We start from the raw sequence: 57,671 nt of genomic DNA, 5'->3' as shown, positions 1-57,671 counted from the left end.
ATCAATGAGGGCATCAACTGCGGAAGTGTCACATGCCATATTTTCTTCCAAAAGTTGGCGCCGTCAATGGCTGCAGCCTCATACAAAGAAACCGAAATAGATTGCATGCCCGCCAGAAGCAGCAAGGTCATAAAGGGCGTCATTTTCCAGATATCCGTTAAAGCTGTGAAAAAGACTACCTTGCCGGAGCTGGAGAGCCATACTGGATTCGTATCAGCTCCCAACACATGCATGTTATGCAAAATAGTGTTCAAAGCGCCGTACCCCGGCTGATAGATCCAGTTCCACAGCAACCCATTCACTAACGTGAGCATCGCCCAAGGAATAATAATAATGCCTCTAAAAAACGATCTGCCAATGAACGTCTGATTCAGTACAAGGGCGCATAGAAAACCGATAGCCAATTCAAGCGCCACTGAAAAAACGGTGAAATAACTCGTATTTTTCATGGAAATCCAAAAGTCCTGCAGTACTGAAATGTCTATATAATTTCTCAAACCTACATATTCAATGGTCGAGCCGTCCATCAAATTGTATTTAAAAAAGCTCCAAACCAGCGACTGTACAATAGGTAAGATAAATATTCTTAACAAGAGATACAGCGTAGGCGCCAGCAGGAGGATCGCAAATAAGATATCCTTCCGTTCTTTTTTCGAAGAAGGAAATAGGCTTCTTTTGGTAGCAAATTGACTTTTGAGCACGCTCATCCCTCCACACCCTGCTTTACTTAGCTGCTGTTTTTATGGCTTCGTCGATTTTCTTGGAAGCTTCATCCAACGCTTGTTGAGGAGTTTGGTGCTTCGTCAAACCGGAAACCACTTGATTGGATAAAATATCTGCCCATTCGACATAACCAGGCGCATTCGGACGATTGTGGCCATATTGGAATTCCGGCATAATTTTGCTTAATGATTTCGTTGTATCCGCCTTGATAATCGCCTCGTCCGTGTAAAGCTCCTGCAGTGATGGATACGTACCGGTATTCGCGTAGAACGGCACTTGGAACTCCCTTGACCCGATCCAGCTTAAGAACGCAAGTGCCGCTTGCTTCTTCTTACTTGATTTCATAATCGCAATGCCTTCAGACCCTGTCACGGAGGAAGAAATTATACTTCCTTGTCCTGGCAGCAAACCTACGTCGCTTTGATTAACCACTTTGGATTTCGTTGGATCATTCAGATCAGGGTACATGTTCTCCCAGTTGCTCATCATAGCAATTTTGCCAGCCATGAAAGCATTTTTCACATCTTCCTCTGTCCACTGCAAGCTTGCCGGGTCCACCGTTTTGTCCGTATTGATGAGGTCCGACATGTATTGAAGCGTTTGCACGGATTCTTTAGAATTAACAGTAAGCTTGCCATTGTCCCCAATCATATTGCCGCCGAAAGCGTACACCATGCTGACATAATCACAAATTAAGCCTTCTGCCTGCTTCCATGCCCAGCCTGATCCGTAAACGCCGTTCGTTGTCAGCTTCTTCGATACTTCTCTAAATTCATCCCACGTTTTCGGCGGGGCGTCGTAGCCTGCTTTTTTCAACAAATCCTTGTTCCAGTAAAAATGCTTCGTGCTTGAATAATACGGAATTCCCATCAAGTGATTATCGAACATCGCTGACGAAAGCGAAGATTGCGTGTATTTCTTTTGGACATCTGCCGGAATAACGTTAGTCAAATCCTCGGCAATATTCCCTTTCAGAAATTGTCCCGCCCAAATGGTATCCATCTCAACAACATCAATATCGGACGAATTCGATAATGCCGCTGTCGTTATTTTGCCATATAGAGAGTTGTAATCTACGGCGAGCTCATTGACTTTAATGCCTGTTTTCTCTGTAAATTGCTTAAATAACGTTCCAATCTTACCATCCGTATCAACGACGAGAACGGTAATTTCTTGCCCTTTCAGCGAAGGATCATTCACTTTATCCCAGCTGAGCTTGCTCGAAGCCGCAGCCGTGGATACTGCTGAAGTTTCGGTTGTTTTCGCCGTCGATGCTGCATCCGTGTTGTCCGTCTTGGTTGGAACCGTGCTGCAGCCCGCCAAAAAAGCGCTTACTGTTAAACATGAAACGATACTTTTTAGCTTTGCATTTTTCAAATAGAACCCCTCCTCATGGTAAGAAGCACTTGCACCTTTATGTGTCAAAAGTATAAACGTTTATACTTAATAAGTACATAGTAGCCTTTTTTAATTAGGGTGTCAATATGTATTAATTCGCGTGTCAGGTTAGCTTACAGCAGCTTGTCTTTTAGGGCGATATCCATTTAAGCCGCAATAACCATTGCCATAGCTATTTCCCGCTATCCTCTCCGGTGTCTACTAAGTTCATTGTATGCCCAGCTCTTCTTTGCAAAGGTGAACATCGCTCCACTGCGCTTCTCGATTCCGCAATAATCAACGCGTATGATACTCCCTGGCGCAAAAAGTACGAGTATCCTCGATATTGGCAGCTGATTTTCTAGATAAACCTGCGATTATGCATCCTTTTTTTCTCAAAATAACCTTTTTCCATGAATTCCTGCATTTCTGCATGTATTTTCGCCCTTTTCTCGAATTTCAGTGAGAAAAGCCAAAAATTCCTGCACATTTGCAGGAATTCCCATTTCACGAGCGTTTTCGCTGAAAAAGCCTGCATTATCGCAGGTTTTCAAAGTCACTCGCTACATGCGATATGCTCGGGGGAACCCGCAATCTCTGCAATCTCTGCACTCTCCCGTGCCCATCGGAGAGTAAAAATGGGCCAATTCAACTCAGCAGATGACTCTACTGAAGTGAATTGACCCTACTTAAACTGCAATCTTTATTGTTTTAAACCAGCTGTCAATAGATTAAACAGGATTTGAGCAGCCTCAGCACGCGTAGATATGCTTTGCGGTTCGAATCTATCCGCTGCTCGTCCTTGAATCAGGTTTAGCGCTGCCGCCTTTTGTATAAACTCAGCCGCCCACGAGGATACTTGCGCTTCATCCGCGAAAGCATGGACTGCTTGGCTTACGACCTTACCGTTCTTGTACTCATAAGCTCTTACAAGCAAGGTGACCATTTCCTCACGAGTCACCAGTGCGTTCGCATCGAATACTGTCGCACTCTTGCCTTGCACAATTCCTGCCTTCACGGCGATAGCTACTGCATCCGCATACCAATCGCTGAACTTCACATCGGCAAAAGTTGTTGCGCTTTGGTCCGTTAACTTCAGCGCTCTCACGAGAAGCGCCGTGAATTCAGCGCGTGTTACGCTGCGCTCTGGTTCGAAGGTTGTCGCGCTCGTTCCATTCACAATTTGCTTCGCTGCGAGCTCCATGATGACAGCGGATGCCCAATGGGTGGATGGTACATCGGTGAAAGTTTTGCCAGCTTCGAGCACCGCATATTTACTAAAGTGACTAATCTCGGCTGTGATGACACCATGGCTGTAAGTACCGCCAACGTATTCAAGTTTCCCGTCATCTGCAATATAGTAGATACCTGCCAATTGCGGATTCATGGCAGCAGGAACCTTGAGCTCAAGTAGAATTGGCTTATCGAACTTCGACAGCTCAACCATTTTCCCGTCAGATGTCTGAATGTATAAATGAAACTCATACACAGTGCCAACTAAGCGATTATCGGCATTCGAAATCCGATTGCTTTGCTGGATAAGCTCCTTCGCGTTGGCTTCAGCCAATTGGTCCAGCTTCAGCGTTAGCATTGCACCCTTGACTTCATCCCTACTAAGCTTACTTGTTAGCTGCGTAAACACATTGGATGGAATAGAAAGTGTCAATGCTTCGGATTTGATCTCCAACTGATTAAGATTAATCAGCTCGGCCGTATTCCACGGAAGTCTGATTTCTGAAATATGGCTTGGAATTTCGACAACCGTTTTCCCATTCAGACTGTTCGTAAGCTGCTGATTTGTAATGGTCATGATGCCAGTGTTGTTATTCGCAGTCGTCGTCGTTCCTGTTGATGTTTCTGTCGACCTTTCGCTTCTACCACTGGATGTTTGTTCATATACCGTAACGATACAAGTAGCCGTGAATCCTCCGTCGGCTGTTGTTACTGTGATGATTGCGCTCCCTGCTGCTGCCGCAGTTACCCTGCCGTTAGCGTCTACCGCTGCGATATTCGCGTTGCTTGTGGTCCACGTAACGTCAGGGTTCGTCGCATTGGCTGGAAGTACCGAAGCTGTTAACACACCGGAATCACCTCGCGTCAAATGGAGGGTTGACTGGTTAAGCGTGACACCCGTCACAGCCGTGTTCAGTACTGGCGCTTGCGGAGTCGCGCTGACTTCATTGGAAGCTTCGCTTATTCCTCCAGGATTGACAGCTTTGACGACAAAATAATAAGTCGTGCCGTTCATTAAACCAGCTGCCTCGTAGCTGTACACGGAGCCGCTGACAGATATAAGCGGTGCATTGCTGTATATTCCTGATGCCGTGCCTATGAACACTTGGTACCCCGTTGATCCTGCCACCGAATTCCATTCCAGATTGACGTGACCATCGCCGGCTGCTGCGGCCCGCAGCTCTGGCGCACCTGGCGCCGATACTTGCGGAGTCCCGCTGACCTCATGGGAGGCGTCGCTTGTCCCTCCGGGATACACGGCTTTCAATACATAATAATAGGTCGTGCCGTTCACTAAGTCAGTCGCATCATAGCTGTAAACATTCCCGCTCACAGTGGATAGAGCAGCTCCATAAACACCGTCTGCTGTTCGTTGATAGACGGAATAGCTTACTGTGCCCTCCATAGGTCGCCAGCCGATAATAACGTGGCCATCTCCAGATGTTACCGTTCTAATCGTTGGCGGTGTAAGCACTTGGCCGGATAAATCAATGATCACACTTCCAATGGCGCCGGAGCCGTCGTTCGCTGCTGCCGTGACTTTGACCTTTCCGTTCTTCATAGCGGTCAACAATCCATTGGCGCTGAGCGTTGCTTTGTCGGTTGCTGAGTTATCTGAGTTTGCAAGCGACCATGTCAGCATTTTGTTATCCGCAGTCGCAGGCAGAATGGTGGCGGATATTTGCAAGATGCCGCCTTTTGCCGTAATTGCGGTTGTTCCCTCTGCTCCTGCAACAGCAATAGAAGTAATAGGATTCCAGAACGGCACTAAGGTATTTGCTAATTTGAAATCCGAAAATTCCGCTGTTTTCACAGAACTTGTCGTTAGTTTGCGTACAAATATCCCTACTTTGGGACTGGACATCGGCGTGGCGAACGAGAAAGTGTCGGCAGTAGTCGTCCACGACATTCCATCATAGCCATAGTAACCTGTGTAGCTATTCCCTGTTTTAACAATTTTCAAATATACATCTGGTGTTGGTGTTAAAGAAGAATCCGCATAGTCCTTATCGAGTTGTGCAAGCGTTGGGTTGGATTCCCCCTTGGAGAATCTGATCTTCTGCGTTGTTGTGTTGCCCGTCGTTTGTCTGCCCAATGTAATGAATTTGCCATCATCCTGATAAATAATCAATCCTGCCCATTCATAGTTGGCATCAGGCGCAAATTTTAATTTAGTTGAAATCGTAAACTCAGTTGTCCCTGGATCTCTCACAAGAATGTTGCTTGGCTTGCCCGTTTGAGTCCAGCTTCCGTTCAATGTTTTGAGCTTCATGATATTGCCATTGCTGCGATCAACTGCCCAATTGCTTGGCGTTTCTCGCACCCATGACCATCCGCTCTCCAGCATGATCGTTTGACCGCTGATTGTGATCATCTGAGCCCCTGAAGTACCGGTACCATCAGCAGCCGTCGCTACGACTTTCACTATGCCATCTTTGACAGAGGTCAAAAGTCCGCTGCTGCTAATCGTCGCCCTATCCGTTGCCGTTCCGTCTGGCTGATAAACGCCCCAAGTCACCGTGATAATATTCGCATCGCTGGGCTGAACCGCCGCAGACATTTGCAGGGTAGCGCCTTTGGTTGTAATGGTTGTTGCATTGCTGGCTCCGGTTACGGTAATTCCGGCAACCTTCACAATCTGGCCGCTGATGAGGATGAAGGCTTCGCCTTGCACACCTGATCCATCATTAGCTGTCGCGATCACTTTGACCGTGCCGTTTTTGACAGCTGTCAACAGGCCTCCGCTGCTGATCGTTGCAATATCCGTAGCGGTTCCGTTCGAATTGACAACTGACCAGGTGACTGCGCCATTATCTGCATTCGCTGGCGTTACTGTGGCCGACATTTGAAGCGTGCCCTCTGGCGCAGTAATCGTCTTCGCATTGCCTGCTCCAGTTATGAGAATATCGGTCACAGCATGATTCGGGGCAGCAGCAACAGCAACCGTTGCAACAGCCTGAAGAGAGCTGCCAGGCACGGTTCCATTTACCGTAAAACGGCCAGCAGACGCATAGCGGGAAGGGGGAATAGTCTCCCATACTACAGCCGCTTGTTTCGTTGTAGCATCCTCAAAAACTTGCGTGACAAACGCAGGCAATATTGGCGCTTTCCCGGCAACGGTCGAAACATTGACCGCAGGAATACTCGCCACAGATCTAGGTATGTAATCGGCCAGCGTTGTTCTCATTGCCCCTTTTCTCACCGTTGATCCCATCGCATTCACAATATGTGTAATTTCGCCAAAGCCGCTCAAAAAGACCGAGGTCGCATGATGAATTTTGACATCTTCCTTATCTGGAACCTCTATCCCGCTTTCAAGCTTCACCTCTGCGTCTCTAAAAAACGAATAAATGCCCAAGCCATATGCATCATGTGAATTCACTGAATCCGCCACTTTGTAAGAGGCATAGCCATTCACCGTTCCTCCGCTGCTCATCCAGCTTTTTTGGTCGGGAACATCATAGGGGATTTCGGTTTGATAAAAGAACATTTTGCCTCGATCGCCGTTCCATAATGTCTGGTACTCGTGAAAATGTTCCACAAAAAGTCCGTAAATCGTGACGTCATTTCCATTGACAACCATGCCATTAGTAGTGATGTTGGAATCCCATGCTGCGCCTGTGCCGTGATCTGCGCGCCATACCCAGAAATGATCGCCGATGACATTGTTGCTGTTAATTTCGATACAGACCTCCGCTTTGGCAAGCGCATCCCCGCCTACTCTAAAAAAGAGATCGTGCAGCGAGCTCGGATTGCCTGCATGATTCGCGGAGCTCCCTTTGGGACCCAACTGCAAGAGGACAGGCGAGCTGACACTGCCTGCTTCGAATAGAAGCCCGGCAATTTTGACGCCGTCCACATCCGCTACCGATAGAGCCACAATGCCATTGTCCGAGTGCAGCGTTGCAAGGCCAAGACCAAGTACCACAGTATCAGGTTTCGTCACTTTAATCGTATCTGCGAGATGATACACACCAGGTGTAAGCAGCAGGTTCTTCCCTTGATCCAGTGCAGCATTAATGCTGGCTACTGGGGTTGAGGGATCTGCAATATAAAATTTTTCCAATGAAATTGAGGCTGGCGTTCCTGAATTGGAGCCGCTGGCCCAACTGGTCCCTTTGGTGTTAGTCGTCACATTCGGGACTAGCACATTATACTGATTTGCCGCTGGATCGAAAGTCAGAAATGGTTTTTCGCGAATAACAGGCGCTTTATCCACAACGGTATAAGCATTTGTAGGCCAATCTTCCACAGGCGCATTCACCGAGCCGACAATCGTCGTATTCCACAAAGAGCCTGTCCAATTTGCCCACTGGCCGTTTCTCGAGAACCACTGCTGCTGCGATCCGGAATTTACCGTACCATCAACCACCGTATCCGCCAAAAACCCGCCGCTTGCCCATCCGCCTTGATCATGCAAGGTCAAATTGCCTTTGACATGCAGACGTCTCATCGGTGCTGCCTGTGAAACTGCCCATTTCATGTCCCCGCCCGCAGGGGCTACCGCCAAATTTTCGATGGAGCGCCAGAAGTTTTGGGTCGCATTATGTGCGGCTGCCCAGTTGGCATCAACCGTTACCCCGCCATTAATGGTCACATCATCCGGCACTTGGCCCAAACCTGACACTTGTGTGTAGAAGCCTACTTTGAAATTAACATTGTAGGAGGCAGGTGTAGGAAGTCCCTGTGCGCTGCGTCCTGGCTTGAACAGCATCGCGAATCGCTCACTGCCGAATTGATTGGTTTCCTGCTTCGCAAACACTGCCGCACTGGCCGCTTGAATATCGGCTGTTGGTGTTGATGGATCAAATACATAGACATTAGGACCAAAATCAGGCTGTGTTAACCCTGAAGCTCCAACTGATTTAGTCGATTCTCCATCAGCACTTACGGCTGAAACCTTGTAATAATATCTGGTATTTGGCGTCAGACTCGTGTCTACATAGTTTTGTGAAACGATGTCGGAGCCGTTAATCTTGATGTAAGGACCGTTGCTGTTCAAGGAACGGTATACGTTATAGCTGGCTGCTCCTTGCGCGACTGGCCAAGATAAGCTAATTGAATTTATCGTTGTTGCGGTCTTGTCAATGACAGGCTGCTCTGGAGCTGCTCCTGCATAGACGGCATAAGTAATGCCAGACCCAGCTGTAAATAAACTTATTAAAATCGTAAAGGCAAGAATTGCGGATAAACCTCTTTTGAACACGACGCCACCTCCGAGTAAACTCTCTCATTATAAAGCGCTTTCATTCATTTCAAAACTTTGCTTTGATCCCTTCCTTTCCAGATATCCAGCGTACTATTTTCAGTATAGCGATAACCAGATACGCAAATAAGCAAACAAATTAACCAATATGACCATTATTTTTACCTATTGAGCAAAAAGAACCTCCGCATAGTTGCGAAAGTTCTTCTACAAATATCAGTTGTTCTCTATCATAAAGAACATCAGCCCTATTCACTTCTCAGTGGCCTGCTAGTTGCAACCGCTATACAGCGAAACTCATATTGGCCTTCGAATACCTCCAGCTTGGTCCTGTCACCGGCTTGATAATGTCTGCACGCGCAATAGAAGTGATACAGCACACCGTTCCAATAAATAACACTAGACTTATGAGCATGAATTTCGTCAAGCTCGCCTTGCTCCCCATAAGTAATTAAAGGCTGCTTGGCAATTCGCCAGTTATGCAAATCGTCAGATACCGCAAGAGCTCCCTGTGCATGACGGCCATCAAAACCAAACGCAAAATTCACCCACTGCTGTCCATCATGTTTTATACAAGGATCGCTGATAAATTGACTGTAAAAACTCCCCTCCACTGCCTCCAAGACAGGATTCCTTTCATAACGTTCCCAATGGATCAAATCGCTCGAGACTGCAAGGCCTGTCTCTTCTTTCCACGGCCACTCGTCATCTCGCTTGGCATTGTAGAACATCCAATACTTGTCATCATGCTCGATCACACAGCATTTGTATAAACCTGCCTTCTCCCAGTCCGCTCCCTCTTTATTTGAAAAAATAGGCTCGTCCAGCCGATGCCATTCCAGCAAGCTCTCATCCTCCGTCCATGCCAAACCCATCACGGCTCCGCCCGCTTCATAGCCCTGATCCGGGTAAGCATGGTAAACCATCCAATAGCGGTTATTTATCTTTTTGAGCCGTGGGAGGTCATACAAGCTATTGGATTCCAGCAGCATCCAAGATCCCGCAGCACCTATGTGATCCCACCTTTCCTCCGCCATCAAACGTGGGAGAATAATCGCCTTATGTTCCCAATCGAGCAAATTGGAACTTGTCGCCAGCGCAGTTTGATAGCCCTTTCCATCAAACCCGACGTACATCATATAGAAGCAGTCTTGATGGACAAAAACAAAAGGACAGTCCACAGCCTGCGAGTCAAAATTCCCCTCCAGTCCTGATCCGCTCAGTACCGGACGGTTAAGCTTATATGGTGTATGCAGCTGTGCAAGCTGCTCAATTTCTATTGTCGACATTAATGAGCCACCTAGCTTTCGTATCGTATAATAGGTTTCCTGCAATTATGCATCCTTTTGAGCTTGAATTTGCTTATAGTGATGGAATTCCTGCAATTGTGCATCCTTTTGGAGCCTTTTCCTGACTTATCGAAGGAAAAGCTTGAAAAGCCTGCCTAATCGCAGGCTTTTCCACTTTTCATGCGATTTCGCTGAAAAAGCCTGCACTTTCGCAGGTTTTCAGACTCCGCACCAAGCTTCAATACACTCTCTGGATACCCAGAGGCACCCCCGTTCAACCTCTGCTCATCAATTCACTTTCACAACAATCTTCTCACTAAGCGCTGCTCCCGCATGATTAAGGAGCTCGCCTTGGTACTCATAAACACCTTTCGGTTTATTCCGAATAGTGGATACGGCGGTCTGTGCGCTTGGGGTTTGATCGGCAAGCATCCGCGTATCGATTAGACTGCCGTTCTCATACAGTCGATATTGCGTACCGTTCGTGCCCCACCACATGTTCATGCTGATTTGGTAGTTTGCTTCTCCGCCCCAGTTATCATGGGAGAGTACGGGGGCAGCCGGCGCCGCTTGCATAACGGTCACTGTATGCACCTCGCTTCTCGTCGTGCCCGATGCATTGGAGAGCTCCGCATAGTAGCGGTAGGTCCCATTTTCTCGGTAGGTGACGGATGTTGCAGTCGTTTGGGCATTCGGAGAATGCGCCATGAGGATTTGGGTATCAATCAGCACGTCATTCTCATAAAGCTTATACGTACTGCCGTTATTTCCCCACCACATATTCATAGTCACCGAATATTTCCCGTCCTTGAGTCCTGTAGCATACCCATGATCATCGGATAAATAAGGCTTACCCGGCGCCCCTCCCGGATTTGGCGGAGACAAGCGCTTAACCGTCAAAGTCCCGCTACCCTCGCTGCCAGCATAATACGTCGTATCATTCCGGCTGAACGCAACTTGAACCTGGTACACGTTCTCTTGGTCTGTACTGGCAGCCACTTGAATTTTGTAATCCAACGTCGCTGCTCCATTCATGTCGGTTACAGCAGTTCCAATGACATTGCCATACACGGCAAAAGACACACTTTCACCAACAATCGGTTGACCGTTATGATCCAGAAGCGATGCCTTTAGCTTCACTGTATCGTTCACTTGTCCTTCTGCGCTCGATGATGCCAACAGAGTGCTGTGGTACAGTTTGAAAGGAATTGTTTGCTCCGCAGCATGCCCTGCTTGATCCACAGCTTGCACAGATAATGCATAATCTCCTTTCTCAGCTATAGGCGTTCCGGAAGTCCATTCCTCGCCATTCAATTTCATCTGAATGTTCTTCAAATCACCGTCTTCATCGTCGACTTTCACGACTGGAATTACTTGATCCGTGTAGCTCTCCCCTGCCGCAACCCCTGTAATAGTGATCACCGGAGGCGCTGGATCTTTGATCACTTGAACAGTTCTAAATTTCTTCGGATCTTTCGTTTCACCAATCCCGGAACCCCACTCGATATACCCTTTGCGACCGGTACCATCGTTATCATTGACTAGCAATGAGAAACTGAAGGCTCCCTGTGTTTCCGGTTTAATCGGCGCAAGCTCAGCCCATGGGAGTGCAAGCTCATAGACTGTGAGCTTCTGTTCTTCATCTCGCGATACTTGCAGCGATCCGTTCGTTACAAGCTGTCTGACGCTCGAGTTAGGCGACAACCAGCGAAAGATTTGCGGTCCCACCGGCGTCTGGGATAAGCCAAATTCATAGGAAGCCAAGTTCTCGCCAGGGATACCGGCCATAGCCGCAAACTGGAGGCTATCGTTTTTCCAAATTTCCTCTCCGCTGGCAGGCGTGTAATGAACATTGTCTTTGATTTTCGCTGTCAGATACAAATCGTTCTGATCCCAGTTCAACCATACGCTGCCATCCAAATCCGATGGGCCTCCGTAGTTTTGCATTTTTACCGTCCCTTGCGACAAAAGGGCAAGCGGCGCCGACGCTACAATCTCAGGGTCAGGCAAGCCGTCAATGTGTACCGTGCCGGGAAGAATCGGATTGAAATCCAGTTTCCCCGCGTATGTGAAAGAATTTTTGCCATCAAACTGGACAGTCACCTGCGCTTGGTTGCTAACGCCATACGGAAAATTGCTAAGTGGAATATCAAACGTCTTGATCGTGTCTGGAGCAATCACATAGCTTAAATCCTGCGTGCCTGACTGGGAGCCGAACTGCCAATTTGCTTTTTTGACAGTTAGACCCTGCTGTTTGGAATAATTCCGAATTTGAATCTTCAATGCTTCTGCTTTCGTATTCACATCGGTAATGACAGGAATAACTCTTGCGCTATAAGACGGAAGCGTCTGGATAGCATGTTTCAGTCTTCCGATGCGACTTCCGTTTGCCGTCAAATCGCCCGTTACATAGCGAATCCCTTCTTGGCCCAATCCAGACAGAGCGAATGGCTGCGAAGTCTTCTGACCGGCTCCCGCGTAGAGTGGATAGGATGATCCTTCCACCGCAAATGATACAGCGATAGGCGATGAAGAGGTATTGTTCGCTTCCACGGTCAGTGCGACGGATTCCCCCGTTACCGCTTCTTCTCCGAGCACAGCGAATGTTGAGTCGAGCGCAATGCCGTCGATGTCGCTTTGAATATATATAGGCTCCGCAGTTAGGGTCATATACACCTTGCCGCTAATCGGCGTGAAGGTTTCTGTATTACCCATGATATCCGTAATTTGAATCGGCACATCCGTCTGAATAGCTGCCTGAACAGGCGTATTGGCCCAGACGACTCTTAGCTTCTGACCGTTTTTATCAAATCTATAGCTGTTTATCCCTATGCCAGCTGTTTCCTGCTGGACAAAGGCAGCGCCTGTCAATTCTCGGGTCATCGCACCGTATGCCGCATAAGCGGGTTTCGGCGTGAACTGGCCCTTGGGGTCATTCTGATGCCGAAGGAGACCAAAATTATTTTCGCCATAGTCGGCTTGCATGCCATCGTTCATCAAATCATACCAGAATACTTTCTCGATCCCCGCGCCCAACGCTTGCACATAAGCACGAACCAAATAATCAGCTTGTGTTTTCTCGTCTACGCCCGTAGCGCCAATATGGGTTGGCCAGCCAACCTCTGTAATCCAAAGCGGTTTGTCTTGACCGTTATTATACGTCCGGATCAAGCTTTTGGCGTCAAGAATAGCTTGCAGCATACCATCTGACGTTCGATTGTACGGGTGAATGGAAACGGCATCCATGTATTGGAGCCCGCCGAGCTTAAATACTTCCTCCATCCATTTAATATCTACATTTGATGCCATGCCAACTACCGTCACGTCTGGTCTGGCCGCTTTCACCGTCTCATAGGTCTTCTTCAGCAGCTTAAAATAATAGTCTGGCCGTGAGTCTGCCGGGCCGTTCCCTCGATCCCCGAACCCGCCATTGAACTCATTATAAACTTCCACCCATTCCATCTGATTGCCGTACAAATCCAGCAAAGCCTTGCCATAGTTGGCAAACCCCTGACGTCCTTCGTCCGAATAAGGGGTGCTGTCCTGGTCATAAAATGGATTGGTGAAATCGAACGTGATGAACGGCTTCAGTCCGTCTTGCTGCGTTTTCCGCATAAAAGCGTCACGGCCTGGCGGCTTCTGATATTTCCCTTTTTCATATTCAACATCGACCCATGTGATTTCGTCACGGAAATTTTTGGATCCGGCGCGTTTCAACAGTGCGCTTAACTCAGGCGTCCATCCATCACTTGTTCGTGCAAGATGCGTCGATACCCCAAACGGAGAGTTGTTCGCTAAGGTAGGGTCATCAGCGGCTAAGCGAGCAAACGAAATATCCTTGCTTTGAATCATTTGACCCTCTTTCTTCGCAGCAACGGATAGCTTAAAATAACCAAGCTGCTGTAGGGGAATCGTCAGATTCAACTGCCCGTCCTGCACCGCCTCATTGCCTGCCAATACTTGATGATCCAAATGATCATATACGCTCCAGCTTACCGTATCTCCCCTTGTTGCAAGAGGAAAAACGGCGGACTCATTCGCCAGAAAAACATTTCCCATGCGAGACTGCTGAATGGACAAATCCGGGAAGGAACCGGTCGCAACGACATTGTCGAAGCGGATATCCCCACTTGTTCGGCCGCTGACCAGCCCTGACTTCTCCACCAAGAGCGCGATTCCCTGAGCCGGACCATGCCAAACCCCATCGTTGGCTCCGTTGTAATGCAAATAGCTTGTGCCGGCGTTAAAGGTCCACACTTCGATTTTTTGCCAATCCCCGGTAGGTGCCAAGGCGATTTTCTGCTGATGCACCTGCCCGGTCGAGTCCCTCGCTAGCAGCAGGACCACCGTATAATCGGCCGTTTTGACCCAAAACGCCAGTTTCTTCATATCCATAGGCGTAGAAAAGCTTCGTCCGAGCGAAACATTCAGCCCGCCGGTGCTGAAATTCCCGCTCAGCTTGCCTGAGTAAGCCCCCGACTTAACCTCGGCCGTATCCCGGATATATTCACCCTTGGCTCCGCCTTGCGAGGCCAGCGTCCATATATCGAAGCCGTTCTCGAAGGTGCCGATTGCGTTCTCCCATACGGTCTCCTGAGGCGGCGCCGTTACCGACACATCGTCAATCCAAGCGTCTCCGCTCGTTTTGCCGCCGATCAAGTTGGACTTCTCCAGCAAAAAGGAGATTCCACCAGCGGGACCGTGCCATTTGCCGTCATTGGCGCCACCGAAATGCAGATAGTTCGTGCCGATGTTGAAGGTGCTGATCTCGATCTTCTGCCAATTGGCACTCGCCAGTGCGATCTTCCGCTGATGCACCTGTCCGGTCGAATCAACCACCCGCAGCGTAAGTGCAGAGGCGTCAGCCGACTTAACCCAAAATTCCAGCTTCTGCATATCCAAGGGCAGAAACTTTTTAGCGATGGCCACATATTTGCCGCCCGCACTGAAATCGCCGTGCAGCTTCCCCGCAAAGGTCCCGGATCTCGGTGCCGACGCATCCCGCTCATACGCGCCTTGAGCTCCCGGAAACTCAGTTCCCAGACCGAAATTCCAAACCTCTTCCTCGCTTTCAAAATTGCCGATCGTTGTATTTGGCAGCGGTTCTGCCGCATAAACGCTCGTGTTGTCGAGCGCTTGCAGTCCAAACATAGGTGTAGTATACAATAACGAGATCAGCATCAAGCTTAACATCCATTTTTTTATCATAAGTAAACTCACTCCCTCTCATCATTGAATGCGTTTTCATTTTTGACCAACACTAGCAACCTATCCTATCTAATCTTGCTTCGTTGAGACTCCCCACCAGTACTTCCACGGATTCCAGCTTTGACGATTGGTTGCAAGAGCATGCATGGCTCACTTCCTTTCTAATATTAGCCTATCGCGATTCGGCTTGAACCTACCATAACAACCGCCTGTTTATATGGAAAGTCTCCCTTTTTGCAGTTCTCTGCTTCTTTTGCTTGGAGGAACTACACATTTTTTGCGCTTATATTCTTTTCATGACAAGGCTAAAGAAAAACGGCTTCGCCGCCCTGAGAGATCAGCCTCTTAGTAGCGACAAAACCTGTTAAGGGAACTGTAGGACGCTATATAGGCAAATAGCGGGGATGCTATGGCATTAGCGGAACTACAAGGTCTTATTTCCACGAAAAACGCTGAATTTGCCTTGAAACAGCAAAATAGCGGACTGGAGTTCCCTCACCCCCGCGATATGGATACTTTTGGCTAGAATAGCGGACTGGAGTTCTCTCTGTTCGCACAAGGCGGCTGGAGTAACTCCGCGCTCACTCCAAAACATATAAACTCTTATATATTAAAAAAATCCGAGCCGCCAGCAAATCGGCAGCTCGGATTTTATCAAGATTTATCTACGTAGTTATTCATCACTAACATCGCTGCGCCTACAACGATCGACTTGCTCTTCAATTCGGAAGTCAGGATTTTAAAGGTGTCGCGAAAAGGCTCCCATACCACCTGACCGCACTGTTCTTCGATCAAAGGCACAATCTCACTATAATTTTCTACCAAATCACCGCACAAAATGACGGCATCGGGATTGTACATGCAGACGATATTGTTAATGGTTATGCCAATGTAAAGCGAAGTTCTGGAAATAATGTCCTGAGCCCAATTCTCTTCGTTTTGTGCCGCTGCAAACAACTGCTGCATATCAGCAGTCTCCTTGATTCGGTTGGCTTCATGCAGAATAGCCGACTCGTCGATATACGTTTGCAGACAGCCTCTTTTGCCGCATTCGCACATATTGCCATTGGGATCCAGCGTTGTATGCCCTAACTCCCCGGCACTGTTTGAACCCCCGCGAAAAATGTCGCCATCGATGATCAAAGAGGAGCCGACTCCGGTGCCCAACTCAATCAATGCTGTCTTTCTCGATCCTTGCGCGGAGCCTAGTAAATACTCAGCAAGAATTTTCACTTTCAAGTCATTGTCAATGACCGTAGGAATATGCAGCTTGTCCTGGATCAACTGGGCGAAAGGGATATTTCTCCAACCTAATGTCGAGGAATATTGGACGATTCCCCGATCATGGTCGATCACACCAGGCACGCCGATGCCGATGCCGATGATTCTCGACTTATCGAGTTTTTTATTCGCAATAATCACGTTAATCGTTTCGGAGATTAAAGCAGCCGTAGCTTCAGGGGTTGCCTTCAAAGCGGTATGCTCAACCCGCTCTTCATGGAGCAGCTTGCCGCTGAATTCCATGACGCCGAACTTCATCACCTTTTTACCAATGTCCACCCCAAATGTAAATACTGCTTGAGGGTCTATATCCAGCATAATGGCCTTGCGCCCAACTCCAACCGAGGTTAACGCGGTTTCCCTCACCAAGCCTTGTTCACATAGTTCGCCCACAATGCGCCCTACGGATGTAGGGCTCAACTTCGTGATTTTGGTGATTTCCGCCCGGGAAATAGGCCGACGCTTTTTAATAATTTCCAATATCATCTGCTTATTGTGCAGTCTGATAACATCTTGGTCATGCTTCTCAATTTTTTTCATTGACTTGGATTCCTCTTCTTTATTCCACCCATGTTAATAAGTTTAATGTTAACAATCCTGTACATCACAGTCAACCATTTGCATCACGAACTATTCGAATATTCTTAATATTTTTAATTTTTCCCGTATCGATCTCATCCAGCGGATTATTATTCATCCGTACCCCTCTGCCGAAATGAATCTCTTTAACACCTGTTGCTTGAAGGAAAGCGGGAATTGCACTTACCGTCAATCCACTCCCGGCCAAAATCCGCAGGTGAGAAGGGGCCGTTTGCTTAACAAGCTGTCTTATTTCTTCTTGTGCATCAAGCACATTTGGCTTACCTCCAGAGGTGAGCACACGGTCAATTTGGCTATAAGCCAGTAGTTCCTCTAGAGCCTTCTCTAGATTGCTTACTTCGTCAAATGCGCGATGAAAAGTTACAGATAACCCTTCGGCCTCATCCAATAATCGGCGCAGCGTCTCATGATCAATCCTACGCTCCGAGGTAAGCGCTCCAAGTACAATGCCATAGGCGCCAATCCGTTTCACTGTCTGTATATCTTTGATCATCACGCTCAGATCTCGCTGGTCATAGCAAAAAGATTGGCTATGCGGGCGAATCATCACTTGAACAGGAATGGTCGTGCTGTGCACAACCTCGTCAATTAATCCGTAGCTAGGCGTTAACCCACCCTCTAGAATGCCAGTTATCAGTTCGATACGATCTGCACCGCTCTGTTCAGCCAATACAGCATCCCTCACTGTAGTTGCAATAACTTCCAGCAACATCATTCTCTCTCCTCCTCATTGAAGTCGTTATCCTTTGACTGCACCCTCAGTAAGACCTGATACGATGTATTTTTGGGCAAACGCGAACATAATCACAACTGGAATCAAAGATAAAATACCCGCTGCGCTCATTTGCCCCCAGTTGATATCAAATTTTTGCACAAAACTGCTTAGTCCTACAGGGACTGTTTTGGTGCTTTCGCTATTCGTAAACATAACCCCGAAAAACAAATCATTCCACGCGCCCGTAAATGCGAATACAAGCGTAGCAACAATTCCCGGCCGCATAATGGGCAAAATAATTCGAATCATCGTTTGAAACTTGTTGCACCCGTCAATAAGAGCCGCTTCCTCGAGTGATACAGGAATTCTCTGAAAGAAACTGGACATCGTCAGTAAACAAAAAGGAATGTTCATGGCCGTATAAGTAATAATCAACGAAGGCAGCTTATTTAACAAGTGCAACTGGCTGAATGAAATGAAAAGCGGGACTAGAATGACCATTACTGGAATCATTTGAGTTGCCAAAAAAGAAATAAGAAATACCTTTTTGCCTCGAAATGAATATCTAGCCATACTATAACCGCCTAGAATAGACACAAACAACACCAGGATTGAACTGCTCATACTAACGATAAAACTGTTCATAAAATAGTGCGGAAAGCTGGAATTCTGGAAAGTATCCATATAGTTCGCAAAAGTTAGATTTTGCGGCCACAGCGTTAGCTTCCCGCTATAAATTTCCTGTCTATCCTTGAGAGAAGTGACTAACATCCAATAAAAAGGAAACAAAGCACCAATTAGAAACAATGTTAACGCAATAACTCGAGAAACTGTCGGGGTTGCATTACGAACATAGGAGACCATTAGAAATCACCTGCATCATCATATTTAGTCGTTTTCAAGAAAATTAACGTATAAAGAATAAGGATCGCCAGCATCATAATTCCCAAAGCGGAGGCTTGCCCGTAGTCAGTCGTATAGAAGATTTTATTAAATATATAGGAAGGCAAGTTATGAGAAGTATTCGCTGGCCCCCCATTGGTCATGATGTAGATCAAATCGGCGGAATTGAATACCCAAATCACTCGGAGCAGCAAGGTAATAATAATCGTCGGTTTGATATAAGGAATCGTAACTCGAAACAGTTTGGTCATTCGGCCTGCCCCGTCGATATCCGCAGATTCATAGATATCTTTAGGAACGTTTTGTAGAGCAGCAAGAATCATAATTCCGAAAAAAGGCACTCCATACCATACCATTGCAGCGATGACTGGGAAAATAGAGACATGTGGAATAGCCAAAAAGGGGATGCCTTTTTCCAGAATTCCGAATTTCACCAATAAGTAGTTAATAAGCCCATTCTGTTCATTAAACAACCACTTGAAAATCATCCCGATTAAAAAAGCAGACACAGCCCAAGGCAAAAAAACAATAGATTGGTAGATGTTTTTCCCTTTAAACTGTTTATTTAGCGCTAGTGCCAAAATGAATCCAAGGACGAATTGCAAACCTACCGTTAGGACGACCCAAAGTACGGAATTCCCTAATATTTGAGGGAGATTCTTGTCTTCCAGCAATGATTTGAAATTTTCAAAGCCTGAAAAGTGAATATTGCCCGGCTCAAATAAGACATAATGCATAAAAGCAAGCTTAAGTCCTGATAGTAACGGATAAGCAAAAAAAGCTAGTATAATCAAAACAGCAGGAGCGATTAATAAATAGGGCTCATATGATTTCCATCGAATTGCTTTTAGCATGCTTTCTCTCCCCGCCTTCTCAATACTTCAGAATAGACAACCGAGGACTTTTCCGCATCCCCGGTTGTCTTTATTCCTTCTAAGGATTTTCCTTCATATAAGCCTGTTGTTCTTTCGTTAGGAAATCCGCCAGATGCTTAACGGTATCCTCGAGCGATTGCGCTTTTGTCAAATATTTCTGCGTTTCTTCCACGGCGAACGTTCCCGTGAATTGACCCAGCTTCGTCAAATGGCTTGGCGGGCCTGCAAACACAATGTTGGAATCCGCCATGGAACCTGCGTACCCTGCAATAGGACCTTTGTTGAAGAACGGATCCTTCAGATTATCTTTGTAAATCGGAATCGTAGAATTTTTGATACTGTACTCCAGATTGTTCTCCGGAGAACTTAAGAATTCGATTAGCTTCCAAGAAGCGTCTTTATTTTGCGATTTGGAGGACATGGCATATGCCGCTGTGTAACCCCAGAAAATATAACGTTTGCCGTCATCTGCTTTGGGCATTGGAACCACATTCCAAGTGCCTTCTTTCATATTTTTCTGAGCTGTCGTAATAACCTCTGGCGTTTGATTTAAAATAGCGGTTTGACCGTTCAAGAACCCTTGCACCATCTCATTGAAGCCCCAGTTAACAGACTCTTTGGGAGCATTTCCGTTTAAGTAAACATCATAGAACTTCTTAAAGGCCGCAGCGCCTTCAGGTTTATACAAAATCGATTTGCCATCCTTATCAAACCAACTGTCAGAATGGACCGCCGCCATCACATATTCCATTGCGCGAATAACGCCATTGGCGCCTCCCCTGAAAGAAATACCGTATCTGTTTTTCGCCGAGTCTGTGAATTTTTGTGCTAAATTAAAGTAATCATCCCATGTCGCGATAGTCTCAGGCATATTCAGTTCTTTGAACCAATCGCTTCTTATAAATAAGCCCTGCAGCAAGAATCCATCCGGAATCGCATAGACATTGCCTTTGAATTTGTTTCTCGCTTGCTTCGTGGCTTCGGTCAAATTATTTAATTGATCCCATTTGTCATAAAAGGGCTGCAGGTTCTCGATATAACCAGCTGAAGCCATCGCTACCAAGGAAGTATCATCAATACTCAATACGTCAGGAAGAATGCCAGCAGCACCCATAGTCATCCATTTCTTGTTCGCGTCATCCCAAGGAACAGACGTATACTCAACTTCGATATTCGGGTTTTTCTCTTGAAATTTCTTCAAAAGTCCCTGCATAAGCGCAGTTCTTTCCTGGCTTGGAAGCGGATCAAGGTACGAGATTTTCGCTTTCTTGCCTGTCGTTTCTTTGGCGCCTGTGGCTCCAGTGGCTTTGGCCGCTTCATTCTGCCCGCTATTCGTAGAGCAGCCTGCTAGTGCAAAAGTAAGTACAAGACTGGTACATAAGGCTAGAATCGTAGCTTTTTTCTTCATTTTATAACCCCTCCTATAATTTAATCTATGTTAAAATCTAGTTTCTAAAGTAAACATGGCTTTGTTCGTTCCAATAATTTTCTGATTATCGTTAATCATGTCCGTTGGCGTAAGTTGATACATTCGATCAATCGTCTCTTGGTTGCTATAGCCAATCTGCTCAAGAATAGATGCCGTAATGATGGGCCATTCATCCTCAGAACCATCCATTACTTTAAGCGCGAAACCTAGCTTTTCTTTTTTCAAGCCAAAGCAGTATACGCCTTTAGCTCCACCCTTAGCGACAATATTGGGATCCATAAGTAAACTGGAGCAAATTCGCTCTGAGCCGGCAATCATCTCATAATGCTCGTTCATAAGAGTGGTTATTCGGATGACGGCGGATCGAATCTCAAGATTTTCAATCACCTCTGGACAAGCCAGCTTCAGAAAGGCAGTCGCCAAATGCTTGAGAGGAATGGCGAACACTGGAAAACCGCAACCATCCGTACCTATGTGGATCTGTTCTCTAGGACATTCTGATAAGTAAGCGAGTGTGTCTACGATCTCGATTTGAGCAGGATGTTCAGGTTCAAAGTAGCCTTCCGCCTTATATCCCATTGTTTTGCACAAAGCAAGGATGCCAAGATGTTTGCCAGAACAATTATGATAAATCGAACGTTTGGGCTTCTGCGCCCTAAGCATGGCTTCTGAGGCAGGCACGCTTAAGGGGTACGTGGGATGACAGACAAGCGCTTCTTCTCCCACCCCAATTTTGGCAAGCATGGATTCCAAAGCTTCAACATGGAAGGACTCCGCACGATGGGAACCGATCATAATAGCCGTTTCTTTATCAGAAAGCCCAAACTTTCTATCCGCGCCGTGTCTAATGACAGGAATTGCTTGAAATGGTTTGCCGGATGACCTTAAATAGGTTACTGATTCCACATCCCCAACTGCGTACTTAACTGCACCCGAGATGGAGACTCCGCATATATGCCCGCTATGCACGCATTCCAACGCACCTCCACGATACTCTTCAACTAATGTTTGATCCATTCGTCTTCCCCTCTTTTGCGTTTAATTTCTTGGTCTAATGTTGTTGCGGGGTAATTAATCCATGCATGTTATTAATTATCGAAAAAATGTAATAAAAAAAGAGTAATACCAGTAAAAATGAGAATAATAATCTGTTTTCCTTTTTATTTATTCCAGTGATGTTAATAATTAAATATTAACAACTCACCTGCCTATTGTCAAACGTTTTTTCATTATTTTGTTAAGTAAACTAACAGGTAGCGCTTTCTCCGTTAAGATTCACCAAATATAAGACAATTGAAAAATTATATCATGTCAACTAAGTTGACTTAACCATTAAACAAGAATAGAAAAAACCCTCCCACTAATAAGTAATCTAGCTTTGCTAGAATGGAGAGGGTTTCATATTCTTTTCGGAACCGCCGAAATGTGATATACCTATTCAACCGCTTGCTACGATTTCCACAGAAGCTTCCTTCAAAGCCTCCTCCAATTCCTGATCAGGGCGGCGATTTGAGATTATACGATCCACACCATCCAGCGACGCGAAGGAAAATAAATCTCTCATGTTATATTTCGTATGATCCATAACAATATTCACTTCGGAAGCTTGCTCGATGACAAGCTGTTTGATTTCTGCTTCATGCATATTGGAATTGCTGAAACCATGCTTGACTGATACGCCAGTGGTACCGATAAACACACGGTCAAACGCCATTTTAGCGATGGAACCGGCTGCAATAGGACCGACCAACGTTGACGTTTTATCCAAAAGCATGCCACCAACTACGATGGTAGAAATTTGCTTTCCCTGAAGCTCAGCAGCAATATTTAGGGCATTCGTAACAACGGTAATGTTCAGTTCCGGCTTCAAATATCTGGCTACCTGCAGCGTTGTTGAACCTCCATCCAGAAAAATCGAATCACCAGTGGCGACAAGCTGAGCAGCTTGCAAGCCAATTCTCATCTTCTCCTCCCTCATTAAGCCCGTACGATCCTGCAGCGCAATATCCTTGCCTACGAGAATGGCGCCGCCGAATGTACGCCTAAGCAGTCCCATGAATTCAAGCTTTTCTAGATCCCGGCGCAGCGTCATTTCGGTAACTTCAAATTTATCTTTCAATTCCGCTATTTTAACTTCGCCGTCTAAAGCCATTCGATCCAAAATTTGCTGCTGACGTTGGTTAATGGTTTGGTTATGTGTCATCTAGAGCCCCCGTTAGTTATCTTCAATGACTCTATTATCGCTATAACTCCCTTGAGGTTCAACCTTAAGTTCTCTTTCAGCGTCTCACCACAGATTTGTGATGGGGCCCGATCCATAAGCCATCCTCATGCAGGACCCAATTAGGCAAATTAAGCTTCATTTCACGTTTGGCCCAACCGCCGCTGATTCGGCGCCACACTTCCGATCCGTCTGGAATGCCGCTTGTTGCATCTGCTCGTTCTACATTGCACGCACCGACACCAACAGCCGTATGAAGGGTCGCTTCTAATGTTAAGCCCCTCATAAGGCCAAGCAGAAATCCCGCAATCGTACAATCACCAGCGCCCGTAGTTCCCGCGACATCTACCTTATAGGTGGAAGTTATCAGCTCGCTATTCGCCCAATTTACGAGGTGATCTTGCGCCGGCGCGCATAGTCCCATTGCCAAAAGTCGACTTTGGTCAGAGGTGGTGCGCACATACAAGCCATGCTCTCCTAATTTGAGTCCAACGATTGCAGCGCCCATTTCCAGCAGTTCTTGCGAAATTTCAGAAAGAAGGGCTCCGCTCGCCAAGGGCAAGAGATCCCCAGCGGGAGCCGCTTGCAGCAATTCATCGTAAGTTTCGCGATGCAGCATATAAAAAATTTCTTCAAAGCTAGGCAGAAACACATCGACATACGGAAGTGCTTTGGCCAAAATCGCGCGCCAATCCGCCTTGCCTGCGTCGGACTCGGGATCAGGCTTAGCTAAATCAAGCGATACGGTCAGCCCGTTGTCCTTCACCTTTTTAAGCAACAAAGCCATTTCATGACCATCGTTTTCATACATTTTGCGCATTAAAGGCGGGTATCCAAAATGAAACAAGCGCGAGCCTTTGAGCTGTTCAGAACTAAGATCTTCCGCCGAGTAGGTATCGTTGGCACCTGTTGCATGCAAGAAGGTCCGGTCTATATGCGGAGGACTAATCACAATGGAATAAGAGCTGATCTCGTTAGGAGACACAATCATGCCATCAACTAATGCCGCGCTATGCTGTCTCAAGATGGTCAGAATAGCTTCACCAAACTGATCCTTTCCGATTTTGCCCATTAGATTTACCTTGCTTCCCAGCTTGTGAAGGGCAATTCCTGTGTTGGAAACTGCCCCTCCCGTTGCAATGACAGCAGGACCAATCTCTACAAGTTTACCTGGAACGAGTAAAGCCCCCATACCTGATTGCTTCTCATAAATAGTCGGTATGATATCCAAGCAGATATGCCCAGCAATGATCACTTCCGCTTCGTTCTGACTCAAAGCTAATCCCTCCAGTTGATCGGTATCGTCTGCCCTGTCCGGTTCGATTCCAATGCGGCTGTAAAAACCTTATGGCTTCCTGCTGCTTCTTCTGGCGTTGCACAGTAGAAAGGCTGCTGCGTATCGCTGCCATGCGCCAGTTCATCACAGAAAGCTGCCCACATTTGGAGAATCGAATCCGAGAAGCCGAATTCAAAGATACCTCCTGTAATCGTGCCGTACGCTGATTTATATGGTGCGTCTTCGACATGCCATGCTTGATTTCCGCCTGGTGTATAAGGCAAGGAAGCTACTTGTTTAGGATTTTTGGTCGTAAATTCTGCCGAGAACTCCGTACCTGTAATCCGGATAAACCACGTATTCGCGTTGCCTGGAGCAATCCGTTTCGTTGATAGAATCATCGGAAACTGTTGGTCTTCCAGTTCAACGTCACAGGCAAGAATCGCATTGTCCCACGTCTCACAAGGAACCATATTTCCCTTTCCATCCGGTCTTTCGGGTACGATTTTGGACAATAAGGCCCTTACTGACTTCGGCTTCCAGCCATACCGCATAGGCAGGTGCAGAACGTGCATCCCCAAATCCCCCATGCATCCATATTCGCCATTCGTCGCGATTCGCCTTTTCCAGTTAATCACTTTGGTCGGATCGAGATCGCTGGAATGCCAGAAGCCCGCTTCGACTTCAATAATTGTACCGAATTTATTGTCTTGCACCCATTGAAAGATTTGCTGAGCTCCCGGATAAAAAGGAAATTCAGAGGAACAACGAACGATAACGTTAGGATGTTTGATAATGGCTTCTGAGATGAGCCGGTTGGCTGCCTGATCAATGCCAAAAGGCTTTTCGCCCAGCAAATGCTTGCCTGCTTCAATAATGTCGATGTAGATTTGCGCATGCAGATTGTGCGGAACAGCGCAATAAATGGCATCAACAGAAGGATTAGCAAGAAGCTCCTTATAGTCTGTGTACGCCGCTTCTACGCTTGCAATGTTATCCTGGAACCACTGCGTAGCAGCGGCATTCGCATCGCATACGGCCACAATCTTTGGTTCAAAATCAACATGGGTCAGATGACACCAGCGGGCTGCCGCGCTAGCGAACTCTTTCCCCATTAAGCCGCAGCCAATAACACCAAAACGAATGATTTTTTTGGACATGTTAGCGTAACCTCCTTTGGGATGTTATGAAGTTAAAATAGCAAGAGCCTGCTCTGCGGAATTGCCGTGGTGAACAATGGACATCAAGGCTTTGGTCATGCCGGCTGGATTCGGATGCTGGATGACATTACGGCCATAGACGATGCCAGAAGCGCCTTGCTCCATCAAGGCTGCGGTACGAGTCATAATTTCTTCATCGCTTGCTCTTCCGCCGCCGCGCACAAGTACTGGGATTCCGGAAGCTACTTCAATAACCCGGTGATATTCGTCTACATGGTCACAAGGATCGGCTTTAATGACATCCGCGCCCAATTCCACGGCTTGGCGTACGAGGGGTAAAATTTTGTGGATATCGCCATCTACCATGTAGCCGCCTTTGACTTCATTCGCCAGCATAACCAAAGGTTCTACCATAAGGGGCATGCCGTACTTTTCACATTCTGTTTTTAAAACGGAAACATTACGAACACATTGATAATGCAGCTCCGGCTGATTCGGCAGCAGCAGCAAATTGACACAGACCGACACAGCGTCCAGTCGGACAGCTTGCTCAATCGCCTTATCGATAAGCTCACTAAACAAGAATCGCGGCAGCTCGCTTCCATAAATATTAGCTGCATCTGTACGAAGTACGAGTCCGGGTTTCTGGCTGCCCGGGATGGATTGGAGATGTCCAGCCTGCCCAACGCTTAGTTGTATGCAATCGGGTCCTGCTTCTACAATCGTTGTGATCGCTTGCTTCATATTCTCAATTCCAGCTAGAAAACCAAACTCATTAAAAAAACCATGATCCACAGCCACATCAAAGCATTTCCCCTGCTCACTAAACATTCGGTTTAATCTTGGTTTTAGCGCCAATGAAAGTCACTCCTTAAAATAATTGTTATTTCACAACGAAAGTTAAGTTCGTTAATAACCTTAAATGTTGTTTTATAACATTATAATAAGTTAATTTCGAACATTCGTCTATAGAAAATAAACCACCCGGAATGAATCAGGTGGTTTAAACTAATTTTATAGGGTCTACTTTAGATTGCTTACGTCTATAATGCCGACTTGAAGCACATCCTGCGCATCCGAAAATGTGAAGGCAATCTTCCGGCTGTCCGGGCTAAAGGACGGATGCGGATGTCCAGGATGCATCCCACGGCATGGCAGCTCGCATAACAGGGTAGACTGTTTCGTAGCCGTGTTGATTAGCACGATTTTGGAGATGCCTGGCTCCTGTGTATCCGCGACCGCATACTTGCCATCAGGACTGATGCCAACATGCCAATACCGATAATCCCCGTTAATGAACTCGCTATGCTCGCCCTGCCGATCTACAAAATACACGCCTGTAGGCTGATCCGGACTATGCGGATACTTCACGAAATACAACCCGCTCCCGTCGAACGCCCATATTTCGTGGCCGACATACTCGACAGGCAGTCCGCTCTCCGCCCTTTTTTGCGAAAAGAGATTGCGCATGTCTCCTGTACGCGTATCAACCACCCATAGCCGATCCGGAATCTGCTCCGTTGCGCCTTCATGCGAGAAGAACACCTGCTGCGAATCGGCCGGATTGATCATCGCATGATTCGCCACCGGATAAGGCTCGTTAAACCGCGGACGAGCTGCTTCGCGCACCTCACCGCTGACCGAATTCACCGTGCCGATTACCCAATCGGCTTCCTGAGACTCAGCACCCTCGGACGGATGAAGCGCCTCCTTCCAATACACGCCAAGCACCTTGCCGTCGTTCGTTATCGACAAGGGCCCAAAGAACGTGCAGTGCTCTTCCAGCTTGCAAATCGTACGCCGCTGCCCGCTCCATGCATCAATTGCGTATAGCTCATTCTTGTCCAATAAATATAAGATATCATCGCTCGAAACGGCCCCGCTTCCCCAAATCCGACCTTCCTCCAGCACCTGCCTATGACCCGTTTCCGTATCAAAACGCACGATATTGCCCTTCCACGTCTCCCGATCCATGTCCGTATACGCAATGAGATGCCGGCTGTTCGACAACCAGGACATCGCCGTAAAATAAAGATGACCCGTATCGCCTGCTTCCGAGCCTAGTGCGACGATCGGCAGCCCTGTGATTGTATCTGTAAATGATGTTTGCTTTAGCATCATCCGTACCTCCTGTTGCCTTATTATTCGGTGGGATCGCCTGTATCCGCAGCGCCCTCTGCTCCTCTGAGCAGCGCTCGCTCCCGTTCCCGATATTCGCCTGGGGTAAATCCCGTGCTTTTCTTGAAAATTCGCACAAAGCTGTTGACATTCGTGTAGCCGACCACCCCTGATACATCTCGGATCAGCATATCGCTGCCAGCGAGCAGCTCCTTCGCCTTGCTCATGCGAATATCCATCAAATAATCGATGAAATTTCTTTCCGTCTGCTCCTTGAATATGCGGCTCACATGCGACACACTTAGCTTGAACTCGCTTGCCAAATAATTCAGTGACAGATCACTGTGCATATAATGGGCGTCAATAAAAGCGGTGATCCGCTCAACAACGTCATTTCGCTCTCGATTGCTGCGTCTCTCTTCAATTAGTCCTGCATAGCGGCCAAGCTGCTCGATGACGTAATCCGACAACTCGTGGATGCTTTCATATTGGCTCAACAGATCGAATAATCGATGCGACGGCGCCTCCTCGAGCAGCGACGGATCAATCTCGCCTACCGCTTTGGCTGCCTTCATCATAAAATGCACCACAAGCTGGCGAATCATATCAGGCGCAGCGCCGCTGCCAGCCATCTCGCCGAACCAACGCTCCGTCTGCTTCGTCATCTTCTCGCCATCGGTCATCCGCAGCGAGTCAACGATCCCATCAGTTATGCCAAGCAAGCGCATAAACTCTCCGCTCGCCGGCTCCCGGATATCTTCGCTGGATATAATGGAATTGCCGCCGAGAATCATTTTGTACGACAGTGCCGACATCGCATCGTGATAGGAATGCTGCAGCGCGCCCAAATCTTGCGTCATGCGGCCGAGCCCAATTGAGATCGTCTGTTTGAACTGTTCTTCCACATAGCTCTTGATCATTTCGGCAACCGCCAATGCCCGCAGCAGATTCGCCTCGCCGTTATCTTCGTCAAAGCTGATCACAATAACCACCATACCGTCCCGCGCTTCAATGGCGACTCCCCGGTACTCGGTGTTGATCATCTCCTCCGCCACATTACAGAGGGCGTAGCTGTATAAATGAAGATCCTCAGGAGTCGCAATCCCGGACTTTCCATCGAACTCGGCAGCCATTGCGATATATTGCACCGCGTGCAGCGGAAAGCCGATTGCTTCAAGGTTGGGCAGCAGCTCGCCCGGATTTTTGCGCGCGCCGATCAGCGCATCCATCACCAGCCGCCATTTGATCACTGGCTGTGTTTCACGCATTTGCCTGTACATACGATTGCTGTCTTCTAGTATGTACGACAAGGATACTTCGATGCCGCTGAATTCATCGTCTGCCGCATACTCGCTTCTTCTTTCATTGCCGCTATACGCCTGCAGCTGTTTCGTCACATTCGAGAGGACCCGGTTCACAGGCCGGAACATCCAGCTGTTCAGTACAACTGCCATGCCCCCTGCCAACAGCAGGAGAATGATCGAAATGCCAAACATTGTGTTCCGTATCTGAACCAGCGGCTTACTAAGCTCAGAATCGGATACCACGCTTACAATTTCCCAGCCTGTATACGGACTTTTCATATAAAAGACGGTTCTGTTGATCCCGTTCATTTTCGTACGGAACTGCCCTTCATCCCGCTTAGTCATTTCATTGGACCAAAGCACCTCGCCAGCAGACGTGCCGATCAACGATTTATCGGAATGACTGAGCACAGTGCCTTGCTCATCTGCCAGAAACAAGTAGCCCAGCGAAGGATCAATCGCATTTTTGATCAGATTGTAGATGGATCGCTCATCAACATTGAACGCAACTGCGCCCTTCCGGTATCCTTCCCCATGTGTCAGCGGATAGGAGCGAATGAGCGTCATGACGTTCTGCCGAATCTTCCCCGTCTCATCGATAGACACCTTTCGCGTACCGATCCACTGATAAAAGCCTTTGTAGCTTTCGAACTCACGAATCCATTGATAATCAAGGCCCGGCTCCGCCGTTTGAAACGGATTCGTCTGTGACCAGCGCTTTTTCGCATAGGAGTACAAATCGATGGAAAAAATAGTATCGTTGCTCAGCAGCATATCTCCGATCCGGTTGTTGATCGTGATGGTATCCTGCTGATCCGCAGCATCATCCTCCATGAACGTCCGCATATCCCGGCTGCGCAGAAATTGCATCGTTTCCGCGTCGATCCCTTTCAGCACCAACAGCAGCTTATCATTAACCTCGTGGAGCAGCGACATATTCGTTCGCTCGACTTCAGCCTGAAGATGATCGGTCGTGATGAAATAAGACAGGCCTGCTGTCGAAACAATACATAGGCTCAAAAAAAGTAAAATGATCGACATAGCGCGCTTCGAACGGCTTCTCTTTTGTCGCCAAAACATGCCTCTGCCCCCTCGAGTTCTCGAAAATCGCAGAAATAACGGGACCGATAAGGCCCCATTCATTTCTACTGTGAGTTATTTGAAATTTGCTTTATTTTTTTCATACCATTCTTGGGCAATTTGATCTGCCTTGTCGCCGCCAGCGCTTTTGTATTCTTTCCGTATCATCTCAAGCGCTTGCTCTGGCGTAATATCGCCTTTGACGATCGCTCTTGTGCGAATCTCGACCAGCTTCAGCTCGATGCTTGCCAGCACATTGCTGATTTCCGGCGAATTCGGGGAAAACGGAATATCCCGACGGAACGGCACGCTTAGCGCTGTCTTCATCGCTTCAACGTTCAGCTTCGCCCAGCGCTGCGAAAGCGGATCCGGTGCGGCTTTAACCATCAAATCCTCCAGCTTGAACGTCTTCGCATCATTTCTTAAGATCGCATACTCACCGGCATAGGCAACTTCCTTCTTATATTTGTCCGCATCCAGCACCTGAGGAACGCCATTCACTAATTTGAAATGCGTGTTCTCAATACCATTTGCCAGTGTGTACCAGCCTTTATCCAGCAGCCAATCGAGATATTGGATCGCTGCCTTCGGATTTTTCATATCTTTATTGAACGCGACATAAATATTAGCTGGCGTTTCTTGGTAAGCGCCAAACTTGCCGTACTTCGTTGAGAAAGCCGGTAACGGCACCGGATTCGCATCCGGGAAATTCTTCATCAGATCCTTCATATAGGTGTCAATGCCATTGCCAACGCTGCCGATCAGGATGCCTGATTTGCCTTGCGCCCAGTCCGCCATCATCTTCTGGCTATTTTTATCCGTCATATATTCCTTATCAATGTATCCGTTCTCATATAGCTTGCGTTCGAAGCTAATTGCACCCACATTGCGGTCAACGAGCCTCGAATTAACCATTTTACCGCCCTCGAGGTACCATTGCGTGCTATGTGTCGCATAGAGGCCAGCGATTACGTTAGGCCAGACATACATCGATACGACAGGGGCGTTCGTATTCCCGGACAACCCCTTCTCTTTGAAGGCCTTAGTCACGGCAAAAAACTCTTCCTCCGTCGTTGGCGCCTTCATGCCTACCTTGTCCAGCCAATCCTGACGAATCCACATGCCGCCATTGGCTATCCCATTCAATGGCCTCTTTGTTGTAATCCCATATATTTTGCCGTCAAATGTCATCAGCGGCTTCAAATCCGGATTTTCATTGATATAATTTTTAATGACTGTGCTGTATTGCGTGATGTAATCATCAATCGGTTGAACGACGCCCTGTGAGACAAGCGTACCGATATAATTGCGGTCATAATCCCAGATTAAATCCGGCGCTTCACCAGAGGCAATCAATGTATTCAGCTTATCCTGCGCCTGGTTGCGAGGAACCGGCACATATTTGACCTGAACGCCCGATTGCTCCTGAATCCATTTGGTCCAGCGATTCTGTTCGTAGGAGCCTTCTTCTGCGGCAACGGCGCCGCGGTCGTACATCGCAACGCTAACAGCCTTCGGCAGCTTATCGTATTTATCTTCCGCCTTGCCTGCCGCGGATGGAGCTGGACTGCTGCTTGCTCCTTCCTCGGTCTTACCGCAGCCGGTTAAAGCTGCTCCCAACGTCATGGCCAAAATCGTGGAGCCTAACACCCATCTTTTTGTTCTCTTCATACAATGACCTCCCACATGGATTGATTATATCACAAGGCGTTTGGCGCCATTATGAATAGCAATAAGACAATCTGCGTTCAACAAGCTAGCCTTTGACAGAGCCCATCAAAACGCCTTTCACGAAATACTTTTGCAGAAACGGATAAATAATCAGAATCGGCAGCGAAGCCAGCATCGCCGCTCCCGCACGAACACCTTCCGGAGGCAGCGCGTTGTTCGTGTTCGCCAAATCTCCGACCAGCAGGGCGGGATCGAGGTTGTCGATCATTTGGTAGAGCTTCACCATCAAAGACATTTGGGTTGAGCTTTTAATAAAAATAAGCACGTTGTAGTACGCATTCCACCACCCCACCGCATAAAAAAGCGTCAAAGCTGCGATAACCGGAAGCGCCAGTGGAAGAACGATACGCACAAGGACGACCCAGTCCTTCGCCCCATCGATGGCCGCTGACTCCTCAAGCTCTCCCGGCAGCCCTTCGAAGAAGGTCTTCAAGACGAAAAAGTTGTACGTGCTGAGAAGACCAGGCAGCCAAAGCGACCAATACGTATTCATAAGCCCCAAGCTTTTAATGAGCAGAAACTGCGGGATCAGCCCTCCGCTGAACAACATCGTAAAAATAATCATGCCGAGCACCAGTCCCCGTCCGCGCAGATCCATTTTGGACAGCGGATAAGCGGCCATGATGGTAACCAGCATATTTAGCGTGGTACCAACAACGGTCATCAGAACCGTATTTTTCATCGCCATGAACAGTTGTCCGTCATCAATCAAGTTGCGATAGGCATCCCATGTGAACTGTTTGGGCCAAATCGAAACACTTCCGGCACGTATGGCCTCACCCGAACTAAGGGAAACGGCCAGCACATTCAGAAACGGAAATAACGTCGAGAACGTGCATATCGCTAAAATGAAATAAAGCAGTACGCGGGGCAAGCGCTCTTTCCAAATGGCCATCCGCAGCCCCTCCTTTCGGTATTTATATTTGCCTTCAGCCGTACGCTCCGCTACCATAACGCTCGCTCTCCCATCGCTCGAATAACGCGATTCACTAGAAGCACGAGCACCAAGCCGACGAGGGATTGGACCAGCCCTATCGCGGTCGTGTAGCTGTATTGCAGATTGACGAGACCAAGTCTGTAAATGTACGTACTCATCACGTCGGAAACACTGGTCACCATCGGATTGGTCAGCGCCCAGATGTGCTCGAAGCCCACGTCGAACATCCGGCCCATCTGCAGAACCAGCATGAGCGCGATCGTGCTTCGGATGCCAGGAAGCGTTACATGCCAGATCTGCCGCAGCTTGCCGCCGCCGTCCATGCGGGCCGCTTCATACAGATGTGGATCAATGCTCGACATTGCCGCCAAATAAAGAATCGTACTAAACCCTGCATCCCGCCATATGCCGGAGAACACATAAACGAGGGGCCACCAAAAGGTGTTTCCCATGAAATAGATCGGTTCAAGCCCAAACGCCTTCAGTACATAATTGACAAACCCGCTGCCCGGGGAAAGCAGTCCGATAACGATCGTGCCGAGAATAATCCATGATAAAAAATGCGGCAAGTAGAGGAGGTTTTGCACCACTCGCTTGTACCATTCCACGCGGATTTCGTTCAGCATGATAGCGAGTGCGATCGGCACAGGAAAGCCAAAAACCAGTCCATATAGATTTAGTAGAAGTGTGTTGCGCACAATCTTCAACAGCTCGGTGCTGTGCAGCAGCCGGGTGAACTGGTCCAGCCCCACCCATTTGCTGCCCCAAATACCGTCAGCTAATCGAAAATCCTTAAACGCAATGATCTCCCCATATAAAGGGAAATACTTAAATATGATGAAGTAAGCGATTACCGGCAGGAGCAGCATATAGAGAAACGGTCTGCGCTTTAGATCTCTCCATAACGATCTCCGTGATGCCTTCTGTTTGGCACGATCGGCGACTGGGGCATCTACGGCTGGTTGTGCAAGCATACTTCGTACACCTTCCTTTCTGTTTGTCAGCCTCTTGCTGCGATTCGGCTTGAATCCAACATAACAACCGGCGACTTTTCTGGAAATCTCCACTTTTTGCGACCTCATGCATCCTTTGATCGGAGGCATACACCTTTTTTGATCCTCTATGCCATTGATGATAAAACCCAGGCAAATGGCGCCTGGGTTGGGAATGGGAGGCTATTGAGGAAGTATAAAGTGGGGCGGATATCTGGGGGAGTGCTGCGAAGTACGGCGAGTTGCAGCTAGGTGCTGCGATGTGTGCGAATGCGGCGGGTTGCGGCTAAGTACTGCGTTGTGTGCGAGTTCGCCGGGTTGCAGCTAAGTGCGGCGATGTGTGCGAGTTCGGCGAGTTGCGGCTAAGTGCTGCGTTGTGTGCGAGTTCGCCGGGTTGCAGCTAGGTGCTGCGATGTGTGTGAGTGCGGCGGGTTGCAACGACAGTGCAACAACTTGCAGCGGCGTTCAGCGACTTCCAACCACATACTTATCGGAAAGCCTGCGATTATGCATCTTTTTTCTTGTTGGAATAGTCTTTAACAATGAATTCCTGCAATTATGCATGCTTTTGAAGCCTTTCTCTAACTTTAGGACGGGAAAGCTTAAAAAGCCTGCATTTTTGCAGGGATTTCCGCTTTTCGAGGCTATTTGCTTAAAAAAGCCTGCACTTTTGCAGGTTTTGCCACTTAGAAGACTCAGTTGGACCTATACGCCCCCAATCAATGGAAGCATGGAAGCAGGAATTTCCAATTCTGCCCCAGTGGAGCGGCTTCAACACTAAGATGGCTTATGAGGTTACCTCACAATGTGCCGCGGCACCGTAGTTGAGCAGGGCCCAGAAAGCACAACCAGCACTGCGACAGTCGGAATCTATCTCCGGCAGTCTTCATCTCCATCACATCCCATCTACTACAAGCCATACACCCAACTCCATCACACACTCCATCTGCTACAAAGCCACACATCCAGCTCAATCACATCCCATCTATTACAAGCCATACATCCAACTCAATCACACACTCCATCTACTACAAATCACACATCCAACTCCATCACACTCCATCTACAGCAAGCCACACATCCAGCTCAATCACAAATCCATCTACTCCAAGCCACACATCCAACTCAATCACATCCCATCTACAGCAAGCCATACATCCAACTCCATCACACTCCATCTACTACAAGCCATACATCCAACTCCATCACACTCCATCTACTACAAAGCCACACATCCAGCTCAATCACATCCCATCTACAGCAAGCCCTACATCCAACTCCATCACACTCCATCTACAGCAAGCCCTACATCCAACTCCATCACAAATCCATCTACTACAAGCCCTACATCCAGCTCAATCACATCCCATCTACTACAAGCCCTACATCCAACTCCATCACAAATCCATCTACTACAAGCCCTACATCCAACTCAATCACATCCCACCTACAGCAAGCCACACATCCAGCTCAATCACAAATCCATCTACTCCAATCCATATCCCGCTCAAAACGCAAAGAAAACCCGCATCATCCATGAAGGATAATGCGGGTTTCTCTTTGCATTTAATGACCTACCATAATTGGAATTTCTGCGCCATCCTTGGAGTCGCCTTCCGCTCTCTTCGGCTTCTTAAGCATAAGTCCGAGCAGACCGCCAACAACCGCGATACCGAGCAGAATTAAGAATGTGTAGCCAAAGGAAGAAGCATACAAGTCTAAATCCGGCTTTTGCTTGCCTGATTCGATCATGACATTTTTCATTTTCGTTGTGAATATCGTCATCAAGATTGCAATTGCGAAGGACATCATTACTTGCTGCGCTGCGTTGGTGAGCGACGTTACACGTCCAACCAAATTCTGCGGTGCGGATTGGATCAAATGGTTATTGAGCGGCATCATGAACAGTCCCATTCCCGCGCCTAGCAGAGCAAGCGGAAGCATAACGGTGCCTACCCCTGAATTGCCAGAAATATTGGATAGCAATAAAGCAGAAATTGTTGTAAGTGCCATACCCGCCAACACGAGCGGACGTGCTCCGAAGCGATCTGACAATTTGCCGCCGATTGGCATAAACAAACCGGATGCCAGTGCTTGCGGCAGCATGATTAGTCCGGTTTTGAGCGGGCTATAGCCATGCGCTTGTTGTAAATACAGCGGAACAAGGAACATCGTTCCGAACATTGCGATCTGTGAAATCCATTGCACAATGATTCCTTTGGTGAAATTGCCTGAGCGGAATACCCGAAGCTCAAGCAGCGGATTATCGCGTCTTAATTCCACGATAACGAATAGAACAAGAGCCACGATACCTACGCCAGAGCCGATCAGCGTATCCGGAGATGTCCAGGTGGATTTCCCGGTAACCGGGTCAATCCCACCGCTGGAAACACCATATACCAGAGCTGCGAAGGCGATAGGCCCTAACAGCATGCCAAGTAAATCCAAGGATGCAACCGACTGCCTTTGGATATTCGGCAGCGTACGAATTCCGAGGATAATCCCGATGACACCGATAGGAAGGTTAATCAGGAAAATCCACTGCCAGCTGTGATATTCAACTAACCAGCCTGCAACGACAGGTCCAAGCGCAGGACCTAGCAAGATAGGAATCCCCATCATGCCCATAACAGCCCCTACTTTCCCCGGTGGAGAAAGGCGATAAATGAACGCCATGGCAATCGGCACAACAACACCGCCACCTAAGCCCTGGATGATACGGAATGTAATCAACATTTCAACCGTATTGGCCAAGGCACATAGGCCCGAGCCAATCGTGAACAGACCTACGGAGATCAGAAAGATTTTCTTGGCGCCAAATCTGTCGGAAAGCCAACCCGCTAACGGAATGACCGCGGCTTGCGCCAGTGCATATCCGATTACGGTCCATTGGACCAAGGACAAGTTCAGTAATTTAAATTCTTCCTGCAGCTTGGGAAGAGCAACGTTAACGGCCGTTCCGTCCAAAATAACCATGAAAATCCCAACAACAATGGCGACCAATGGTCCTAAAATGCTGCGCATTGAAAACGGGGCTTCTTTTTCTGCTAATGATTTATCTGAAGACATGTGTTCCCTCCATCCGATTAGAGCATCCTTCGCTGTCTCTCTCTTGTCTATCCGTGACCGCGCGATGCTTAGCGGTTCATCCGTGACTTGTATGACCTGCAAAGGTATGCCAATATTACGGACAATTGTCCGTAATACCATGATGCTAACGAAATATGCGGTATTTGTCAATACGCCCAAAGGTCTTCAGGACACGGCCCTTGTCACATTTTCCAAGCTGATTCAACGATCATTTCCTGCTGAAAAGCAGGATGGGCAAAGGAAAACACCCCTGCCTCGCGGCTTGCTTCGCCCGGTTTAATCCCAGAAATATGATTAGTCTTTACAAAACATATGAACTTAAACAATAATTAAAAAAAGCTGACACCGGTTAAATACCGATGCCAGCTTGCTTGATTTGTATAATTATTGAATAGCCGTCTCAAGCGCGACAACGATCATGTCGTTAAACGTCGTTTGACGTTCTTCCGCCGTTGTGTCCGCTTCACCACTAAACAAGTGGTCGCTTACCGTAAGGATGGACAAGGCTTTAGCTTGATGCTTGGCAGCTAGTGTATATAAGGCCGAAGACTCCATCTCAACAGCAAGGACGCCATATTCAGCCAATTTTTTGACAGGTTCCATGCTTTCTCTATAGAAAGTGTCAGCCGTAAGGATATTCCCTACTTTGACCGATAATTGTTTGTCCAAGCTGGCTTGGTAGGCTTTCCTCAGCAAATCAAAGTCCGCACTAGGAGCAAAGCTGAATCCTGGGAATAGACGCTGGTTGGCACTCGAATCCGTGCTTGCTGTCATCGCGATGATCACATCACGAACCTTAACATCCTGCTGAATACCCCCGCATGTACCTACACGAATCAGTTGCTTGGCTCCATACTCGCGAAGCAATTCCGTGACATAGATGGAAATAGAGGGCACACCCATGCCAGTCCCTTGAACGGAGATTCTTTTTCCTTTGTACACGCCCGTGAAACCGAGCATGCCTCTGACCTCATTATAACAGTGCACATCCTGCAGAAATGTTTCTGCGATATATTTCGCACGTAAAGGATCACCTGGCAATAGGATAGATTCGGCAATCTCACCTGATTTAGCATTAATATGAATACTCATTCGCAAACCGCTACCCTAGAAATAAAGTAACGGTATTCACCTCCATGGTCATTAATTTATCATTCGTTCCTCAACTACTATATCAGACTTCCGGGAATCTTTGGTGGATATTCTCGCACAAACTAAAGCCAATAGGACAAAAGCAACACCTACCCACGCATTATAATAAACGGAAGATTGCTCAATAACAATACCTCCGATCGCTGACCCAAGCGCAATTCCCACATGGGACGCTGAGCTATTGAAGCTTTGTTGAATGTCCGAAGACTCCGGTGCTAATTGAATCAAATAGCTTTGTAAAGCCGGGGTAATAGACCAGCTAAGCAAGCTCCATAGGATCATAACAATAACGCTAGTGTAAATAGAAACTGTCGCAAATGGCATAAGAACCATCATAACGGCAAAACTGCTAACAATAAAAAAAATGCTTTTTTTCGGTCCAAATCGGTCCGTAATCCAGCCGCCAATTCCACCCCCGGAGACCGCTGCAATGCCGAATAGGAAGTAAAATAAGCTGATAGATGATGACCCTAGATGCAGTACTTCCTGTAGAAAGGGTGTTAAATAGGCATACAGTGTTAAATGTCCGGTTAGCATCAAAATAGAGATCATATGCGTAAATATGATTCTTTTATTTTTCAAAGAGGCGAGCTGCTGTCGCAGCGGGATCGTCACCGTTGCCGGTGTCCGCGGCAAGCCCATTTGGATCAGCACAAACGACATGATGGAAAGAATCGCGATCATCACAAAAGGAGCGCGCCAGCCAAACTGGTGGCCAAGCAGCAATCCGAGCGGAACGCCCAGCACTAACGAGCCGCTTACCCCCATATAAATGACACCGATGGCTCTGGCTCTGTACTTCACCTCAACGATCTGCGAAGCCAGTGTGATGGACAAAATGATAATCAGCGAGCTGCTTGCCGCGGAAAGGATTCGCGCAGACAGCAAAATCAAATAGCTCGTGCTCACAATTGAAATAATATTCCCCACAATAAAAGCAAATATGGCAGACAGATAAAGTTTTTTGCGTTCAACTTTTACCGTAACGGCTTGCAGCAGCGGTCCCGTGAGCGCAAAGGTCAGAGAATACAACGTAATCAGCTGACCTGCCGCACTAATGGAAATATGCAAATCCGTTGAAATCAGATCGAGAATACCTCCAACAATCAATTCCACTGTCCCTGTCACAAAACAAGCAATCGCCAAGATGAATACTTTATAATTCACTTCTACCTATCTCCTCCTCTTCCGATGGCTTCTATCCTTGGTTCTAAATCAAGATTCATCTGGAAAAAAACAAAAAAATCCTGATTACAAAAAAAGGGCAGAATACACGCTTTCTTCGTAATCAGGATTTTACGGTTCCTGGTAGAGACCCTCAAACCATATCATTGAGGTTATACGGTATGGAATTTATTTAGCAATAATAGTATGGGTTGAATAAAAAGTCAATGTATTTTGTTCGAGCAGTCGAACAATTAGGCAAGCAGCATCGCCAGGCGTTCCTCCGGGCGCAATTGGGGACAGCTAATGCAATAACCATGACTTTCGGAGCCATGTTGTATCTTGTAAGCCAAACAACAATGCCCGCGAAGCAAGAGCGGAGCGCCCTGCCACTCTGGATGTTCAAATAAGTGAAGCTTGACTGCAAATACATTGCCGCTTGTTGGCTCAAACAACACATCCCGATCTGCGAGGATGAGTCGCAATCGTTCGGTTGTCCGCCAGAGGCTCTCATCCGCTTCTAATCGGGTGTACAGATTTCTCAGGTTATGTGAAACTAAGGACCACATCACCTTGATACTTGCACCCGTAGAGGCGGAAATCGCTGCAAAAATGTGCTGTAAATGCGATTGCAGCTGCAGCACGTAGTCAACCAATTTAACTCTGCGCTCCTCGTGATGCCATGTAGACATCCTTGGCGAGTCTTCAAACTCTGTCTCATATGCCATCGCCCCTGCACTTGTCACTCTGAATCTTACAATCTCAGGAGATGCCGCCAACGGCGTATCGAATAGACTGATGGCTGCGAAGAGTCCCATAACGAACACCGAATAACGTTTGGCAAATAAGGTACCCACGACCCTACACTCAGGATCTCCGAGCTGGGCTGACTGCTGACGAAGGATCGGAGATCGTGAAGCTTCATCCAACAGCTCCGCCGCAGAGTATGGAAACAAATCATCTACGGAGCCCCGAATCGAGGTCGCAAAATAGCGCTGCAAAGAAGTAGTCAGCTCATTTCCGAAGGAAGCCGCGGTGTTCTCCATTATGGAATGATTTTGGATATTTCATCTATAATTTCTCCGCGACCGATTACTCCCCAGCCTTTAAATAGCCAAAAAGAATCCGTTTCATATAACTTGTTGTTTAACACGGCAGCGTTATTTTTCCACAAGGCACTCTCGTTCATGCTCTTGCGGTTGTCCCGCCCATTCGGATCGACCTCGAGGAAAATATAGTCGGCTTGCAGTTCAGGAATCTTTTCCATGGACAAGTCTGCCCGTTGATCCTTTGGCGTGAGCGCCGATGGAGCAAATCCTAGATCATGATACAACAAGACATTGGTTGGGTGTCCATTTTGGGCATAAAGCTGAAGATTTTTCTCTCTTACGCGCAAATAGGCAAGCTTCTTATTGTCCAGAGCCTTGATCTTCTCTCTGACTTTCGATGCTTTCACTTCTAGCTGAGCTATTTGCTCTTTGGCGACATCGACTTTATCGTACATCTCCGCAATGGTTAATAAATCTTTGGTCCAAAAGGTCGTATCGCTTTCGTAGGCAAGCCATTCGTTCCCAAGAACAATCGTTGGCGCAATTTTTTGCAGCTGCTCATAGGTCTTCTCGGCCGTTCGGCTCTCAATGAGAATAACATCCGGATCAAGCTGTGCAATGGCTTCAAGATTGGGACTATCTGCCGAACCTACAAGGGGAACACCAGTCAGCTTACTTGCCAAATAAGGCAGATAATCGCCCCCATAACGCACCTCTACGTTGACACCGCTCGGTTTCTCTCCGATGGTGAGCAGGTGATCGATATAAGCGGCCGACAGAACGACAATCTTATTAATCTTCGCAGGAATGACGGCCGTCCCTTTGAGATGCGTAATCGTTCGCGTTGATTTATCTGGAGTGGCCTTCTTTTGTTCTTGCTGAACCGGCCCCGTGTTACTGCTGCAGGCTGCCAGCAAAAATAAGAGGGTGACAGCCATGATTAATGTGGTTAATTTAAATCTAAACATGTGTTTGCCTTCCCCATTTCTGATTAATAATAATAATCATTATCATTGTAAGGAAAGGCAATCGGTTTAACAATGGATTATTCCCCTCTTTTTGCTTGAACAATATCACCATGCTGCAGTCGCAATTGGTCGGCTATGTGATTCATCGCCCACATTCGCCCGGTTGGCCCCAAGGTCTTGAACAATAAATCGCTGGCATCATAAACCTGATGATTCCTCACCGCATCAAGTGACGCCCATTCTTCAGAACTGAGCAGCAATTTCAGCCGTTTTCTGGATTCCTCCGTTGGATCCGTCATAAGAAAAATGTGATCAGGATTAAATAATGTCAGATCCTGCAGTTGAAAATCAATGGCCCACTCCTCGGCGGGAAAGCCGCTTGGCAGCATTAAACCAACATCCTCATAGAGGAGAGACCCCGTTTGATTCATGGTACCGTATATCCGGTAGAAGGTCGGGCTGACTCTTAAATAATACGCAGTCTGCTTTCCCCATCGTTCTTTGATTTTCTTCTGAAGAGCTTCTTTTCGTTCCGTATACTTATCAAGCCATATTACCGCTTGCTGTTCCCTTCCCAAAATACCGGCTATATACGATAGCATCATCCCGTAATTGTTGGAATGCTTGAGTACCGCCGTTGGCGCAATATGCTTAAGGACCTCATCCTGCTCCAAACGGTCGCTTGTAAGGATAAGATCAGGCCGCGTTTGGATAAGCTTATCATAGTTCAGTTTGACGCTGTCGAGACGGACTACGCCATGATTGAATGCATTCAGAGTTGGCACCGCATAGGTTCGTGATACCCTCTCTACATAGGATAGGGCGGCAACCGGCTTTAAGCCCAGTGTTAACAAATAATCATCCACGCCATAATACAAGGCAGCAATTCGACGGCTCTTATCCTTCATATACAGCGTTGGCGCTGTACCTTCCGCCTTCTTGAATACCCGACTGAAATAATGCTCATCTTTATACCCTACTTGCTGGGCGACATCCTTCATTTTCTCGGAAGAGAACAGCAGCTGCTTAGCCTTTCTCATACGCTGCTTCTGCACGTATTCGATGGGTGTCATATTCATTTGATCCTTGAACGTTCGAATAAAATGATTCGTGCTATAACCTGCCATACGGGCTAATTGATCGATTCTCGTATCCTTCATGTAGTTCTCATTCATGTACGCAAGGGCAGCCTCCATTCCCACTGCTGCTTCCAATTCATTCCCGTGTACACGATCGCCAGCCATGAGCAGCATAAGCAAATTGTGCAAATCATACTTTTGTTTTATTTTGTTCGGCGCATGCGAGTCATAGTGGGGACCGATCAACGAATCTGCAGCCGCTTTGACAACACGATCATCAGAAGCTGCTTGAAGCTTGCCGCTGCAAATAAAATGGGGTCGCTTCACGCTCCACTCTTTGTGATGTTTGCTCAACTGAATGCAAGAGAAGAAGATGATTGTATACTGAATTGGGTCTGCGAAATGAGACTTCCCTTCCACAATCATTCCGGGCACTAGGACAAAGAAATCTCCTTCCTTAGCCATATACACCACTTCATTAATCGTAACAACACCCCTACCATTCGTTATCACACAGACAGCATACTGGTGAATGGTTCTCTTTCGCAAAAAACTCCCTTCTTGTCCTTGATATCTATATATCCGAATTGAAGAGATAAATAAGTTTTCGAGCAGCAGGCTTGAATTAGGGTCACGCATTGTTCATCAGCCTTTCTAAGACTCATCCTTTTGTTATTTTAGTATACTACAAACCTAATATTGAAAGGCTAAACGACGATATCTATGGTAAAATTGACAAAAACGCATGTTTAGGTGACCATTGATGCAAAATTTAACCGACCAAGAAACGAAATGGGTCCGAAAAGTTTGGATTTCCTACTGGTATATAATTGGCGTGCAATTTGTGGCGCAGCTTTTCTCCTATCTATTTTTGCCCTACGATGCCAAAGTCGTTGAATTCTATTTCTATGTCCTGCTGTACCCGACTCTCAAGATGAGTCTAACCGTAAGCCTCGGCTGGGTTGTCAATAAGGCCAAGCACAAGTATTCCTTCCATACGTTATTAATCGCTGGTACGATTCTAGCTATCCTTATCATCAAGTTGAACACGGACATTCGTATTATTTCGGCCCTTTTTTTACTGCCGATTTTTGTTTCCGTCATTTTTTATCGCTTTCGATTAACTTTGTTTTCTGCCATTTTACAGCTGGTCGGGTTTCTCTTTGTATACATCACAGACGAAAGCTACCGCAACCACTTATCTAACTTTGATCTAGTTGCGATCCCCTGCTTTCTCGGACTATGCACATTACTTGCTTCTATCATTATGATCAGAGGGCGTGAACTGCAGGAAGCCTTGCTGCATACCATGACAGCGAAGCAAGAATTAATGATTCAATATGCCATCATACGCAAGCAAGCTAAGATGGATTCACTCACGAATTTATATAACCAAGCATCTTTCTATGAACATTTCGACATAGCCATGGCATACGGAGGCGATCGCAGCTCCTCATTTTTTCTTGCTTTAATCGACATCGACAACTTCAAAGCCATCAATGATACGTACGGGCATCTAGTTGGAGATGTTGTCCTTTCACGCGTCGCCAAAGTCATCAAAGAAACAATTACCACGAATGATATTGCTGCACGATACGGAGGCGAAGAATTTGCGCTGCTGTTGTTTGAAACAAACTTCGATAAAGCGATCAAGCTTGTCGAAACGATTCGGACCGCCGTGTCCAGCTTGCAGCATGAGGAGATGGCCGGAACCAACGTAACCATCAGCATAGGAATCACAAGCTATGAACCTGCGATGAGCAAAGAAGCCCTCTTTGAGAGGGCTGACATCAATTTATACAAAGCGAAGCGTACCGGTAAAAATAGAATCGTCACCTAACAACAAAAGTTAGACTTCTTGATTCGAACAAATCCGATTCCTGCCATCCATTTTAGCCTTATACAGCGCTTTATCTGCTTGCTCAATCAGCTCTTCCTTCGTATCTGGATATGTCGCAGCCCCGATTGAAACTGTAATCTGGATTCCATGACCATCATGCAGGACGAATTCGTGTTTGCTGATGGCACTTCGGATACGATTCCCAACGACTAGCGCGTGCTTGTGCGGCAGATCGTACAGCAAGACGGAAAACTCCTCTCCTCCATTCCTCGATACAATATCAAAAGAACGTGAGGTCTCCTTCAATATTTTGCCAAACTGCTTTAACACGATATCCCCATTTGAATGCCCATATGTATCATTGATCTTTTTGAAATGGTCAATATCTATCATCAGCAAGGACAAGGTTTCATTCTTCTCCATTGCTTTCTCCATCGAAGCATTGAACACTTCATCAAAGGTTCGATGGTTGTTTAACTCTGTCAAGAAATCGAAGGTCGCAGCCCTTTCCATCCGTTGAAAATGGGATTTTGCTTTGACAAGGAAGGCCGTCAAATACCCCGAAATTAATCCTCCAATCGTCATCATAATGATATAAATGACCACTGGCAAAGTACCCTTTATTCCCATGTTTATGTAAAACGCAATGGCTGTCAGAAGATTACAGACAATGAGCGAATAAATCCATTTTTTCCAAAATGTCAATTTCAGCATACCTATAACACCAAGCACTGCCGCAATAACAATGGTATTGGAAGCGGCTACAATGGCTGAATGGCTGATGACGCCAAAATACAACAACCTCATTAGGGAGATAATCAGGCCCGTGATAAGGGAAGCATAAATACCTCCGAAAAGCGCTGAGAATACAACGGCAAGCTGTCTAAAATCGAGAATTGTTCCATCAAATTCAACAGTAAAGACCATTAATATAATCCCTAGCATACCAGCAACAAAACCTAGCAGAACTTTCGTGCTCCATGACGCACTCGCATCCAGATTTCTGTTCTTGAAGATAATTTGGCTCGTTAGAAACAAATAAGCTGTAACAATGGCGAAATTGGCAATCAAATCTTGAAATATACCAAGTAAAGTGTTAGTCATATAGCCACCCCCCTTGTCCTATCTTAGCACCAACATGTCAAGAGTTTATTAGGTTATGGCTATCTTTTTCAACCTCGGATGCAATGTTTAAGACTCTTCTATGCATAAAACAAGGGTAAATTATGGATACTACGGTAAAAGGTGATGTGTATGGATCTCCCAGGCTCAGTTGATCTTTTCGAGGAAACCTTGAAAAGGCTGCTCCATAATTGTTCGGATCTTGTCGTGAAGCATGCTAATGATAGCCTTACGCTCATTTATTTCGGTAATTTAATTGACTCCAATCTCGTTCACCATCAACTGCTCGGCTCGCTGCAGCAAATCCGGCTAGACCCCTTCTCCATGGAGGGGCTTGCCCAATTAATCCCGGTCGGCCAGACGGAGCTTACTTGTGAAATGGAGCCGGCGATGACCTTGCTGCTGCGTGGTTGGACAGTCGTCTATAAAGTTGGCTATTCGGACGCCCTACTGGTCAACACCGCGAAGCAGCCCAAGCGCACGCCATCCATAGCCGAAATCGAAACGAATGTAATCGGGCCTCAGATCGGCTTCACCGAATCGCTGGAAACGAATGTGGGTATCGTTCGCAGCTATATAGCCCATGAAAACCTGTGTAATGAATCACTGGAAATTGGTGAACTTACGAGAACTCAGGTGCAATTGCTGTACTTGAAGGATGTGGCTGAAGAGCAGACCGTCAATACGCTGCGTCAGCGTATTGCTGACCTCAAGATAGACGGCGTTATCGGCAGTTCCGTGCTGGTGCAGCTAATTGAAGATAATTCGATGTCGATCTTTCCTCAATTGATTTTGACCGAACGGCCTGATCGTGTCAGCTTCAGTTTATTGGAGGGCAAAGTAGCTCTCCTTGTGAATGGCAGCAATTTCGCTATTGTAGGACCAAGCACCTTCCTTGATTTCTTCAAATCACCGGAAGATCATTACTTGTCTTGGAATATTGCTATGTTCATCAGAGGATTGCGATTTTTCGCCATTTTCATCTCGATCCTGATGACCCCTGCTTATGTCGCAGCATTAACATTTCACTATGAAACCATTCCTCCCAGTCTGCTTGTTCCTTTGGCACAGTCGCGTTCCAAAGTACCGTTCCCGCCTTTGTTTGAATCGTTATTTCTAGAAGTGACCATCGAGCTTCTACGCGAAGCGGGGGCTAGGCTGCCAACCAAGGTTGGACAAACGATGGGCATTGTGGGTGGTATTGTTATCGGACAAGCGGCGGTTCAGGCCGGATTTACGAGCAACATTTTAATTATGCTTGTCGCTTTGGCTGCCCTGTCCTCATTTACCACACCTATTTACTTAATGGGCATTAGTATCCGATTCGTTCGTTTTCCGATGATTATTGCCGCTGGTATTTGGGGTGGAATCGGCATTGTTTTCACGATTTGTTTAGTACTCATCCATCTATTGCGTCAAACGAGTCTTGGACATCCGTATATGCATCCCATCTTTCCCCCGCGCTGGAGAGACATGATGGATACTGTCTTCCGGCTTCCCTTTCCATCGCTCTCTGGGCGTTCTACCTTTACACGCACGCCGAATAAGCAAAGATTCAATAGGGACCAAGCGAAGCAGAAAAAAGATATCGACGAGTAGACGGGTGATGAGCAATGAAAATCTCGGATAAACCGAGGCAAGGGTTACTGTTTCAAGCATTCTTGCTTGTTTTCGTGATTAGCAAGGCCCAATTGAGCGTTGGCGTGCTCGGATTCCAGCGAGTCATTTTTAAATCTGCCGGTCATGATGCCTGGATTTCGGTTATTATAGCTGGTTTAGCTGCACACCTTTCCATCTGGTTAATGATTCGAATACTAGCGCATTATGATTCTGCGGACTTGTTCGGCATTCATCATGCCTTATTCGGCAAATGGGTAGGACGGTTGTTTAGTCTCCTGTTCATGATGTATTTCGCGTTCTATGTCTTGACAATCTCCCGCACCTATATAGAAACCGTTCAATCGTGGATATTTCCCGATTTCCCGACATGGCTCCTTATGCTGCTTCTTATTGTCTTAATTGCCTATGGCTTGACTGGCGGAATTCGCGTGATTATTGGACTGTGCTTGTTTGGTTTCGGTTGCTGGATTCTGACCACACTATTCTACTATGCAGCTGTGAGGCATGCCCAGTGGAGCTTTCTCCTTCCTATCATGGAAGGTACTCCTTCTCAGTTGTTAGAAGGTGCTAGCAAAATGCCGCTGACTCTTGCAGGATTCGAGGTCATTTTCTTCCTGTATCCGTTCATTCGAGATCCACAAAACGCTAATCGCTACGCGCAAATAGGTGTTCTTATCAGCAACCTGTTTTATTTGTTCGTTATGGTCGTGTCGATTGTTTATTACAGTCAAAATCAGATGCCAAAAACGATTTGGGCGACTTTTAGTTTTTTGAAAATCATCCGGTTCCCGTTTCTGGAACGATTCGAATTCATCGCTATTCCGCTCTGGATGCTTATCCTTGTCTGCAACTTAATGTTGTTTACATGGGTCATCCTACGTGGCATGAAGCGTGTTTTTCAGCAAAATCAAAAGCGATCACTAGCCGTATTCTGCGCTCTGCTATTCGCATGCTCCTTTCTGTTTCAAGAGCACGGACAAATTTATAAGATGAACTCCATCTTGAACTCGGTATCGACCTATGTGATCTTTCTATATCCCTCCCTTCTTTATCTATTCGTGAAAACCGTACATGCCCTTAAGAAGAGAACCGTTCATCGCTAGAATTACTCTCGAGGAGTGAAAGGCGTGAGAAAATCACTTTGTCTATCTGTATTGTTGAGCATCGTTGTTTTGTTCTCAGGATGTGTCAAGCCGTTCATTTTAGAGAACTTGGCGCTCGGCATTATTATTGGATATGATTCTCTTGACAATGAACGCATCCTTACAACATCGGTCTTGCAAAAAATCGATCCGAGTGCTAGAGAAAAGACACAGGTCGTCGCCAGTACGGCCTTCACCAGTAGAGGTTCGCGCATTTCTTCGAATCGAGAGCTAAGCAAATATTTGGTTGGCGGACAGGTGCGGGTCGTGATGTACGGCAAAAAACTTGCCTCCAAAGGAATTATTGATCTGGTGGATACGCTAACCCGCGACCCAACGCTCGGTGATATGATTTACCTCTGCGTAAGCGATGAGGAAGCTTCGCACATTTTAACCCACCGTTATCGGGAAATATCGAATATCGGCATGTATCTCTATGAGAACTTAAAACAAAACTCGGAGAGAGAAGAACTGCCTTCCCCAACCATCCAAGACTTTCTTCGTGATTATTACAGTGAAGGCAAAGATCCCGTCGTTCCTTTGCTGAAACGGCGGGGGAATGAGGTATATATCAAAGGTCTGGCTTTGTTTCATGATGGCCATATGGTTCATGAAGCTTCTCCGCGACAAGGATATCTGCTTAAATTACTGCTCAATACTAGGAAGCCAGGATACTTTGAACTCGCAACTGATGCTGAGCCTTTGACGAAGTACCTGAAGCATTCAGGTAAAGAGAAAGAGGTCAAAATTGTGTTCAGCACGGTGAAAAGCAGCAGTAAAATTAAACTCCTTGATTCGAAGTCTCCCGAATTCATGGTATCTGTTTCCATGTTCGGAGATCTCCAAGAAATTTCAACCCCTTACTCCTTTGATAAGCCTGAAGCTATAACGGCATTAGAAAATGAAATCGGCAAAAAATTGAAAGAGGAAATCGAAACTTTTGTGGCGAGTTTGCAGAAGCATGAGGCTGATGCTGTCGGGTTCGGCGAGATTTATCGGAGTAAAGTAAGAAATTCAAAGCTAACCAAAAACAAATGGCACCCCATGTTCAAAGAGGCGAAAATTAACGTTCGGGTCAATTTTAAATTGAGACATACCGGTGCTATTGAGTAATTGATCCATACACGGAGGGCGAGACGGCCTTTTGGGCTGGCACGGCTGGCATTTGCCGGAGTACAGCCTTCTTCGCGCGGTGAGCCAGCCTTTTTGGCAGGCTCAGAGCAGGGGCGATGCTTTTTCCCTTCTGAGACGGCCTTTTCGGCTGGCTCGGCTGGCATTTGCGGGAATATCGCCTCCTTCGCGCGGTGAGCCTGCCTTTTTGGCAGTCTCAAAGCCGGGACGATGCTTTTTCCCTTCTGAGACGGCCTTTTTGGCTGGCTCGGCTTGCATTTGCGGGTTGTTAGCCTCATAGACACTAGGCTTTTTCATATGTCTTTGAGAACTGGTCCAGATTCAATGAGAATAAGAGGCTTATCGCCTATTAAGCAATCAGAGTGCTGCTGACGCTTGGCTTACCAACGCTGAGAGTAAATTGGCATCGACTGCCTGCCCTTGCCGCAGTTTGATTGTTTTTCTTTCTGGTGGACCGTCAAATAGTCCTTCAGGAACATTCAGTTCACTTGCATTAAAAATGGTGAAGCTGACTGCGTCTTTAGATGTTGAAATAACAGCAGCATATTTGCCATTTTTCAAAAAATGCGGCTTTTTATATTGAATGCGCTCCTGAACGTCTGGAATCGCTTCATAGACAACATCCCGAAGACAAAAACACAGCTCTGCTTGCCACGGTTCTTTTAAAGCTTCAATAAATTGACTAACTTCTTGATTCATATCTTATTCCTCCAGTTTGCTTCTATTGGCGAGCTTTTTTTGAGCATATCTATTTGCTCTTGCAGATCAGCTTCTATCACGCTTCTTTGCGGATCTTTATCTGGCTTCACAGGATCGAAGAGCCGGCGCAGCTCAATTTCGCCCTCCCCATAGCCGTGAGGATCCGGCATCCGCATCGCCCATCTGATGGCCTCTTCCTCAGACTTCACTTCAATTAAAGTAAATCCTGCAATCAGATCTTTCTCTCCGTCAAAAGGGCCCACGGCTACTTTCGGCTTACTCGCTCGTGCCGGAAACGAGATACGCAGGCCACTTGAACTTGGCTGCAGCCCTTCAGCAGCAAGCAGTACGCCAGCTGTGGCCAAAGACTCGTTGAACGCTTCCATCGCCTTCACAAGTTCCAAGCTGGGCATCACACCCGCTTCCGAATGTTTGTTTGCTTTCACTATCAACATATATCGCAATTGCGTTCCCTCCCTGTACTGATTAAGGCCGGGTGGCAAGATCTGCCTTCCCCGTCTCTATCTGAACGACGAATGGGAAAGGGCGGAATCGACATAGATTTATAATTCAGCGGCTCGCTTCAGCAAAAGATCACGTTCGCGCTCATTGTGGGTCAGCGAAGCAGCACGTTGGAATTCTTGGCGGGCTTCTTCGATGCGGTCCAATTTCGCCAGGAGGTCGCCGCGTACGCTGGGGAGCAGATGGTACCCCTTCATGGAAGGCTCAGACATCAGATGATCAACAATTTGCAGGCCAAAAGCCGGACCAAACGCCATCGCAATGGCCACCGCCCGGTTCAATTCCACGACTGGGGATGGCATCACCCGCGACAAGGCTTCATATAGGGCGGCAATGCGCGCCCAATCCGTCTCCGATGCGCTGCGTGCCGAAGCATGACATGCGGAAATTGCCGCTTGCAGCGCATAGGGACCTAGAGGGCGTCCAAGCGCTCTGGCGCGCTCGAGCGCAATCAAACCGCGGCGGATCAGCAGCTGATCCCATTGCGCGCGGTTTTGATCCATAAGGAGAATAGGCTCTCCATGAGGGCCTATTCTCGTTTTCAACCTTGATGATTGAATCTCCATCAGCGCAACAAGCCCGTGAACTTCCGGCTCCGCAGGCGCGATTTCGGCCAACATGCGCCCGAGCCTCAGCGCATCCTGACACAGCAGCGGGCGAATCCAGTTTCCCCCGGAAGTCGCCGTATAACCTTCGTTGAACATGAGGTAAATAACTTCAAGTACGGTGGATAGACGCTCCTTAAACTCCTCGCCTACCGGCGCTTCAAAAGCAACTCGCTTTTCGTTAAGTGTCTTCTTCGCTCGCACAATTCGCTGAGCAATCGTCGATTCAGCGACAAGAAACGCATGCGCAATTTCATCGGTCGTAAGCCCGCCTAGTAGACGCAGGGTCAGCGCTACACGCGCGTCTTGGGACAGGACTGGATGGCAGGTTGTGAAAATCAACCGCAGGAGATCATCACGGATCTCCCCATCCACCCCCATGTCCAGGTCCTGCTCGGTGTACATCACGCTGCCGCGGCCAAACTCCTCATACTTCTTGTCCCGCAGCTTGTTCCTGCGAAGCAGATCAATAGCTCGCCGTTTCGCAGTCGTCATCAGCCAAGCACCGGGATTGTCCGGAATGCCAACCTCCGGCCACCGTTCCAGGGCAATAACAAGAGCATCCTGTGCCAGATCTTCTGCGAGACCAACGTCACGAACCATCCGTGCCAGTCCGGCAATCAGCCTGGGAGATTCAATTCGCCAAATGGCATCAATACGCTGGGCAGCCGCAGATCTCACGTTCGTTTAAGCCTTTCCAACTGTTCGCGAAGCGTCGCTTCTTTGGCCAGCGTCTCGGGATCCTGAGTCAAGTCTGTCGGATCGAATACTTGCCGCAGCTCGATTTCTCCTTGACCATAACCATGCGGGTCCGGCATACGCATCGCCCATTCGATCGCTTCTTCTCTGGATTTCACCTCAATGAGTGTATAGCCGGCTATGATTTCTTTCGCCTCGGTGAAAGGACCATCCGTTATTTTCGGTTTGCTGCCAGGCTCCGGATAAGAAATTCGAATCGCGTTCGCGCTGGCATGCAAACCATCGGCAGCCAGAAGCACTCCGGCTTTGACCAGTTCTTCGTTGTATCTCTGCATCGCTTCGACAAGCTCTTGACTGGGCATTACACCCGCCTCGGAATCTGCTGTTGCTTTAACGATCATCATGAATCTCATCGTATTTTCCTCCTCAATTGTAAATAAAACTGGGCATACCCATCTGATATCATTGGCACGCTACTATATACATGACGAATACATAGCAAATATATCGACACAACCTGAAAATAATTTCTGCATTTTTGGCTATTCATTCGTCATTAATGAGGCGGATCCCTCTTCAACGATGCCTCTGATTATTAAGAAAACCTCTATCGAGGCCATTCCAAGAGGAGCGACCGCGTATAGAGGTAGCTTGCTTTGTTCTAGCCATGAAATAGAAAATTCGCTTCAGCTATAAGCAATATCGACAAGGTGCCCCTCGGAAGCTGCGGCTAAATCTGCCCCGCTCAGGAAAATTTGCAACCCACGGCGACCGCCGCTAATACTAACAAGCTCCATTAATTTGACGGATGAATGCAAGTAAAAAGGATACTTTTTCTTCATGCCAAGGGGGGAGACACCACCCCGTATATAACCTGTGAGAGATTGAATTTCTTTCACGGACACCATTTCAACTTTCTTATTGCCACTCGCTGAAGCCAGACTCTTCAGGTTCAGTTCCTGATTTCCAGGAATGCAGGCTGCTATGATACCGGATTTATCCCCTCTCAAGACGAGAGTTTTGAACAACTGGCTGGTCTGCAAGCCAACTTTAACCGCCACGGTTGCTGCATCCAATTGATTTTCATCCCAATCGTATTCGTGCAGCGTGTATGGCATATTCAAAGAATCGAGTATCCGGCAGGCATTCGTTTTAATTGACATCGTTAACCTCTTTCATGCTGTTTTATAGATATTAAAATTAACTGCTCTACTTCATGCTTTCCAAAGCCTGAATCGCATAGTTCAGCTCAACATCCTGTCCTTGAACATATTTGTCTTCAAAAGTTTGTTCATTTAAGGGGATTTTAATATCAGGAATTGCTCCGCCTTGCCCCTTGTCGTCACTATCTCCTTGAATCATTTTCTCTTGATTCAGCGACCTGCCATCCGGAAACTGCAAGATGTAGCCTTCCGGCATTTCAACTTGAATAGGGCTTGATACAACGCCAAATGATCCATTTGTAGACGTAAATCCAACAATTCGGACATTGGGCAAGCCCTTTGCCGCAATCGGCAAGCCTTCTCCAGAACTTCCTGTTCTTTGATTGATCAAAATAGCTAACTTACCGCCATAGTAAGGCTCTACGGGTTTGATCGTGCGAGTTTCAATGGCATTGATTTCGAATTTTCCAGCCATGTGATTGTAATAGCTTACATATTCATAAAACTTCGGCTTATTCACCAAATAACCTGCCATCGCAGTAACCAGGTCATCACTTCCCCCGGGATTGTCACGTACATCAATAATCAAGCCTTTTATTTGCTTGGCCTGAAACTCTTTCAGTATATCTCCCCATACTTTATCCGGATTAGACATGGTCGTGCCTGGAAGAAAATATCTGATCTTCACATAACCATATCCGTTGCTTAGAACTTCGCCTTCTACCGGCGCATCCGTTTTATTTAATTTTACTTTTGTTTTCTTTAGCGTCTCGTAACTGTCGTCATACGCCTTTAATGTTACTTTTTTTATTTCATTTTCGCCTTTATTTTTAAAAGAAATCGGAATCTCTTTTCCAATTGGGGCTCTCGCCATGAATCGTCCTTGATTATAAAGCTGGTACCCTTCCGTAGCCATCGGGTTTTCGCTCCAGTAGGTGGCTCGATAAGCTTCTCTCGCCTCTTTTCCATCCCATGAAATGATCTCCGCGCCAAGCTGGATACCGCTTTGTTCAGCGGGACTGCCCGCTAAAAGCAAATTGACCAACACCTTGCCCTGATCCAGTTGAATCGTACTAAGACCAAAGCCTCCGCCAACTTCTTGTTTGAAAACCTGATTATCATCGTACAAGTTCTCATTCATAATTTTGACATGCCCGTCTCGAAAAGAAAAAAGATACGCTCTTAACGTTTTATAGTATAAATCTTTGTTCTTTTCTTGCTCTGCTTGTTGAAACAGGGGTTCATACTTATTTTTCATGGCCGTCCAGTCTACCTTTTTCCAATCCCCAAATGGGTATTCTCGGGATAGCCGCTCGTTCAATTGTACAAAGGCTTGGGAATAGCTCAATTGACTAAATTGGCTCACCGGATTGAAACGAGACTCACCCGCCAGCATCAGCGATAGGACAAGAGGGAGAATACCCAATACACATTGGACGATTCTTAGAACCCTGTATTTGGGCATGGGGATGCGACGAACCGGTTTAATTACTTTATTGACCGTACATACAAAAAGTATCGCGGTCACTGCGTAGAGCGATAACGCCAGTAGGGTCGTGTCACCATTTAACACACTTGCTATCGCAATAAGAAGGCCTGCGCTAGGCAAAAAATCAAACCATCTGACATATTTTCGAATAGGTACTGCATACCACACTAAAAGAATCAAATTGATTGCAAATAACAGCAGGTCATACACAGTGAACCACTTCAATGAACCAAATAGATCTCCTACCATGCTCATTCGTCATCTCCTTCATATGAGGCTTACGTTACTCATAAAGCTTAGAAAAGAAATGTGAACGGAGCGTGAACGCGATTGGTTATTAGTGGAATTAATTATCAAATTACGCCAAAAATACCGGCACCCTCAGGTACCGGTTTTCGTTCAACGCGTATTTGGCCGAGTGCTCGGAATATGTATGGTGAACTTCGTACCTTGTCCGACGGTGCTTTCTACTTCAATGTTGCCATGATGGTGTAAAACAATTTGCTTCACAATAGCAAGACCTAGACCGCTGCCCATGCTGTTGCGCGATCGATCCGTTTTGTAAAAGCGCACGAAAATATGGTTCAGTTCCTCAGGCGTAATACCAATCCCTGAATCCTTCATGACGACTGTATACGAATGGGTATTGGCGATGAGTTCGATACGAATCGTTCCATTGTCAGGCGTGAATTTGATGCTGTTCCCAAGGAGGTTAATCCACACTTGATTGAGCTGATCGGGATCAGCCGTGATTTTCGCGGCAAGCGGCAGCCGCAGGTCGATCCGAATATGTTTGGCAGACCACAGCGGCTCGCAGGAAACCACGACCTGCCGGATTTGTTCATCAAGGTTGAACGTTTTTGCCACAAAAGGATGATGTTTCGATTCCAGAGAAGCAAGCTTGAGTAAATTATCGCTAAGCCGGGACAGTCTATCGCTTTCCTTCAAAATGATATCCAAATACCGTCCCCGATTCTCCGGTGTTACGAGATGGTCGAGCTTGAGCGCTTTCGCAAAGCCCGAAATGGACGTTAACGGCGATTGAATCTCATGCGAGACATTCGAAACAAAATCCTGACGCATCATCTCCAGCTGCTTAAGCTCACGGGCCGTCTCATTGAAGCTTCGGGCAAGAATCCCTAATTCGTCTTTTCGCTTCATCTTCAATTCCACATCGAAATCGCCCCTAGCGAGTCGTTTGGTTGCTTTCGTCAATAATTTAAGCGGCCTCACCAGAAATCTCGCAGCAATAAGAATGCATAGGCTGCCTATAACGAGCACAAGAAGCAAAATCGTAATCAAAAACCGGGTTAGGGCATTTTCATTTTTGGAGGACGTCTGCAAAAAGAGCGCATAATCCTGACCTTCGAACGCAAACGGAAGCCCGATGTACATGGCCCCTTCAGCTTTGACCTTCGATCGGTACAGTCCGCCTTTGAGCACATGCTCAGTAGTCTCCTGATCAATAACAACAGCCTGCCCTTTGTCAGGCCCGAATAATTTCTTGTCACCTGAGGCAGAAAACACTTGAATCGGGTACACCGTCAACTCGGCTGCTTTCTCCATAAACGCTTCCAGATCCTGAGGCTGAGTTTGTTGATAAAGCCTTACGAGGTTATCGCCTACCTTGAGCATATCGTTTTGTCCCAGTTCATTTAACTCTTTTTGAAATATGGCGACTCCGATAATGAAGGAGGAGATTAAGCCGATGACAATAGCAGCCAAAAAGGTGAGCACAACACGGACATATAAGCTCTTCATCCTGCATGAACCACAAGTCTGTAACCAAGACCGCGTGCCGTTTCAATATAAAAATGCTTCATATCGCTGGCAAACCTCTGCCGCAGCCTCTTGATGTGCACATCCACAGTCCTGTCGTCGCCCTCGTAGTCCATCCCCCAAATTTGAGTGATCAGTTGCTCCCGTGTGAAAATTTGGCCTGGATGGCTGGCCAGCTTGAACAGCAGCTCGAACTCTTTTAAAGGCAGTGCTTGCTCTTCATCCCCGCGAACGACCTTGTAAGTTCCAAGATTCAGCAGAATCTCACCCAGTTGTATTACCTTGGAGGAGGATATCCGGGATCGTTTCAACAACGCTTTGACTCGCAGCACCAGCTCCACCGGATCGAACGGCTTCGCTAGATAATCGTCTGTCCCCAACTGAAAGCCCTTCACCTTATGCCCCGACTCCCCTTTGGCTGTCACCATTAAAAGAAGGATATGCGGATCTCGCTTTCGGATTTCTTTGCATAAATCCCAGCCATCCATCAGCGGCATCATAATATCAAGAATAACAAGCTCAACGAGCTTATCCGCCAGCAGCTCAAGTGCTTCTTCTCCGTTCACCGCTTCTATAATGTCAAATCCTTCATTTTGCAAAAAGAAGCTCATCAGCTCGCGAATGTGCGCGTCGTCATCCACAATAAGTATTTTGGTCATTTAACTATGAACTCCTTTTGAAAACCTTTTTCTAATCCCATCATACAGCATGGGCAGCCTATCGTAGAACCCTCATTGGAGGGGGCTTGGACCTCATTTATAAATAAAATGCTCCTGCCTATGTGCAGGGGCATTATTTACAAACATCTATTACATTTATAGATCTATTTTCATTGTAAGTTGAACTTTATGTGAAGGTCAAATACGAAGTGGAGGCTGACGGCGCTCCTTGACGGCCTTTTCGGCTGGCTTAGCTTGCTTTCGCGGCGATGAGGCCCTGCCTCGTGTGGCTAGACGGCCATTTTCGCGCGATGAGGCTCTGGCAGCAGGGTAATTCCTGCGATTATGCATCCTTTTCGCCTTGGAAATAAGCAAAAAGGTGAAAAGCCTGCAATAATGCATCCTTTAGAGAACTTTTTTCGATTCTCGGCCGAAAACGCTTAAAAAGCCTGCACTATCGCAGGCTTTCTCGATTTTCAGACGATTTGAGCGAAAAAGGATGCACTATCGCAGGCTTTTCAAAATCGGTGCGGTGAGACGGCCTTTTCGGCAGGCTCAGCTGGCTTTTGCGGCCATGCGGCCTCTTTCCCGCGGTGAGACGGCCTTTTGGGCGGGCTCAGCTGGCTTTTGCGGCCATGCGGCCTCTTTCGCCCAGTGAGACGGCCTTTTCGGCAGGCTCAGCTGGCTTTTACGGCCATGCGGACTTTTTCCCGCGGTGAGACTGCCTTTTTGGCAGGCTCAGCTGGCTTTTACGGCCATGCGGACTTTTTCCCGTGGTGAGACGGCCTTTTGGGCGGGCTCAGCTGGCTTTTGCGGCAATGCGGACTTTTTCCCGCGGTGAGACGGCCTTTTCTCGGCAGGCTCAGCTGGCTTTTGCGGCCATGCGGACTTTTTCACTCGGTGAGACGGCCTTTTTGAGACGTCGAACAACTCCTCAACAAACCCCCACCCATCCTCTCCACAGCTAAAACGCAAACTTTTTAGCTGCAAAAAGGCATTCCTCGTCCATTCGCCTCACTCTTTGTTCCCTCTACTTAGGAT

The 57,671-nt window shown here is 47.2% G+C and carries 39 protein-coding genes and 1 riboswitch (1 of these 40 running past the window's edge); of the genes, 4 read left to right on the top strand and 35 right to left on the bottom strand.

Annotated features, from left to right (window positions below; all coding sequences use genetic code 11):
- The 26 genes from HQN90_RS14195 to HQN90_RS14070 form a co-directional block, all read right to left on the bottom strand.
- A protein-coding gene (locus HQN90_RS14195) for an ABC transporter permease subunit (RefSeq protein WP_173219522.1) crosses the window boundary here: on the bottom strand, positions 1-701 show its 5' portion. It extends 226 nt beyond the left edge of the window; the window shows 701 of its 927 coding nt (coding positions 1-701); it begins with the start codon at positions 699-701; the stop codon falls past the left edge of the window.
- A gap of 22 nt (positions 702-723) precedes the next feature.
- Positions 724-2,100: an extracellular solute-binding protein gene (locus HQN90_RS14190; protein WP_173219519.1), complete on the bottom strand. Its 1,377-nt coding sequence runs from the start codon at positions 2,098-2,100 to the stop codon at positions 724-726.
- 703 nt (positions 2,101-2,803) lie between these two features.
- Positions 2,804-8,539, bottom strand: a complete 5,736-nt coding sequence (locus HQN90_RS39610; protein WP_173219516.1) for an Ig-like domain-containing protein — start codon at positions 8,537-8,539, stop codon at positions 2,804-2,806.
- Between the two features lie 248 nt (positions 8,540-8,787).
- Positions 8,788-9,828, bottom strand: a complete 1,041-nt coding sequence (locus tag HQN90_RS14180) for a glycoside hydrolase family protein (RefSeq protein ID WP_173219513.1) — start codon at positions 9,826-9,828, stop codon at positions 8,788-8,790.
- Between the two features lie 288 nt (positions 9,829-10,116).
- The gene (locus tag HQN90_RS14175) at positions 10,117-15,036 is read right to left on the bottom strand and encodes a chitinase N-terminal domain-containing protein (RefSeq protein WP_173219510.1); all 4,920 of its coding nucleotides are present in this window, start codon (positions 15,034-15,036) and stop codon (positions 10,117-10,119) included.
- A 654-nt stretch (positions 15,037-15,690) separates the two neighbouring features.
- Positions 15,691-16,857 carry an ROK family transcriptional regulator gene (locus HQN90_RS14170; RefSeq protein ID WP_173219507.1) on the bottom strand — a complete coding sequence of 389 codons (1,167 nt, stop codon included), beginning with the start codon at positions 16,855-16,857 and terminating at the stop codon, positions 15,691-15,693.
- A gap of 70 nt (positions 16,858-16,927) precedes the next feature.
- Positions 16,928-17,632 carry a copper homeostasis protein CutC gene (locus HQN90_RS14165; RefSeq protein WP_338042318.1) on the bottom strand — a complete coding sequence of 235 codons (705 nt, stop codon included), beginning with the start codon at positions 17,630-17,632 and terminating at the stop codon, positions 16,928-16,930.
- Between the two features lie 24 nt (positions 17,633-17,656).
- A complete protein-coding gene (locus HQN90_RS14160; protein ID WP_173219504.1) occupies positions 17,657-18,496 on the bottom strand; it encodes a carbohydrate ABC transporter permease in 840 nt (279 codons plus the stop codon).
- Positions 18,496-19,389 (bottom strand): carbohydrate ABC transporter permease, encoded by an 894-nt coding sequence (locus tag HQN90_RS14155; RefSeq protein ID WP_173219501.1) that lies wholly within the window; start codon positions 19,387-19,389, stop codon positions 18,496-18,498. Before HQN90_RS14155 ends, HQN90_RS14160 begins: the two co-directional genes overlap by 1 nt.
- Positions 19,390-19,468: 79 nt before the next feature.
- Positions 19,469-20,818 (bottom strand): ABC transporter substrate-binding protein, encoded by a 1,350-nt coding sequence (locus HQN90_RS14150; protein WP_173219498.1) that lies wholly within the window; start codon positions 20,816-20,818, stop codon positions 19,469-19,471.
- Positions 20,819-20,848: 30 nt separating this feature from the next.
- Entirely contained in the window at positions 20,849-21,856 is a 1,008-nt protein-coding gene (locus HQN90_RS14145) for an asparaginase (protein WP_173219495.1), read from the bottom strand.
- 421 nt (positions 21,857-22,277) lie between these two features.
- The gene (locus HQN90_RS14140; protein ID WP_173219492.1) at positions 22,278-23,042 is read right to left on the bottom strand and encodes a DeoR/GlpR family DNA-binding transcription regulator; all 765 of its coding nucleotides are present in this window, start codon (positions 23,040-23,042) and stop codon (positions 22,278-22,280) included.
- A 76-nt stretch (positions 23,043-23,118) separates the two neighbouring features.
- Complete coding sequence (locus tag HQN90_RS14135) at positions 23,119-24,336, bottom strand: carbohydrate kinase family protein (RefSeq protein ID WP_173219489.1); 1,218 nt, start codon at positions 24,334-24,336, stop codon at positions 23,119-23,121.
- 2 nt (positions 24,337-24,338) lie between these two features.
- Positions 24,339-25,496: a Gfo/Idh/MocA family protein gene (locus tag HQN90_RS14130; protein ID WP_173219486.1), complete on the bottom strand. Its 1,158-nt coding sequence runs from the start codon at positions 25,494-25,496 to the stop codon at positions 24,339-24,341.
- Positions 25,497-25,520: 24 nt separating this feature from the next.
- Positions 25,521-26,354 (bottom strand): class I fructose-bisphosphate aldolase, encoded by an 834-nt coding sequence (locus HQN90_RS14125; RefSeq protein WP_246362362.1) that lies wholly within the window; start codon positions 26,352-26,354, stop codon positions 25,521-25,523.
- 165 nt (positions 26,355-26,519) lie between these two features.
- Positions 26,520-27,617 carry a TolB family protein gene (locus HQN90_RS14120; protein ID WP_173219483.1) on the bottom strand — a complete coding sequence of 366 codons (1,098 nt, stop codon included), beginning with the start codon at positions 27,615-27,617 and terminating at the stop codon, positions 26,520-26,522.
- A 20-nt stretch (positions 27,618-27,637) separates the two neighbouring features.
- Positions 27,638-29,998 carry a helix-turn-helix domain-containing protein gene (locus HQN90_RS14115; RefSeq protein ID WP_173219480.1) on the bottom strand — a complete coding sequence of 787 codons (2,361 nt, stop codon included), beginning with the start codon at positions 29,996-29,998 and terminating at the stop codon, positions 27,638-27,640.
- Between the two features lie 75 nt (positions 29,999-30,073).
- Positions 30,074-31,669 carry an extracellular solute-binding protein gene (locus HQN90_RS14110; protein WP_173219476.1) on the bottom strand — a complete coding sequence of 532 codons (1,596 nt, stop codon included), beginning with the start codon at positions 31,667-31,669 and terminating at the stop codon, positions 30,074-30,076.
- Positions 31,670-31,754: 85 nt separating this feature from the next.
- Complete coding sequence (locus HQN90_RS14105; RefSeq protein ID WP_173219461.1) at positions 31,755-32,624, bottom strand: carbohydrate ABC transporter permease; 870 nt, start codon at positions 32,622-32,624, stop codon at positions 31,755-31,757.
- A gap of 50 nt (positions 32,625-32,674) precedes the next feature.
- On the bottom strand, positions 32,675-33,640 hold the full coding sequence (locus HQN90_RS14100; RefSeq protein WP_173219458.1) for an ABC transporter permease: 966 nt from the start codon (positions 33,638-33,640) through the stop codon (positions 32,675-32,677).
- 1,584 nt (positions 33,641-35,224) lie between these two features.
- Positions 35,225-36,727 (bottom strand): MDR family MFS transporter, encoded by a 1,503-nt coding sequence (locus HQN90_RS14095; protein ID WP_173219455.1) that lies wholly within the window; start codon positions 36,725-36,727, stop codon positions 35,225-35,227.
- A 405-nt stretch (positions 36,728-37,132) separates the two neighbouring features.
- On the bottom strand, positions 37,133-37,840 hold the full coding sequence (gene deoD, locus HQN90_RS14090) for a purine-nucleoside phosphorylase (RefSeq protein WP_173219452.1): 708 nt from the start codon (positions 37,838-37,840) through the stop codon (positions 37,133-37,135).
- Positions 37,841-37,891: 51 nt separating this feature from the next.
- Positions 37,892-39,067 (bottom strand): MFS transporter, encoded by a 1,176-nt coding sequence (locus HQN90_RS14085; protein ID WP_173219449.1) that lies wholly within the window; start codon positions 39,065-39,067, stop codon positions 37,892-37,894.
- Positions 39,068-39,165: 98 nt separating this feature from the next.
- A riboswitch (purine riboswitch) is annotated at positions 39,166-39,265 on the bottom strand.
- A 53-nt stretch (positions 39,266-39,318) separates the two neighbouring features.
- Positions 39,319-40,110: a hypothetical protein gene (locus HQN90_RS14080; RefSeq protein ID WP_173219446.1), complete on the bottom strand. Its 792-nt coding sequence runs from the start codon at positions 40,108-40,110 to the stop codon at positions 39,319-39,321.
- On the bottom strand, positions 40,110-41,081 hold the full coding sequence (locus HQN90_RS14075; RefSeq protein WP_173219443.1) for an ABC transporter substrate-binding protein: 972 nt from the start codon (positions 41,079-41,081) through the stop codon (positions 40,110-40,112). The genes HQN90_RS14080 and HQN90_RS14075 overlap by 1 nt, the downstream gene beginning before the upstream one ends.
- Before the next feature lie 77 nt (positions 41,082-41,158).
- Positions 41,159-42,709, bottom strand: coding sequence for an AraC family transcriptional regulator (locus HQN90_RS14070; protein WP_173219440.1), 1,551 nt, complete (start codon positions 42,707-42,709; stop codon positions 41,159-41,161).
- Between the two features lie 214 nt (positions 42,710-42,923).
- On the opposite strand from HQN90_RS14070, the gene HQN90_RS14065 reads away from it, so the two are divergent.
- On the top strand, positions 42,924-44,000 hold the full coding sequence (locus HQN90_RS14065) for a GGDEF domain-containing protein (RefSeq protein WP_173219437.1): 1,077 nt from the start codon (positions 42,924-42,926) through the stop codon (positions 43,998-44,000).
- A 9-nt stretch (positions 44,001-44,009) separates the two neighbouring features.
- Here HQN90_RS14065 and HQN90_RS14060 read toward each other — a convergent pair whose 3' ends face one another.
- Positions 44,010-45,104: a GGDEF domain-containing protein gene (locus HQN90_RS14060; RefSeq protein ID WP_173219434.1), complete on the bottom strand. Its 1,095-nt coding sequence runs from the start codon at positions 45,102-45,104 to the stop codon at positions 44,010-44,012.
- A 150-nt stretch (positions 45,105-45,254) separates the two neighbouring features.
- Between HQN90_RS14060 and HQN90_RS14055 the strand changes: the two genes are divergently transcribed.
- From HQN90_RS14055 to HQN90_RS14045, 3 genes are read left to right on the top strand one after another with little or no spacing between them, the layout of a single operon-like run.
- Entirely contained in the window at positions 45,255-46,721 is a 1,467-nt protein-coding gene (locus HQN90_RS14055) for a spore germination protein (RefSeq protein ID WP_246362361.1), read from the top strand.
- Positions 46,722-46,735: 14 nt separating this feature from the next.
- A complete protein-coding gene (locus HQN90_RS14050; protein ID WP_173219431.1) occupies positions 46,736-47,845 on the top strand; it encodes a GerAB/ArcD/ProY family transporter in 1,110 nt (369 codons plus the stop codon).
- A 24-nt stretch (positions 47,846-47,869) separates the two neighbouring features.
- Entirely contained in the window at positions 47,870-48,997 is a 1,128-nt protein-coding gene (locus HQN90_RS14045; protein WP_173219429.1) for a Ger(x)C family spore germination protein, read from the top strand.
- Between the two features lie 375 nt (positions 48,998-49,372).
- Here HQN90_RS14045 and HQN90_RS14040 read toward each other — a convergent pair whose 3' ends face one another.
- The 8 genes from HQN90_RS14040 to HQN90_RS14005 form a co-directional block, all read right to left on the bottom strand.
- Positions 49,373-49,714, bottom strand: a complete 342-nt coding sequence (locus HQN90_RS14040) for a DUF1801 domain-containing protein (protein ID WP_173219426.1) — start codon at positions 49,712-49,714, stop codon at positions 49,373-49,375.
- Entirely contained in the window at positions 49,711-50,178 is a 468-nt protein-coding gene (locus HQN90_RS14035) for a YciI family protein (protein ID WP_173219423.1), read from the bottom strand. The genes HQN90_RS14040 and HQN90_RS14035 overlap by 4 nt, the downstream gene beginning before the upstream one ends.
- Before the next feature lie 99 nt (positions 50,179-50,277).
- Positions 50,278-51,522, bottom strand: coding sequence for a sigma-70 family RNA polymerase sigma factor (locus HQN90_RS14030; protein ID WP_173219420.1), 1,245 nt, complete (start codon positions 51,520-51,522; stop codon positions 50,278-50,280).
- Positions 51,519-51,953: a YciI family protein gene (locus tag HQN90_RS14025; RefSeq protein WP_173219417.1), complete on the bottom strand. Its 435-nt coding sequence runs from the start codon at positions 51,951-51,953 to the stop codon at positions 51,519-51,521. Before HQN90_RS14025 ends, HQN90_RS14030 begins: the two co-directional genes overlap by 4 nt.
- Before the next feature lie 273 nt (positions 51,954-52,226).
- Positions 52,227-52,703 (bottom strand): Cys-tRNA(Pro) deacylase, encoded by a 477-nt coding sequence (gene ybaK / locus HQN90_RS14020; protein WP_173219414.1) that lies wholly within the window; start codon positions 52,701-52,703, stop codon positions 52,227-52,229.
- Between the two features lie 46 nt (positions 52,704-52,749).
- Positions 52,750-54,447: a S41 family peptidase gene (locus tag HQN90_RS14015; protein ID WP_173219399.1), complete on the bottom strand. Its 1,698-nt coding sequence runs from the start codon at positions 54,445-54,447 to the stop codon at positions 52,750-52,752.
- A 144-nt stretch (positions 54,448-54,591) separates the two neighbouring features.
- Positions 54,592-55,953, bottom strand: coding sequence for a HAMP domain-containing sensor histidine kinase (locus tag HQN90_RS14010; RefSeq protein WP_173219396.1), 1,362 nt, complete (start codon positions 55,951-55,953; stop codon positions 54,592-54,594).
- Complete coding sequence (locus HQN90_RS14005) at positions 55,950-56,630, bottom strand: response regulator transcription factor (RefSeq protein ID WP_173219393.1); 681 nt, start codon at positions 56,628-56,630, stop codon at positions 55,950-55,952. The genes HQN90_RS14010 and HQN90_RS14005 overlap by 4 nt, the downstream gene beginning before the upstream one ends.
- Between the last annotated feature and the right edge of the window lie 1,041 nt (positions 56,631-57,671).

It is taken from the genome of Paenibacillus alba (assembly GCF_013204855.1).
Taxonomy (GTDB): Bacteria; Bacillota; Bacilli; order Paenibacillales; family NBRC-103111; genus Paenibacillus_E; species Paenibacillus_E alba.
Note: the sequence above shows the minus strand (reverse complement) of the source record. Positions and strands in the feature narration are given on the sequence as shown.

Coding starts and splice junctions, on each gene's coding strand:
- HQN90_RS14180 (WP_173219513.1), bottom strand. CDS start 9,828: ATGTCGACAATAGAAATTGAGCAGCTTGCACAGCTGCATACACCATAT.
- HQN90_RS14175 (WP_173219510.1), bottom strand. CDS start 15,036: ATGATAAAAAAATGGATGTTAAGCTTGATGCTGATCTCGTTATTGTAT.
- HQN90_RS14170 (WP_173219507.1), bottom strand. CDS start 16,857: ATGAAAAAAATTGAGAAGCATGACCAAGATGTTATCAGACTGCACAAT.
- HQN90_RS14165 (WP_338042318.1), bottom strand. CDS start 17,632: ATGATGTTGCTGGAAGTTATTGCAACTACAGTGAGGGATGCTGTATTG.
- HQN90_RS14160 (WP_173219504.1), bottom strand. CDS start 18,496: ATGGTCTCCTATGTTCGTAATGCAACCCCGACAGTTTCTCGAGTTATT.
- HQN90_RS14155 (WP_173219501.1), bottom strand. CDS start 19,389: ATGCTAAAAGCAATTCGATGGAAATCATATGAGCCCTATTTATTAATC.
- HQN90_RS14150 (WP_173219498.1), bottom strand. CDS start 20,818: ATGAAGAAAAAAGCTACGATTCTAGCCTTATGTACCAGTCTTGTACTT.
- HQN90_RS14145 (WP_173219495.1), bottom strand. CDS start 21,856: ATGGATCAAACATTAGTTGAAGAGTATCGTGGAGGTGCGTTGGAATGC.
- HQN90_RS14140 (WP_173219492.1), bottom strand. CDS start 23,042: ATGACACATAACCAAACCATTAACCAACGTCAGCAGCAAATTTTGGAT.
- HQN90_RS14130 (WP_173219486.1), bottom strand. CDS start 25,496: ATGTCCAAAAAAATCATTCGTTTTGGTGTTATTGGCTGCGGCTTAATG.
- HQN90_RS14120 (WP_173219483.1), bottom strand. CDS start 27,617: ATGATGCTAAAGCAAACATCATTTACAGATACAATCACAGGGCTGCCG.
- HQN90_RS14115 (WP_173219480.1), bottom strand. CDS start 29,998: ATGTTTTGGCGACAAAAGAGAAGCCGTTCGAAGCGCGCTATGTCGATC.
- HQN90_RS14110 (WP_173219476.1), bottom strand. CDS start 31,669: ATGAAGAGAACAAAAAGATGGGTGTTAGGCTCCACGATTTTGGCCATG.
- HQN90_RS14105 (WP_173219461.1), bottom strand. CDS start 32,624: ATGGCCATTTGGAAAGAGCGCTTGCCCCGCGTACTGCTTTATTTCATT.
- HQN90_RS14100 (WP_173219458.1), bottom strand. CDS start 33,640: ATGCTTGCACAACCAGCCGTAGATGCCCCAGTCGCCGATCGTGCCAAA.
- HQN90_RS14095 (WP_173219455.1), bottom strand. CDS start 36,727: ATGTCTTCAGATAAATCATTAGCAGAAAAAGAAGCCCCGTTTTCAATG.
- deoD (WP_173219452.1), bottom strand. CDS start 37,840: ATGAGTATTCATATTAATGCTAAATCAGGTGAGATTGCCGAATCTATC.
- HQN90_RS14080 (WP_173219446.1), bottom strand. CDS start 40,110: ATGGAGAACACCGCGGCTTCCTTCGGAAATGAGCTGACTACTTCTTTG.
- HQN90_RS14075 (WP_173219443.1), bottom strand. CDS start 41,081: ATGTTTAGATTTAAATTAACCACATTAATCATGGCTGTCACCCTCTTA.
- HQN90_RS14065 (WP_173219437.1), top strand. CDS start 42,924: ATGCAAAATTTAACCGACCAAGAAACGAAATGGGTCCGAAAAGTTTGG.
- HQN90_RS14060 (WP_173219434.1), bottom strand. CDS start 45,104: ATGACTAACACTTTACTTGGTATATTTCAAGATTTGATTGCCAATTTC.
- HQN90_RS14055 (WP_246362361.1), top strand. CDS start 45,255: ATGGATCTCCCAGGCTCAGTTGATCTTTTCGAGGAAACCTTGAAAAGG.
- HQN90_RS14050 (WP_173219431.1), top strand. CDS start 46,736: ATGAAAATCTCGGATAAACCGAGGCAAGGGTTACTGTTTCAAGCATTC.
- HQN90_RS14040 (WP_173219426.1), bottom strand. CDS start 49,714: ATGAATCAAGAAGTTAGTCAATTTATTGAAGCTTTAAAAGAACCGTGG.
- HQN90_RS14025 (WP_173219417.1), bottom strand. CDS start 51,953: ATGAGATTCATGATGATCGTTAAAGCAACAGCAGATTCCGAGGCGGGT.
- ybaK (WP_173219414.1), bottom strand. CDS start 52,703: ATGTCAATTAAAACGAATGCCTGCCGGATACTCGATTCTTTGAATATG.
- HQN90_RS14015 (WP_173219399.1), bottom strand. CDS start 54,447: ATGAGCATGGTAGGAGATCTATTTGGTTCATTGAAGTGGTTCACTGTG.
- HQN90_RS14010 (WP_173219396.1), bottom strand. CDS start 55,953: ATGAAGAGCTTATATGTCCGTGTTGTGCTCACCTTTTTGGCTGCTATT.
- HQN90_RS14005 (WP_173219393.1), bottom strand. CDS start 56,630: ATGACCAAAATACTTATTGTGGATGACGACGCGCACATTCGCGAGCTG.